Source organism: Micrococcus antarcticus (assembly GCF_044872765.1).
Taxonomy (GTDB): Bacteria; Actinomycetota; Actinomycetes; order Actinomycetales; family Micrococcaceae; genus Micrococcus.
Map to the genome: position 1 here is coordinate 1,366,100 of NZ_CP085253.1, position 57,531 is coordinate 1,423,630.

Annotated in this window: 49 protein-coding genes, 1 tRNA gene and 1 pseudogene (1 of these 51 running past the window's edge); 25 read left to right on the forward strand and 26 right to left on the reverse strand. The window is 71.1% G+C overall.

Going from position 1 to position 57,531, the window contains the following annotated elements; all coding sequences use genetic code 11:
- The first annotated feature begins 50 nt into the window (after nt 1-50).
- The 5 genes from LG274_RS06340 (at nt 51) to LG274_RS06360 (ending at nt 4,960) form a co-directional block, all read left to right on the forward strand.
- Nucleotides 51-710, forward strand: a complete 660-nt coding sequence (locus tag LG274_RS06340; protein WP_298985128.1) for an ABC transporter ATP-binding protein — start codon at nt 51-53, stop codon at nt 708-710.
- A 10-nt stretch (nt 711-720) separates the two neighbouring features.
- A complete protein-coding gene (locus tag LG274_RS06345; RefSeq protein WP_298985130.1) occupies nt 721-1,239 on the forward strand; it encodes a TetR family transcriptional regulator in 519 nt (172 codons plus the stop codon).
- A 281-nt stretch (nt 1,240-1,520) separates the two neighbouring features.
- The gene (locus LG274_RS06350) at nt 1,521-2,975 is read left to right on the forward strand and encodes a ribonuclease H family protein (protein WP_298985132.1); all 1,455 of its coding nucleotides are present in this window, start codon (nt 1,521-1,523) and stop codon (nt 2,973-2,975) included.
- Between the two features lie 45 nt (nt 2,976-3,020).
- Nucleotides 3,021-4,517 carry a sodium:alanine symporter family protein gene (locus LG274_RS06355; RefSeq protein WP_248116207.1) on the forward strand — a complete coding sequence of 499 codons (1,497 nt, stop codon included), beginning with the start codon at nt 3,021-3,023 and terminating at the stop codon, nt 4,515-4,517.
- A 77-nt stretch (nt 4,518-4,594) separates the two neighbouring features.
- A complete protein-coding gene (locus LG274_RS06360; RefSeq protein ID WP_404463456.1) occupies nt 4,595-4,960 on the forward strand; it encodes a hypothetical protein in 366 nt (121 codons plus the stop codon).
- Between the two features lie 129 nt (nt 4,961-5,089).
- Here LG274_RS06360 and LG274_RS06365 read toward each other — a convergent pair whose 3' ends face one another.
- Nucleotides 5,090-6,382: an APC family permease gene (locus LG274_RS06365; protein ID WP_404466019.1), complete on the reverse strand. Its 1,293-nt coding sequence runs from the start codon at nt 6,380-6,382 to the stop codon at nt 5,090-5,092.
- A gap of 227 nt (nt 6,383-6,609) precedes the next feature.
- On the opposite strand from LG274_RS06365, the gene LG274_RS06370 reads away from it, so the two are divergent.
- From LG274_RS06370 to LG274_RS06390, 5 genes are all read left to right on the forward strand, one after another.
- A complete protein-coding gene (locus LG274_RS06370) occupies nt 6,610-6,804 on the forward strand; it encodes a hypothetical protein (protein ID WP_319074483.1) in 195 nt (64 codons plus the stop codon).
- A 42-nt stretch (nt 6,805-6,846) separates the two neighbouring features.
- The gene (locus LG274_RS06375; RefSeq protein WP_404463459.1) at nt 6,847-8,439 is read left to right on the forward strand and encodes a fatty acyl-CoA synthetase; all 1,593 of its coding nucleotides are present in this window, start codon (nt 6,847-6,849) and stop codon (nt 8,437-8,439) included.
- Nucleotides 8,439-9,629 carry an acyl-CoA dehydrogenase family protein gene (locus tag LG274_RS06380; protein WP_404463461.1) on the forward strand — a complete coding sequence of 397 codons (1,191 nt, stop codon included), beginning with the start codon at nt 8,439-8,441 and terminating at the stop codon, nt 9,627-9,629. Before LG274_RS06375 ends, LG274_RS06380 begins: the two co-directional genes overlap by 1 nt.
- Nucleotides 9,630-9,649: 20 nt before the next feature.
- Nucleotides 9,650-10,453: an enoyl-CoA hydratase/isomerase family protein gene (locus LG274_RS06385; protein ID WP_404463463.1), complete on the forward strand. Its 804-nt coding sequence runs from the start codon at nt 9,650-9,652 to the stop codon at nt 10,451-10,453.
- 108 nt (nt 10,454-10,561) lie between these two features.
- Complete coding sequence (locus tag LG274_RS06390) at nt 10,562-11,578, forward strand: bile acid:sodium symporter family protein (protein WP_404463465.1); 1,017 nt, start codon at nt 10,562-10,564, stop codon at nt 11,576-11,578.
- Between the two features lie 66 nt (nt 11,579-11,644).
- Here LG274_RS06390 and LG274_RS06395 read toward each other — a convergent pair whose 3' ends face one another.
- Nucleotides 11,645-13,117: an FAD-binding oxidoreductase gene (locus tag LG274_RS06395; protein WP_404463467.1), complete on the reverse strand. Its 1,473-nt coding sequence runs from the start codon at nt 13,115-13,117 to the stop codon at nt 11,645-11,647.
- Between the two features lie 163 nt (nt 13,118-13,280).
- Between LG274_RS06395 and LG274_RS06400 the strand changes: the two are divergent.
- Nucleotides 13,281-13,463: pseudogene (locus tag LG274_RS06400) on the forward strand (enoyl-CoA hydratase/isomerase family protein); the annotation flags it as partial.
- 102 nt (nt 13,464-13,565) lie between these two features.
- Here the strand turns inward: LG274_RS06400 and LG274_RS06405 are convergent.
- Nucleotides 13,566-13,775 carry a hypothetical protein gene (locus LG274_RS06405; RefSeq protein ID WP_404463469.1) on the reverse strand — a complete coding sequence of 70 codons (210 nt, stop codon included), beginning with the start codon at nt 13,773-13,775 and terminating at the stop codon, nt 13,566-13,568.
- A gap of 199 nt (nt 13,776-13,974) precedes the next feature.
- Here LG274_RS06405 and LG274_RS06410 point away from each other — a divergent pair, with 199 nt between their 5' ends.
- Nucleotides 13,975-17,070: an Eco57I restriction-modification methylase domain-containing protein gene (locus LG274_RS06410; protein WP_404463471.1), complete on the forward strand. Its 3,096-nt coding sequence runs from the start codon at nt 13,975-13,977 to the stop codon at nt 17,068-17,070.
- 402 nt (nt 17,071-17,472) lie between these two features.
- Here LG274_RS06410 and LG274_RS06415 read toward each other — a convergent pair whose 3' ends face one another.
- The 5 genes from LG274_RS06415 to LG274_RS06435 form a co-directional block, all read right to left on the reverse strand.
- A complete protein-coding gene (locus LG274_RS06415; RefSeq protein WP_404463473.1) occupies nt 17,473-18,543 on the reverse strand; it encodes a UvrD-helicase domain-containing protein in 1,071 nt (356 codons plus the stop codon).
- Nucleotides 18,536-20,209, reverse strand: a complete 1,674-nt coding sequence (locus LG274_RS06420; protein ID WP_404463475.1) for an ATP-dependent nuclease — start codon at nt 20,207-20,209, stop codon at nt 18,536-18,538. The genes LG274_RS06415 and LG274_RS06420 overlap by 8 nt, the downstream gene beginning before the upstream one ends.
- A gap of 164 nt (nt 20,210-20,373) precedes the next feature.
- A complete protein-coding gene (locus tag LG274_RS06425; RefSeq protein ID WP_404463477.1) occupies nt 20,374-21,576 on the reverse strand; it encodes a type IIL restriction-modification enzyme MmeI in 1,203 nt (400 codons plus the stop codon).
- 481 nt (nt 21,577-22,057) lie between these two features.
- A complete protein-coding gene (locus LG274_RS06430; RefSeq protein ID WP_404463479.1) occupies nt 22,058-23,470 on the reverse strand; it encodes a hypothetical protein in 1,413 nt (470 codons plus the stop codon).
- 11 nt (nt 23,471-23,481) lie between these two features.
- Nucleotides 23,482-24,585: an alcohol dehydrogenase catalytic domain-containing protein gene (locus LG274_RS06435; protein ID WP_404463481.1), complete on the reverse strand. Its 1,104-nt coding sequence runs from the start codon at nt 24,583-24,585 to the stop codon at nt 23,482-23,484.
- A 122-nt stretch (nt 24,586-24,707) separates the two neighbouring features.
- On the opposite strand from LG274_RS06435, the gene LG274_RS06440 reads away from it, so the two are divergent.
- Nucleotides 24,708-26,468 (forward strand): helix-turn-helix domain-containing protein, encoded by a 1,761-nt coding sequence (locus tag LG274_RS06440; RefSeq protein WP_404463483.1) that lies wholly within the window; start codon nt 24,708-24,710, stop codon nt 26,466-26,468.
- A gap of 68 nt (nt 26,469-26,536) precedes the next feature.
- Here LG274_RS06440 and LG274_RS06445 read toward each other — a convergent pair whose 3' ends face one another.
- Nucleotides 26,537-26,704, reverse strand: coding sequence for a type I restriction-modification system subunit M N-terminal domain-containing protein (locus tag LG274_RS06445; RefSeq protein ID WP_298985163.1), 168 nt, complete (start codon nt 26,702-26,704; stop codon nt 26,537-26,539).
- Between the two features lie 259 nt (nt 26,705-26,963).
- Here LG274_RS06445 and LG274_RS06450 point away from each other — a divergent pair, with 259 nt between their 5' ends.
- The 3 genes from LG274_RS06450 to LG274_RS06460 all read left to right on the forward strand — a co-directional run bounded on the left by LG274_RS06450 (nt 26,964) and on the right by LG274_RS06460 (nt 29,820).
- On the forward strand, nt 26,964-27,191 hold the full coding sequence (locus tag LG274_RS06450) for a helix-turn-helix domain-containing protein (protein ID WP_223247472.1): 228 nt from the start codon (nt 26,964-26,966) through the stop codon (nt 27,189-27,191).
- A complete protein-coding gene (locus LG274_RS06455; protein ID WP_404463485.1) occupies nt 27,188-28,375 on the forward strand; it encodes a type II toxin-antitoxin system HipA family toxin in 1,188 nt (395 codons plus the stop codon). The genes LG274_RS06450 and LG274_RS06455 overlap by 4 nt, the downstream gene beginning before the upstream one ends.
- A 617-nt stretch (nt 28,376-28,992) precedes the next feature.
- Nucleotides 28,993-29,820 carry a hypothetical protein gene (locus LG274_RS06460; protein WP_298985169.1) on the forward strand — a complete coding sequence of 276 codons (828 nt, stop codon included), beginning with the start codon at nt 28,993-28,995 and terminating at the stop codon, nt 29,818-29,820.
- A gap of 101 nt (nt 29,821-29,921) precedes the next feature.
- Here LG274_RS06460 and LG274_RS06465 read toward each other — a convergent pair whose 3' ends face one another.
- Nucleotides 29,922-30,197: a DUF1540 domain-containing protein gene (locus LG274_RS06465; RefSeq protein WP_020624892.1), complete on the reverse strand. Its 276-nt coding sequence runs from the start codon at nt 30,195-30,197 to the stop codon at nt 29,922-29,924.
- 236 nt (nt 30,198-30,433) lie between these two features.
- On the opposite strand from LG274_RS06465, the gene LG274_RS06470 reads away from it, so the two are divergent.
- On the forward strand, nt 30,434-32,020 hold the full coding sequence (locus LG274_RS06470; protein ID WP_298985181.1) for an alkaline phosphatase: 1,587 nt from the start codon (nt 30,434-30,436) through the stop codon (nt 32,018-32,020).
- Between the two features lie 48 nt (nt 32,021-32,068).
- Here the strand turns inward: LG274_RS06470 and LG274_RS06475 are convergent, their stop codons facing one another.
- Nucleotides 32,069-32,725 carry a hypothetical protein gene (locus tag LG274_RS06475; RefSeq protein WP_404463488.1) on the reverse strand — a complete coding sequence of 219 codons (657 nt, stop codon included), beginning with the start codon at nt 32,723-32,725 and terminating at the stop codon, nt 32,069-32,071.
- A 676-nt stretch (nt 32,726-33,401) separates the two neighbouring features.
- On the opposite strand from LG274_RS06475, the gene LG274_RS06480 reads away from it, so the two are divergent.
- Nucleotides 33,402-33,968, forward strand: coding sequence for a hypothetical protein (locus LG274_RS06480; protein WP_319074453.1), 567 nt, complete (start codon nt 33,402-33,404; stop codon nt 33,966-33,968).
- A gap of 187 nt (nt 33,969-34,155) precedes the next feature.
- On the opposite strand, the gene LG274_RS06485 is transcribed toward LG274_RS06480, so the two are convergent.
- The 4 genes from LG274_RS06485 to LG274_RS06500 all read right to left on the reverse strand — a co-directional run bounded on the left by LG274_RS06485 (nt 34,156) and on the right by LG274_RS06500 (nt 38,810).
- Entirely contained in the window at nt 34,156-35,337 is a 1,182-nt protein-coding gene (locus tag LG274_RS06485; RefSeq protein ID WP_248117424.1) for an FAD-dependent oxidoreductase, read from the reverse strand.
- A 5-nt stretch (nt 35,338-35,342) separates the two neighbouring features.
- Complete coding sequence (locus tag LG274_RS06490) at nt 35,343-36,302, reverse strand: WcbI family polysaccharide biosynthesis putative acetyltransferase (protein ID WP_404463491.1); 960 nt, start codon at nt 36,300-36,302, stop codon at nt 35,343-35,345.
- A 97-nt stretch (nt 36,303-36,399) separates the two neighbouring features.
- Nucleotides 36,400-37,740, reverse strand: coding sequence for a glycosyltransferase (locus tag LG274_RS06495; protein WP_404463493.1), 1,341 nt, complete (start codon nt 37,738-37,740; stop codon nt 36,400-36,402).
- Nucleotides 37,737-38,810, reverse strand: coding sequence for a hypothetical protein (locus tag LG274_RS06500; RefSeq protein ID WP_404463495.1), 1,074 nt, complete (start codon nt 38,808-38,810; stop codon nt 37,737-37,739). Before LG274_RS06500 ends, LG274_RS06495 begins: the two co-directional genes overlap by 4 nt.
- Nucleotides 38,811-38,988: 178 nt before the next feature.
- Here LG274_RS06500 and LG274_RS06505 point away from each other — a divergent pair, with 178 nt between their 5' ends.
- Nucleotides 38,989-41,034, forward strand: a complete 2,046-nt coding sequence (locus LG274_RS06505) for a glycosyltransferase (protein WP_348983746.1) — start codon at nt 38,989-38,991, stop codon at nt 41,032-41,034.
- Between the two features lie 13 nt (nt 41,035-41,047).
- Here LG274_RS06505 and LG274_RS06510 read toward each other — a convergent pair whose 3' ends face one another.
- From LG274_RS06510 to LG274_RS06540, 7 genes are all read right to left on the reverse strand, one after another.
- Entirely contained in the window at nt 41,048-42,172 is a 1,125-nt protein-coding gene (locus LG274_RS06510; RefSeq protein ID WP_404463497.1) for a glycosyl transferase, read from the reverse strand.
- Nucleotides 42,169-43,224 carry a glycosyltransferase gene (locus LG274_RS06515; RefSeq protein WP_298712300.1) on the reverse strand — a complete coding sequence of 352 codons (1,056 nt, stop codon included), beginning with the start codon at nt 43,222-43,224 and terminating at the stop codon, nt 42,169-42,171. Before LG274_RS06515 ends, LG274_RS06510 begins: the two co-directional genes overlap by 4 nt.
- 233 nt (nt 43,225-43,457) lie before the next feature.
- Nucleotides 43,458-43,530, reverse strand: a tRNA-Ala gene (locus LG274_RS06520).
- On the reverse strand, nt 43,521-44,024 hold the full coding sequence (locus tag LG274_RS06525; RefSeq protein WP_298712297.1) for a VanZ family protein: 504 nt from the start codon (nt 44,022-44,024) through the stop codon (nt 43,521-43,523). The genes LG274_RS06520 and LG274_RS06525 overlap by 10 nt, the downstream gene beginning before the upstream one ends.
- 63 nt (nt 44,025-44,087) lie before the next feature.
- Nucleotides 44,088-44,753, reverse strand: coding sequence for an LUD domain-containing protein (locus tag LG274_RS06530; RefSeq protein WP_319074442.1), 666 nt, complete (start codon nt 44,751-44,753; stop codon nt 44,088-44,090).
- Nucleotides 44,750-46,267: a LutB/LldF family L-lactate oxidation iron-sulfur protein gene (locus LG274_RS06535; protein WP_298712291.1), complete on the reverse strand. Its 1,518-nt coding sequence runs from the start codon at nt 46,265-46,267 to the stop codon at nt 44,750-44,752. The genes LG274_RS06530 and LG274_RS06535 overlap by 4 nt, the downstream gene beginning before the upstream one ends.
- Nucleotides 46,264-47,088, reverse strand: a complete 825-nt coding sequence (locus tag LG274_RS06540; RefSeq protein ID WP_298712288.1) for a (Fe-S)-binding protein — start codon at nt 47,086-47,088, stop codon at nt 46,264-46,266. The genes LG274_RS06535 and LG274_RS06540 overlap by 4 nt, the downstream gene beginning before the upstream one ends.
- 273 nt (nt 47,089-47,361) lie before the next feature.
- On the opposite strand from LG274_RS06540, the gene LG274_RS06545 reads away from it, so the two are divergent.
- The 3 genes from LG274_RS06545 (at nt 47,362) to LG274_RS06555 (ending at nt 50,574) form a co-directional block, all read left to right on the forward strand.
- Nucleotides 47,362-49,026, forward strand: a complete 1,665-nt coding sequence (locus LG274_RS06545; RefSeq protein WP_404463501.1) for an L-lactate permease — start codon at nt 47,362-47,364, stop codon at nt 49,024-49,026.
- Nucleotides 49,027-49,139: 113 nt separating this feature from the next.
- Nucleotides 49,140-49,856 (forward strand): FadR/GntR family transcriptional regulator, encoded by a 717-nt coding sequence (locus LG274_RS06550; protein WP_298712281.1) that lies wholly within the window; start codon nt 49,140-49,142, stop codon nt 49,854-49,856.
- Between the two features lie 457 nt (nt 49,857-50,313).
- The gene (locus LG274_RS06555) at nt 50,314-50,574 is read left to right on the forward strand and encodes a hypothetical protein (RefSeq protein ID WP_298712277.1); all 261 of its coding nucleotides are present in this window, start codon (nt 50,314-50,316) and stop codon (nt 50,572-50,574) included.
- Between the two features lie 83 nt (nt 50,575-50,657).
- On the opposite strand, the gene LG274_RS06560 is transcribed toward LG274_RS06555, so the two are convergent.
- Together LG274_RS06560 and LG274_RS06565 are read right to left on the reverse strand one after the other, a co-directional pair.
- On the reverse strand, nt 50,658-51,158 hold the full coding sequence (locus LG274_RS06560; protein ID WP_298712275.1) for a DUF456 domain-containing protein: 501 nt from the start codon (nt 51,156-51,158) through the stop codon (nt 50,658-50,660).
- A gap of 31 nt (nt 51,159-51,189) precedes the next feature.
- The gene (locus LG274_RS06565) at nt 51,190-52,659 is read right to left on the reverse strand and encodes a helix-turn-helix transcriptional regulator (protein ID WP_298712273.1); all 1,470 of its coding nucleotides are present in this window, start codon (nt 52,657-52,659) and stop codon (nt 51,190-51,192) included.
- Nucleotides 52,660-52,936: 277 nt separating this feature from the next.
- Between LG274_RS06565 and aceA the strand changes: the two genes are divergently transcribed.
- On the forward strand, nt 52,937-54,232 hold the full coding sequence (aceA, locus tag LG274_RS06570) for an isocitrate lyase (protein ID WP_298712271.1): 1,296 nt from the start codon (nt 52,937-52,939) through the stop codon (nt 54,230-54,232).
- A 50-nt stretch (nt 54,233-54,282) separates the two neighbouring features.
- The gene (gene aceB, locus LG274_RS06575) at nt 54,283-55,962 is read left to right on the forward strand and encodes a malate synthase A (RefSeq protein WP_404466021.1); all 1,680 of its coding nucleotides are present in this window, start codon (nt 54,283-54,285) and stop codon (nt 55,960-55,962) included.
- Between the two features lie 76 nt (nt 55,963-56,038).
- On the opposite strand, the gene LG274_RS06580 is transcribed toward aceB, so the two are convergent.
- On the reverse strand, nt 56,039-56,458 hold the full coding sequence (locus tag LG274_RS06580; RefSeq protein WP_298712267.1) for a DUF456 domain-containing protein: 420 nt from the start codon (nt 56,456-56,458) through the stop codon (nt 56,039-56,041).
- 89 nt (nt 56,459-56,547) lie between these two features.
- Nucleotides 56,548-57,021, reverse strand: a complete 474-nt coding sequence (locus LG274_RS06585; RefSeq protein WP_404463505.1) for an Lrp/AsnC family transcriptional regulator — start codon at nt 57,019-57,021, stop codon at nt 56,548-56,550.
- A gap of 115 nt (nt 57,022-57,136) precedes the next feature.
- Between LG274_RS06585 and ald the strand changes: the two genes are divergently transcribed.
- Nucleotides 57,137-57,531, forward strand: the 5' portion of a protein-coding gene (gene ald / locus LG274_RS06590; protein ID WP_404463507.1) for an alanine dehydrogenase. It continues 748 nt past the right edge of the window; 395 of the gene's 1,143 nt are visible here — the first part of the coding sequence; the start codon lies at nt 57,137-57,139; its stop codon lies beyond the right edge, outside the window.

Consider the following 57,531-nt stretch of genomic DNA (forward strand, 5'->3'; position numbering starts at 1 on the left):
GCCACGACGGCGGCGGCACGCCAGGCGCGCCCGCCGGGGCGGGGGTGCGCGTGAGCGGCCTGAGCGTGGCCTACCCCGACGGTGCGGTGCCGGTGCGCGGCGTGGACCTCACGCTCGCGCCCGGCGAGATCGTGGCCCTCGTGGGCGCCTCCGGCTCGGGCAAGTCCACGGTGCTGCGCGGCATCGCGGGCCTGGAGGACGTGGTGGCCGGGTCCGTGGAGATCGGGGGGCAGGACGTGACCTCCGTGCCCACCCACCGGCGCGGCGTGGGCATGGTGTTCCAGGACGGACAGCTCTTCCCCCACCGCACCGTGGCCCGCAACGTGGGCTACGGGCTCGAGGCCGCCGGGTGGGACCGGGCGCACCGGCGCACCCGGGTGGCGGAGCTGCTGGCACTCGTCGGGCTCGCGGAACTGGCGGACCGGCCGGTGCAGAGCCTCTCCGGCGGCCAGGCGCAGCGCGTGGCCCTGGCCCGCTCGCTGGCCCCCTCCCCCCGCGTCCTCCTGCTGGACGAGCCGCTCTCCGCCCTGGACGCGGACCTGCGCGAACGCCTCGCCGTGCAGATCCGCGAGGTGCTGCGGGCGGCCGGGGTGACCGCCGTCGTGGTGACCCACGACCTCTCGGAGGCCGCCGTCATGGCCGACCGCACCGTGCGCCTGGGGGTGTCCGGGACCCACGACGACGGGCGCCCCGGCACGGGTCCGGGGTAGCCTCGGGCGCATGACCCCGCCCCCTGCCGCCGCCTCCGCCCGGGGCCGGCTGACCGCCGAGGACGTGGTGGACGCCGCCGTCGGCATCCTGCAGGACTTCGGCATGGGCGACCTCTCCATGCGCCGTGTGGCCGCCGTGCTCGGCGTGCAGGCCTCCGCCCTGTACTGGCACGTGCCGGACAAGCAGACCCTGCTCGCCCGGGTCGCGGACCGGATCGTCGCCGAGATCGGTGACACGGTGCGCGCCCGGCGGATCGGCGACGTCGCCGGGCGGGCCGCCGTGGCGGAGCAGGTGCTGCTGCGCCACCGGGACGGCACGGACGTGGTGCTCTCAGCGCTCGCGCTCGGCCTCGGCGGCGGGGCGCTGCACACGCTCCTGACCGAGGCGGCCGACTCCCCGGAGGAGGGCGAGCGGGCCCTCGCGCTGCTGCTCGGCACGGTCTCGCTGCGCCAGCAGCGCTCCCAGGCGCAGGCCCTCGGCGTGGTCACGGGACCGGACTTCCAGGGGCATCGCCGCAACGTCCTCTGAGGCCCGGAGGGGTGCCGTGCAGGGAAGGTCGACCCCCGGCATTCGGCGGGCTCTGCGACGTCGATCAGGGGGCTCCGGATCTCCACGGGGCGCGGAATCCCTCCGCCCTGACGGAACGCAACGTTCCGCAGACCTCCCCAGCACCGGATCTGCTCCCTACAGTGGAGGGTGACAGATGACGAGCTACGCCCTCGGCGTCGGCTCACAGCTCCACCCGACGCGCTCGCCGAGTCCGGCACGAATTCTCGGTGAGACCCCTTCGACCCGCCGGATTGCCACTCATGGGAGCCAGGAAGAACCACCCGCGCGAGGCCATGCACCGCCCCGTGCACATCGACGCAGACGCCGCGAGCCCCGCGGCGCTGCTCGATGTGTCCTGGGCGTTCCACGGCCCCGCGGCCCACCGCGCCGGCACGCCGGTCCGGGACGGGGCCTTCCTGCGGGTGGGCCCGGTCGGCTCGGGCAGTTCGACCGCGAGGAGGTCGGACCACGCCGGACCGGTCAAGCCGAACACCTCCGCGCATGCCCGCTCCTCCGCGCCGCGGGGCCGACTGCGCCCCCTCCACCTCGTCCCGGCCAGCCGCCCCCGCCCCCCGCGGCCGGCACCGCCCCGCGTCCGCGTCCGTCAGGACGGGGTGCGCGTCGTGGCCCATCCGCTGGCCATGCTCCCCGGCGTCACCCACGGGCCCTCCCTGCGCCTGGACCTGCATCCCGTGCCGGACGGGATCGTGTACGTCATCCGCACCCTGGAGCTGCGCGAGCTCGGCGACGACGACAAGGGGCCCGTGCAGACCGGAGTGATCACCGCGCCACGGCTCAACCGCTTCTGGGACACCGTGCTGCACGACCTCCCCGCGGGCCGCCCGGTGATCGTGCGCCTCCGCTCGGATCGGGAGGCCGACCTCCTGACGCTGCTGCGCATGCTCGCCCCCACGGACGTGCCGGTCGTCTCCTACCGCCTGGACGAATCCCCCGTGGGCTCGCAGCGCTCCAGCTACCTGCTGCCGGACGTGGACGCGGACCGCGTGATGCAGCTCGGGGCGGAGCGGATCGCCTTCGAGGACCTGCGCGCCCAGGAGGCCGAGGATTCCGCGGGGCGCCGCTCGGGGCAGGTGTTCCTCTCCCGGCGCCGCGCGGACCGCTTCATCCGGCGCACCCTGCCGCGCCTGCACCACAGCCTCGCGTTCACGGATCCCGCCGACCTCACGGACGTGTACGTGGACGGGTCCCTGCTGCGCGGCACCCGCACGGGAGGGGCGGCCGCCGTCGCCCGCGACCGGATGTGGGCCGCCCATCCGCTGCAGGGGGCCACCCTGCCGCTCGAGGTGGAGCTCGAGGGCCTCGTGCTGGGACACCTGATGGCGGCCTGGGGCGCCCCTCCGGGGGGCGAGGTGACCATCCACTCGGACTCCCGGGCGGCCCTGGCGCTGCTGCGCGAGGCCCACCGCGAGCGCCTGACCCTGGGCGGCGCGCGCGGCGAGCGCATCCGCCGCTCCCTGCGCCGGCTCCTGGCGGCCGTGGACCTCAGCCAGGCCGCCGGCGTCCACGTGAACACCACGTGGGTGAAGGGCCACGCCGGCCTCGAGGGCAACGAGTTCGCCGACGCCCTGGCCCGCTCGGCCGCGCGCAACACGGCCGCCGGCGTCTCCGAGGGGGACCTGCACCGCCGCCTGGAGCACATCGTGCGGCTGCGCTACGCGATGTACGCGGAGACCTGGAACAGCGACTGCGCCTGAGCGCGGCGGGCCGTGCCCGCTCAGCGCAGCACGTAGCCTGGGCGCATGGATCAGATCACCGAGGCCATCGCCGCCTTCAACAACGTCTACTGGTATGTCGTGATGGCGCTGCTGGCCGTGGCAGGCGTGTGGTTCACCATCCGGACGGTCGGCGTGCAGGTGCGCATGCTCCCGGAGATGCTGCGCTCGGTCACGGCGGGATCCTCCACGGGGCCCGGCGACGACGGCGTGTCCCCGTTCCGGGCCTTCACCATCTCCGCGGCCTCCCGCGTGGGCACCGGCAACGTGGCGGGCGTGGCCATCGCGATCGTGCTCGGCGGCCCCGGCGCCGTGTTCTGGATGTGGCTGCTGGCGCTCCTCGGCGGCGCCACCGCGTTCGTCGAGTCCACGCTGGCCCAGCTCTACAAGCAGAAGGGCTCGGAGGGGTTCTTCGGCGGGCCCGCCTACTACATCCGTGACGGCCTGCGCTCGAAGTGGCTCGCCATGGTGTTCGCCGTGGCGATCACGTTCACCTACGGGTTCGTGTTCAACGCCGTGCAGTCCAACTCGATCTCCGAGTCCGTGCAGGCCAACTGGGGCCAGTCCATCACCACGGCGTGGATCGTGGGCGTGGGGCTGGCCGTCCTCACCGGCCTCGTGATCTTCGGCGGCGTGCGCCGCCTCTCCACGGTCACCAACGTGGTGGTCCCCATCATGGCCGTCTTCTACATCATCCTGGCGATCATCGTGATCATCGTGAACATCACGGAGGTCCCGGCGATGTTCCTGCACATCGTGCGCCACGCGTTCGGCATGGAGCAGGTGGCGGGCGCCGCCGTCGGCATGGCGATGATCCTGCACGGCGTGCGCCGCGGCATGTTCTCGAACGAGGCGGGCATGGGCTCGGCCCCGAACGCCGCCGCCACCGCGGCGGTCTCCCACCCGGCGAAGCAGGGCTTCGTGCAGTCCCTCGGCGTCTACTTCGACACCCTGATCGTCTGCACGGCCACCGCGTTCATCATCCTGCTCTCCAACCCGACGTACGGGGACAAGGACGCGCTCGGCATGGTGGTCACCCAGGGGGCGCTCCAGCAGGCCGTGGGCCAGTGGGCAGGCCCCGCGCTGACCGTCATCATCTTCTTCCTGGCCTGGTCCTCCGTGCTGGGCAACACCTACTACGGCGAGGCGAACATCCGCTTCCTGGCCGGCCGCCATGCGGGCGGCGCCATCACCGTGTTCCGCTTCCTCGTGCTGCTGTGCGTGATCGGCGGCGCGCTCGCCAAGGTGGCCCTCGTGTGGGACCTCGCGGACACCTTCGCGGCGATCATGGCCACCATCAACCTCATCGCGATCCTGCCCCTGGGACACCTGGCCGTGAAGCTCCTCAAGGACTACGAGCGCAAGCTCAAGGCCGGGCAGGACCCGCACTTCCACATCTCGGACCTCCCCGAGGCCCGCGGCGTGGCACTGTGGGGCGCCGAGGACGGCACGGACGTCGCCGGCCGCGATCAGCTGCGCGGCGCCGGCGGGGACCCGCTCTCCGCAGGCAGCCACCGCGCCTGAACCGGCACGCCCGCGAGCACTGGACGCGTCCGGGGGGCGTCGGCCTAGGTTGGGCTCAACAGATCGGCCGCGCTCCCGTGGCCGGCACGACGTCCCAGGAGGACATCACCATGGGCATCCTCTCCAGCCTCACCGGTTCGCTCGGCGGCACGCAGCAGCGTGGCCGCGGCCGCTCCACCCCTTCGTCCTTCGGCCGCCCCGGCCTGGGCCAGTCCGGTGTCGGCCGCACCAACGGCCGGTCGGGTGCGTCCCACGGCATGCTCGCGGCGCTGGGCGGCCTGGCCCTGAGCCAGCTGGCGCGCCGCGCCGGCGGCGCGGCCGGTCGCCGCGGCTACGCCCCCACGACGCGTCGGGGCACCCCGCGCGGCGGCGGCCTGCTGGGCTCGCTGCTCGGCGGCACCACCGGTCGACGCACCACGCGCCGTGGCCCGCTGGGCTTCTGAGCGGTTCCTCCCACCGCACGCAGGAAGGGGCGGTCACCTCGGACGAGGTGACCGCCCCTTCCTGCGTGCGGGGTCCGGACGGGTCGGGCCACCCAGGCCCTCGGCGGGTTGGGCGTCCCCGGGCCTGTCTCAGGCGTTCCGGCGCCGGTGGTTCGCCATGGCGAACACCGCGAGGAGAGCCGCCACGACGAGGAACGGGATGCCGCCGATCCAGACCTCGGGCTCCACCTGCGTGGCGAGCAGCAGGCAGGAGGCGACGCCGAGGACCGGCAGGAACGCCGGCACGCGGTAGTGGCGGTGCGCCACGGGGTCCTTGCGCAGCACCAGCACGGCCACGTTCACGGCCACGAACACCACGAGCAGCAGGAGCACCATGATGCCCGCGAGCAGCTCGAGGGTGCCCGTGAGAGCGAGCACCAGCGAGATCGCGGTGGTCACGATGACCGCCACCCACGGGGTCTGCCGGCCCGGGAGGACCTTGCCGAGGAAGGAGGGCAGCAGGCCGTCGCGGGCCATGCCGTAGGTGAGGCGGGAGCTCATGATGCCCGTGAGCAGCGCACCGTTGGCCACGGCCACGAGCGCGATCACGCTGAACACCACGGGCGGGACGATCCCCGCCGCCTGCACCACCTGCAGGAGCGGGGCCGAGGAGGAGGCGAGCTCCGCCGTCGGGACGGCGGCGGAGGCCACGACGCCGACGGCCGCGTAGAGCAGGCCCGCCACCGTGAGCGCGCCGAAGAGGGCGCGGGGGTAGGAGCGCGCGGGGTCACGGGTCTCCTCGGCCACGTTCACGCTGGTCTCGAAGCCGGCGTAGGAGTAGAAGGCGAGCACGGTGCCGGCCAGGACGGCCGCGAACGGGCCGTTCTCCGGGGTGCCGAGCTGCGTGAGTCGGGAGAGGTCCCCGCCGCCGCGGGCGAGCAGGATGGCGCCCAGGACCACCACGAGCACCAGGCCGCCGACCTCGACGACGGTGGCCACGCGGTTCACGCCGAGCGACTCGGCGATGCCGCGGATGTTCAGGGCAGCCAGCAGCGCGAGGAACACGACGACGACGATCGCCGTCGGCCAGTTCACGAACGCGCCGAGATAGTCGCCGGCGAAGCCGAGGGCGAGCGCGCCCACCGAGACGATGCCGGCCGCGAGCATGCAGAAGCCCACGAGGAACCCGACGAACGGGCCGAACGCGCGGGTGGCGTAGTGCGAGGAGCCGCCGGCGCGTGGGTACTTCGTGGCCAGCTCGGCGTAGGAGCCGGCCGTGAGCAGCGCGAGGAGGAGGGCGGCCACGAGCGGCACCCAGACGGCGCCGCCGGAGAGCTTGGCCACGGAGCCGGCGAGGACGTAGACGCCCGCGCCGAGGACGTCGCCCAGGATGAACAGGAAGAGGCTCCACGTGCCGACCTTGCGGGCGAGTGGGCTGCTGATGGCGGGGTCGACGTCGGCGGAGTGAGCGCCGGCGGAGTGCGAAGAGGTCACGGCTCTGCTCTCGTACGGAGGGGGACGCGGGGGTGCCGGCTCACGGTAAGCGGTGGGGAGGGTGTCTGCCAAGGTCAGAGGGGCGGGACGCGGGATCAGGCGGATCACCCTTGATTGTTGGATTTCCTAGCATTAGCGTGACGCCCACCACAGGCCGCCCAGAGATCGGACTCCTCATGACTGAGGCCCACATCGTCGACGCCGTCCGCACCCCGGTGGGCCGCCAGGACCTCGACTCGGCCGCGGACGCCGAGGTGCTCCTCGACGGCGTCGACCAGCCGGGGCCGCGGGCCATGCACACCGCGCGCAACGCCTGGCGTGCCGCAGGGCTGTCCGAGGACGTCCCGGGGACGACGGTCGAACGGCTCTGAGCCCCCTCCCTGCCCCTTCCGCTCCACCCCCTGGAGGACACCATGTCGCAGACGACCCCTGACACCCACGCCCGCGGCCCGGCACCCGAGGACACCATCGGCCGCCTCTTCGCCCGTGCCGTGGCCCGCTCCCCCCGCGCCGTGGCCCTGCGGTTCGAGGACCGGGACTGGACCTACGCGCAGCTGCGCGACGGCGTGCACCGCGTGGCCCGCCGGCTGCTCGCCACCGGGATGCCGCAGGGCTCCCGCGTCGCCGCCTACGCGATGAACTCGGACGCCTACGCGGTGCTCTTCCTCGCGTGCGCCACGGCCGGCAACGTGCACGTGCCCGTGAACTTCGCCCTCAAGGGCGGAGAGCTCGCCCATGCCCTCGAGGACTCCGGCGCGGAGCTGCTCGTCACGGACGCCGCGATGCTCGAGCGCGTGGACCAGGTCCGCGCGGAGGGCCGCGTCCCCGCGCTGGGCCGGGTCTGGCCCCTGCTCGCCGCCGAGGACGGCGGGGAGCCCGCCGTCCTGGAGACCGCCCGGGACGAGTCGGCGGACGCGTCCGCGCCCGACGTCGACGTGCAGGCCACCGACCTCGCGCAGCTGCTCTACACCTCGGGGACCACGTCCGCCCCGAAGGGGGCGATGATGTCCCACCGCGCGCTCGTGGCCGAGTACCTCTCCTCCGTCATCGCGCTCGACTACACGGCGGAGGACCGTCCGCTCGTGGCCATGCCGCTCTACCACTCGGCCGCGATGCACGTGATCCTGCTGCCCTACCTGTCCCTGGGCGCCACCGTGCGGATCCTGCCCGCCCCGGACATCCCGCGCATGCTGGAGGTCGTGGAGGCCGAGCACATCGGCTCCCTCTTCCTCGCGCCCACGGTGTGGGTGCCGCTGAGCAACCACCCGGACCTCGCCACGCGGGACCTCTCCTCGCTGCGGAAGGCCCAGTACGGCGCCTCGATCATGCCCGTCACCGTGCTGCAGCGCCTGCGGCAGGCCCAGCCCGGCATCGGCTTCTACAACTGCTTCGGCCAGTCCGAGCTCGGCCCCCTCTGCACCGTGCTGCGTCCCGAGGAGCACGATGCCCGCCCCGCCTCGTGCGGACGCCCCGTGTTCCACGTCGAGGCCCGCGTCATGACGGCGGACGGCGCCCCGGCCAAGCCGGGTGAGCCGGGCGAGATCCAGTACCGCTCCCCGCAGCTGCTCAACGGGTACTGGAACCGCCCCGAGGCCACCGCGGACGCGTTCACCGACGACGGCTGGTTCCGCTCCGGCGACCAGGTCACCCAAGACGCCGCGGGCTACATCCAGGTGGTGGACCGCATCAAGGACGTCATCAACACCGGCGGCGTCCTCGTGGCGCCCCGCGAGGTGGAGGACGCCATCTACGAGCTGGACGAGGTGGCGGAGGTCGCCGTCGTCGGGCTGCCGGACGAACGGTGGATCGAGGCGGTGACCGCCGTCGTGGTGCTCAAGGAGGGCGCCGAGCTGACCGCGGAGACCGTGCGGGCCCACGTGAAGGAGCGCCTCGCCGCGTTCAAGGTCCCCAAGCGCGTCGACTTCGTGGCCGAGCTGCCGCGCAACCAGTCCGGCAAGCTGCTCAAGCGCGCCCTGCGCGCCGAACGGACGGCGGGCCAGGGGTGATGCGGCCGACCTATGACGTGACCACCCCCCTGGACGTGGACTACCTGGAGGCCTTCGCAGAGGCCACGGACGAGGACCGCGAACACTGGGACCGGGCCCGCGCCTACGGCCGGGAGGTGCTCGAGCGGATCGACGGGCACTGGGACCGCGCGGAGTACCCGCTGGACCTCGTGGCGCGGGCCGGGGAGCTGGACCTGCTCACCGACGGCCTGGACGTGCCCGGGCACGCGGTGATGTCCCCGCTGGCCGCCGGGCTGGTGTCCATGGAGATCTCCCGCGCGGACGGCTCCATGGCGGCGGCGGCCGCGGTGCAGGGCGGGCTCGTGCTGCGGGCCCTGGTGCACTGCGCCTCGGAGGCGCAAAAGGAGCGGTACCTCGAGCCGGTGGCCAGCGGTCGTCTGCCAGGAGGGTTCGCGCTCACCGAGCCGCTGCACGGCTCGGACTCCGTGTCCCTGGAGACCTCCGCCCGTCCCGACGGCGCCGGCGGCTGGGTGCTGAACGGCGCCAAGAAGTGGATCGGCAACGGCGCCTCCGGCGGCATCACGCTGGTGTGGGCGCGCGACACGGAGGACGGCCAGGTCAAGGGCTTCATCGTGGAGCAGTCCACGCCCGGGTACGAGGCCGAGGTCATCACCGGCAAGGGCGCCCTGCGGGCGATCCACCAGGCGGAGATCTCCCTGACGGACGTGCGGGTGGACGACGACGCACGCCTGCCCCACGTCGCCACGTTCAAGGACGCGGCCCGCGTGCTCGTGGCCACCCGCGTGAACGTGGGGTGGTCCGCGCTGGGCCACGCCTCCAGCATGTTCGAGTCCGCGCTGGCCTACGCGACGCAGCGGGAGCAGTTCGGGAAGCCCCTCGGCGCGCACCAGATGGTGCAGGAGCGGCTCGCGCAGATGCTGGACGAGGTGACCGCGATGCAGACCCGCTGTGCGGCGGTCGCGCGGCTGCAGGCGGCCGGGACCCTGCGGGACCAGCAGGCGTCCCTGCTCAAGTACAGCTGCACGCGGGGCGCGCGCCGCGTGGCGCAGATCGCCCGGGACATGCTCGGCGGCAACGGCATCCTGCTGGAGAACCAGGTGATCCGCCACATGACGGACGTCGAGGCGCTGCACACCTATGAGGGAACGGAGTCCGTGCAGGCGTTGATCCTGGGCCGGGACCTGACCGGGATGAGCGCATTCGCATGAGCAGGATGGAAGGAGACGACATGGAGATCGGGACGTACGTGGGCCGCGAGGCCCCCCGGAGCCGGACGGGCGTGCGCGTGGAGGCGCGGCCCGGCGTGCGCCGGGTGGTGCTGGACCGGCCCGACCAGGGCAACGCGCTGAGTCTGGACCTGGGCCGAGAGGTCCTGGCCATCGTGCGGGAGGCCGAGGCGGACGCGTCCGTGCACGTGCTCACCCTCACCGGAGCCGGCCGGCTGTTCTGCGGCGGCGGGGACGTGCGTGCCATGGCCGCCGCAGCGCCGGAGGACCGCCCCGGCGTGATCGCCGAGCTGGCCGCCGCCGCGAGCGACCTCGCGCTGGCGCTCGTGCGCTCTCGGCTCGTGGTGCTCGCCGGCGTGAACGGGACGGCCGCGGGCGCCGGGCTGGGACTCCTGCTCAACGCCGACCTCGCGCTGGTCCGGGAGGACGCACGGCTGCTGACGGCCTACGGTGCGGCGGGGCTGGTGCCGGACACGGGCGTCTCCTGGTGGCTGCCCCGCACCGTCGGGCCGGCGCGCGCCGCGCAGCTGGCGCTGGGCGGGCGGCAGCTCACGGGCACGGAGGCCGTGGAGTGGGGCCTGGCGGCGGAGGTGGCGGCGGGTGACCGCTTCGAGGCGCGCCTGACCGAGCTGGAGGACGAGCTGGCCGCCGGCGCCGTGCACACCTACGGGCCGACGAAGGCGTTGCTGCGCGGCCCCGACCTCGAGGGCTTCGAGGAGCACCTGCGGCGGGAGAGCGCCGCGATCGCGGCGGCGTCCGGGCACCCGGAGGCCGTGGCCCGCGTGGACGCGTTCGCGCGGCGGTGAGGGGCGGGGGCTGCCGCCAGGTGCGTCACAGTGCCCGGCGGTCGCCCACACCCCCCCTAGGGTGACTGACACCGCACTTCCCGTGACATCCCGGAATGAGGAGCCCTCATGGAGCCCACCGCAGCCGCCTCGAGCGAGCGCAAGCAGGCGAGCCTGGCCACCATCGTCTTCCCGATCGTCGTGGTGGCCTTCGCCGCGCTCGGTGCCTTCGTGCCCCAGGTGGCGCTGCCCATCGGGCCGTACGTCCCCTGGCTGCTGGGGTTCATCATGTTCACGATGGGCCTGACGCTCACCCTGCCGGATCTCAGGGTGCTGAAGGCGGCGCCGTTCGCGGCCCTCTTCGGGCTCCTGCTGCAGTACACGATCATGCCGTTCGCCGGCCTGGGCATCGCGGTGCTGCTGAACCTCGACCCGATGCTCGTGGCCGGCATGGTTCTCCTGGGCTGTGTGCCGGGCGGCACCGCCTCGAACATCGTCACCTATCTGGCCAACGGCAATGTCGCCCTCTCCGTGGCCATGACGTCGCTGTCCACCGTCCTCTCCCCGTTCCTCACGCCGCTCCTTGTCATGTGGCTGGCCGGCAGCTATCTCCCCGTGGACGCCGGGGCCATGGTGATGCAGATCCTCCAGATCGTGCTCATCCCGGTGGTCCTGGGCGTCCTCGTGCAGCTGTTCGCGCGGGGCTTCGCGCAGCGGGTGGCCGGCATCGTGCCCTGGCTCTCGATCGTCGGCGTGGCCCTCGTGCTTGCGGGTGTCATGGCCAAGTCCGCCGCGGTGGTGTTCAGCGCGGGCGTCGCCGTCTTCGTCGCCGTGATGCTGCACAATGCCGTCGGCTTCGGGCTGGGGCACCTGGCCGCCACACTGGCCGGCCTCGGCCCGCGCGAGCGGCGCGCCGTGTCCATCGAGGTGGGCATGCAGAACTCCGCGCTCGCCGCGACGCTGGCCTCGGCCCACTTCGGTCCCCTGGCCGCGCTGCCCGGCGCGGTTGCCGCGGCCTGGCACAACATCGCAGGCCCGCTGCTCGCCCTGGCCTACAACCGGGCGGACACGCGCGCCGAGCGCGCGGCCATGTCGGCGCGCGACTCCGCCGAGGCCGAGGACGTCCGCCACCAGCCCACGCTCTGACACCCCGGCACCACGACGACGGGCCCGCACCACCACGGTGGTGCGGGCCCGCCGCTGTTCCCGGGCTCAGTCCGCGAACACCTTGCCGGGGTTGAGGATGCCCGCCGGGTCGAAGGCCGCCTTGATCCGGCGCTGCAGCTCGTACTGCTCGTGCCCCAGCTCCTCCTCGAGGAACATCCGCTTCAGCAGGCCCACGCCGTGCTCGCCGGTGAGCGTGCCGCCCATCTCGAGGGCCGCGCGGAACACCTGCCCGACGGCGTCCCACACCTCGGCGGGCACGCCGGTGGACGCGTCGACGTCGCCGACCTCCCCCGCTCGGCCGAACACCGGGATGGGGTGCAGGTTGCCGTCGCCGGCGTGGGCCGACGTCGGGATGAAGACGCCGGTGGCCGCCTCGATCTCCCGGATGCGGGCGAACATCTCCGGCATCTTCGAGCGGGGGACGGCGACGTCCTCCACGAGCGGGGTGCCGAGGTGCTCCAGGGCGGGGAACACGCGGCGCCGCAGGGTCACGAGACGGTCGGCGTGCTCGGGGTCCATGGTGACCGTGACGTCGCCCCCGGCGGCGCGCATGAGCGCGGCCATGCGCTCCCCCTCGGCCTCGGCCCCCGCGCCGTCCGCCTGGACCAGCAGGTACGCGCCGCGCTCGGGCAGTGCGGAGACGTCCTCGCCCAGGAAGAGCGTGTAGCGGCGGATCGCGTCCAGGCTGGCCTCGTCCAGCAGCTCCATGATGGCGGGCACGAGGCCGGCCTCGGTGATGGCGGCGGAGGCGCGCGCGGCGGCCACCACGTCCGGGAAGAAGCCGCCGAGCGTGGCGACGGGCGCGGAGTCGAGGGGGCGCAGAGCGAGGGTGGCGCCCACGATGATGCCGAGGGTGCCCTCCGAGCCGATCATGAGGGCGGTGAGGTCGTACCCGGTCACGCCCTTGACCGTGCGGTGGCCGAGGTGGAGCAGCGTGCCGTCCGCGAGGACGACGTCCAGGCCGAGGACCGCCTCCCGCGTGACGCCGTACTTCGCGCACAGGAGGCCGCCCGCGTTGAGGGCGATGTTGCCGCCCACGCTGGAGATCTCCTTCGACGCCGGGTCCGGCGCCCACCACAGGCCGTGCTCCGCCAGGGCCCGGTTCAGGTCCCCGTTGAGGATCCCGGGCTCGACCACGGCCACACGGTCCGCCGGCGAGACCTCGAGGATGCGGTCCATCGCCATGAGGTCCAGGCTGATGGCCCCGTCCCCCGCGACGGCGCCGCCCGAGATGCCGGTGCCGGCGCCGCGGGCCACGAGCGGCGTGCGGGTGGCCGTGGCGATCCGACACACCTCCTGGACGTCCTCGACCGACTGCGCGCGGACCACGCACAGCGGGGCGACCTCCGCGGAGAAGCCCGAGCGGTCCCTCCTCGCGACGGCGATGGCGGCCTCGGTGGCGTCCACGCGGCCGGGCAGGGCTGCCTCGAGGCGGGCGAGGACGTCCTGCGGGGAGGCGGAGGCAGGCGTGGCGGGGGCGGGGGCGGGATGGTCAGCGGACGATGTGGCCGGGGTCATAGCGGCCAGCGTAGGACGCCGCGGCGCCCGCGGCGCGGGTGTGAAGGGGTGTGGCTCAGCGAGGGCCGGCACGGCGAGGACGTCAGCCGCACCGTGCCGGCGACGCACGAGGGGTTCTAGATGAACAACAGCGGACTCCCCCGCCGGGCCGGAGCGGCGCGCGATGATCCAGGAGCTCGGCGAGGCGGCGGGCGAGGTCGCGGTGGCGCTGACGGGCTCTCGCCTGCTGGTGCTGGCCGGCGTCAACGGGACGGCCGCCGGGGCGGGGCTCGGGCTCCTGCTGGGCGGCGACGTCGTGCTGGTGCGCGAGGATGCGCACCTGGTGACGGCGTTCTCCGCGCTCGGGATGACACCGGACACGGGCGTGTCCTCCTGGCTGCCGCGGGTGCTCGGGCCGGTGCGCGCCTCCACCGGGCCGACCCCGGTCAGGTGCGCGAGGGTGTGGAGATCACTTGAACATCTTCAGGACGTCGCCCAGGCCGACCGTGGTGCGCCGGTAGACGGCGTTGTAGGCGGCGCGCTTCGGATCGCGCAGCCAGCCCATCCCCTTACGGCCGTAGCCGGGGATGACCTTGCGCTTGATCGTACGCTTGGCGCGGCCCGTGGTGCGGGCCTTGATGGACTTCTTGAGGCTGGGCTTGCGGAGACCGATTTTCATGGGGCGAGCGTACTGGGTGGGGTGGACGGGGTGGCTGGGCGGCTAGCTGTACTGACCGGGGACGTTAGTTGGCCGCAGGTAGTGCGGGTGGAGGGCTCCTTGATCCAGTGGGAGCCTGTGCCGAAAGCGCAACCGGATTAGTTCTTGCGAGCTCCGACACGCCCGGGCAGGTGAGACGTTCGACCCTAGGATGGCCGACATGGCAACGGAGCAGGTTATTGAAGTCGTAGATCGCATTCGTCGACGGGATCCGAAACGGCCCGAGGCGCAGTTGCAAGCCGAGATCTACCAGCTGCTCACTATGGGTGCCCTCAACCTAGAGGTTGACGACGTCGTCGAGCTCGAGGTTCAAACCCAAGACGGCACCCGGCGTCGTCTCGACGTGCAGATCGGTCACTGCTGCATCGAGGTTAAGAAGGATCTACGCGTTGGCAATGTTCTGGCTGATGCGCGGGCCCAGCTGGCCGGATACGTGCTGAACCAGGCGCGGACTTACGGCCAGCGATACGTTGGCATCCTCACCGACGGAGCTCGGTGGCACCTACATCGCCTCGTCGATGGCACCCTCGTTGAGGTCGACGTTCTCGACGCTGCCTCAACCGATGCTGACGGGCTGCTCGTTTGGCTCGAGTCCGTGCTGGCCACAGCGGCACACATCATCCCTACGTCCGCGCAGATCGAAGCGCGCCTTGGAGCCGGCTCCCCAGCGCACAAACTCGACCGAGATACACTAGCGGGCCTGTATGCCGCAGGGCAAGACAATCCCGAGGTTCAGGTCAAGCGGGATCTATGGGCCAAGTTGTTGCGTACCGCCTTTGGCCACGGGTTCAATGACGATCCGGACCTGTTCATCAACCACACCCTGCTCGTTCTGACTGCCGAGGCTATCGCACACGCCGTTGCCGGTTTTGATCTGACCCATGACGGTCTGACGGCCTCGGACATCGCCCGCGGCACCCGCTTCCACGAGGGACAGATCTACGGAGTTGTCGAGGAGGACTTCTTCGATTGGGTCCTCGACATCGATGGTGGCGCCGAGTTCATCACGGAGCTCACCCGACGAATCGCGCGCTTCGATTGGAGCAAGACCACCGACCACGACGTCCTCAAAGCGCTCTACACGTCAGTCATCTCTCCCCGCGTCCGTGAAGCGCTCGGCGAGTACTACACCCCCGACTGGCTTGCCGAGAGAATGGTTGCCGACGTCTACACTGACCCTTTATCGATGCGCCTGCTGGAGCCCAGCTGCGGGTCCGGGACCTTCGTCATGCATGCCGTTACCGCCCACCTCGAGGCCGCCGAGCAGGCTGGTATGAGCACCGGGGAGGCCATTGCCAGCACGACGCGTCATGTGATCGGTATGGACATCCACCCCGTCGCTGTAGCTCTCGCCCGCGTCACCTACTTGATCGCGATCGGTACCCGTCGCCTCCAGGACCCCTCCCGCGGGCCAGTCTCTATCCCTGTTTATCTCGGTGACAGCATCCAGTGGGAGCAGCGTCGCGACCTGCTCACCGGAACGAACGACATCACAATTTCCACCAGCGGTGAAGATCTCATCGAGGGCGGTGGCGGTGCCCTCTTCGGAGACGACCTGCGCTTCCCCCAGAGCATCCTGGACGACGCGGGAGTCTTCGATCGCCTCGTCTCAGAGATGGCCGACGCCGCCGTGGACCCTCGCAAGGACGCTCAGCAAGCCGCCACAGTGATGAAGCCGATTTTGCGGCGTGCTCGGCTGATCGAGGATCCGGATAACGATCAGCGCGAGTCAGACCGATCCTTGCTCATCACGACTTTCGACACCTGGCGCCGACTGCATCGCTCTGGTCGTAACCACATCTGGGGCTACTACATCCGTAATCTCATCCGCCCCCTGTGGCTGACCCGTGGCGACAACAAGGTCGACGTCTTGGTCGGCAATCCTCCGTGGCTCGCTTTCTCTAAGATGACCCCGGCGATGCAGGACCGGTACCGGGCGATGGCGAAGGAGAAAAAACTACTCGGTGGGCGTGGCGTCGCCGGGCGCGATCTGTCGACCTTGTTTGTCGCCCGCGCCGCCGAGCTCTATCTACGTGAAGGTGGGGCCTACGCGTTCGTTATGCCCCACGGCGTTCTGAGCCGTCAGTCTCACGCCGCTTTTCGCACCGGATCATGGTCGTCCAGGGCGGAATCACTCCACGTACGTTTCGAGACGTCCTGGGACCTGGACGACATCACTACAGGGTTTCCCATGTCATCCTGCGTGATCCGCGGCCACAAGGCTTCCTCCTCACGCGCGTTGCCGAACACGACTCAGGCCTGGCACGGGCGCCTTCCCCGCGGCGGTGACGTGCCCTGGGATGAGGCTGCATCTCGCGTGACCACGACTACAGCTATGGTGGCAGACACGTCTGTTGCGCCCGCTGCCGAGGAATCCCCGTATCGGGCCCGATTCCGACAGGGCGGCATCCTTGTGCCGCGCATGGCATTGTTGGTTACCCCAAACCGGCATACTGGCCCCTTAGGCACGGGCGCCGGGCGAGTGGCCGTCGAATCCTTGCGCGTCGCCCAGGAGAAAGAACCCTACAAGTCGATGCCGTCCTTGAGTGGCACCGTGGAGAGTAACTACGTCCGCGAGGTGCACCTCGGGGAGACCATTGCCCCCTACCGCGCGCTCACCGCGCGCACTGGTGTCCTCCCCCTTGCCGAGAACCACATTCTCACCCCCGATGAAGTAGATGATCACGACGGCCTGAGCCGCTGGTGGGCCGACGTCGAGAGCGCCTGGGAGGCCGGCCGCAAGCCCTCTGAGACCAAACCCCTCCTTGAGCGCTTCGACTACCACCAGCAGATCTCCAGCCAGCTCCCTCTGGCACCTCACCGGGTGGTGTATAGCAAGGCTGGGACAGCTCTCGCCGCGGCCCGTCTCGAGAACAGCGATGCGGTCATTGATCACAACCTCTACTGGGCCGCGACAGAGAGCGTGGGAGAGGGCCGCTACCTCGTCGCCATCCTCAATAGCGCGACTCTCCTGCAGCGGGTCCAGCCCCTCCAGACCAAGGGCCTACTCGGACCACGTCACTTCGACAAGTACGTCTTCCACATCCCCTTCTCTACCTACAACCCGGCAAACAACACACACAGAAAGTTGGTAGACCTCGCCGCCCAGGCAGAAGACCTCGCCGCACGCCTCGATCTTGAGGGGATCAACTCGACCAAGGCGCGAGCTAGAATCCGCGCGTCTTTGACCGACGCTGGGTTGACCGAGCAGATCGAAGCTGCCGTCGAGGAAATCCTGCCCCGTCTCACTCCATGAGTGCTCCAAACGCCCGTGTCTCAAAGCGTCCCCTTTGCCGGGAGCGACGAGCCCCCGGATAATCATGGAACTACCCGGGGTCGACTCCCCGAATGGCGAGGTTGTCGCCATTCGGGGAGCTCGGCTTTTCTGCTGCGTAACTCCCGTCGAACGGGATCACTAGCCAAGCGGAGGCGGCCGGACGAGGACCGTGAATTCCCGGCAGTTCAGCCTTCAGACCTCCGTCATGCTGGCTCGTCGCCGCGACCAGATATTGCTGATCGTGCAGGGGACCTAGCCGTTCCGATCCATCGACTGTGGGTAGCGATATGCATCTCGACGACGGAAAACATGCACACTGATCACCCCAACCACCTAATACCTTAAAGAAGCTTAGCGGCCCGGATCGGTCACCCCATTTACTCAAGGCACCCAGACTGGCAGTCCGGAACGTTGCGGTTCTGTCAACACGAACGCCACGGAGCACCGAGCTCGCGTCACGCCGACATAAAGACGACAAGCCGACTGGTTCGATAGGGCAACCCCGTCAATAATGAATTGCTTCGTTGTTTCCGTGGGGTAGATGAGCACTCGATCAAATGTCAAGCCCTTGACTTTACCGAAGTTAAGGAACGGCAAATCCACTAGTCGAGCCGTTGCGCCCGAGTTACGCAGAGGCTGCGGCTGAAACTTCTCAATGTAGGCGCCTACGTCATTTTCTGATATTGCGAATACTCCATCGTGCCCCGATCGTCCAGTCTGCTTTGAAATAGTCGACGGAAACCCGGCAGTCTCAGGCAGGATCGAGTCGGAGAAACTCGCAATAATTTGATTTGAACGCCACGTATCTGTGCGCTCATGAATGCGAAGAAGGCCGGCGGATTCCTGCTTTCTAAACCAGTCCAGCATCCCAAGTCCTCTATATTGCTTAAGTGCTTGATCGTGGGGGTTCGTGTCGAATACGGACTGTCTCACATCACCAACCATGACAGTCTTCAACTGCCCGCACTTAAGCAGTGCTTCGAGAATGTGTAGATCATTTCCAGTGAGATCTTGCACCTCGTCGATGTATATCTCGTCATACATCCTCGAGATTCTATCGACCACTGCGCCCCTGCTGGCGGTCATCACGTCGCGCGCAAGCTTGGATAGATGCATCCGATATGCCCTACCGGAGCTATCAAAATACCGACTACTTCCCTTCGCGTACCGCCCAGGATTACCCTCGAAGTTCAAGCCTGACAGGCGGACGTCTGGATAGAGAAGCGGAAGATAGGGGCCTATACAATTTTGAAGAAGAAACGAGTACCACCCCACTACGGTGACCATTCGTCCGGCCAGCCCCGCTTGACCAAGCCGCACTTCCAACTCCCGCTGCCCGCTGAGAGTGTATGTAATAACGAGACGCCTCGCATTACCACCCCCCTTAGCGCACTCATCTACGATGGACTGAGTCTTGCGAGAACCCGCAACCGCCAGGGTGAGCTCATTCATGAATGAACTCGATTGCTTGATGGATATATTCCGGAATTTGCAATGTGCCTTCGGATTCAGCAAGCCTCAGCGCGGCCTCTGTCTTATTTGTGGCCATCCACTTAGCCACATCGTCATCGGCCCCGAGGTCTAGCATTTTCCTCAAGTGCTCCGGACTGTTTCTATGCATCAATTGCGGCTCGAGCGTCGCCCCTAAAGAGGGATCTCCTACAAAGAGCTGTCGCTTCCCGGCCGCCAAGTACAAATTGACTTTATCTTCCCAGTGGGCGGGGTTCTTGCCGTCATTGTCTCGCAATGCCGCCACCCGCCTATCGAGTGCGTTACATAATTCTAGTGCCCGTGCTAACGCTACGCCGTTCATGGATAGCACGTCGACTCCGTCGTCGATTGGTACCGCTCCGCGAATTGACTTGTATGCTTTCTCGAAAATCATCTCGTCAGATGGACCTTCCACCAGAACGAGATGCCGGGCCAGGACCAACCGCAGAGTGTCGAAACCGGAGAGTTTCTTGAAATAACTCACCGTGTCAGATGAGAGGCTCGCAAAAGTTGTGCCTCTGCCTCTTGACAGAAGTCGCAACCGGTCTAATCCTAGACGATTTATCACATATGAGCTGTGGGTGGCGATAAATACCTGACGGTCTCCTGCCAGACCGTTGATTCGAGCAATCAGGCGGGTCAGTGCAGTGTATGAGAGATGATTCTCCGGCTCTTCCACCATGACAAACGCGGTAGACTCAGCTGAGCGAAACATTGCTAGAGAAACCTTAAGTGCGGCCTGCTCCCCTTGTCCTGCGAGGGCAAACGGGATGGACGATAAATGAGGCACGACGGTGTTTTCCCAGGCTGCAGCTGAAGACTGGTCCATGCCCAGGCTGATTTCACTATCGTTTAATGCTGGGGCTTCCTTGCCGATCCTTTGGTTGACTGCATTCAATGCGTTTTGGGTAATTTCTGCACGTGAGACGCGATTCGCAATGGAGACTTGAGCTCTCTCACGCGGTTCCATGAATCCCGCCAACATCTGGCGGGTATGGTAGTCAACTCCCCAAGTCGACTTGACAGTTCTGGCGTCAATAGTGGAGAGCCCAAGGCCTTTGGGTTTCCGCCTAACCGGAACGCCGGCGAAGGACTCCCATGCGACTTCGTAGTATTCGACTGGAATTATGTCTGGCCGGTCACGGCCATTCATATACTCAGTCATCTCGCGGGAGTAATCCGCTGACGGGCGAACCGTGATCTTGAGGCCGGGGACGTCCTCCCCGGCCGAATTGTGCACGCCCCGAAGAATCTGCAGGTCGGGATCGGACTCTTCCCCTCTGCTCGACTGGAAATAGAGCTCTATGAAGATCTCAGGCGTAGCAGGTGACTTACCCATCCTGAAGTTGTCGAAGAAGTCCTGCACCATCCCGGCGTTGAACCAGTATGGGTTGAGTTCATCCTGAGCCCACCTGCCATTGATGTGGCCACTTAGTGCTAACGTCATGGCTTCCAATAGGGTGGACTTTCCTGACCCGTTGTCGCCGACGATGAGGTTGAGGCCCGGGGATGGAGCGAGATCAAAATCACGGAAGACCCTGTATCCCCGAATTATTACCCTGTCGATCATTCTTCTCCCGTCCCTCCAATGTTCGTCAATTCTTGCCCTACGTTCGTCCGGCCCCATCTATCCATCGGCCTGCGCATCCCGACTGCTTTAAGGTTGTTGGTGGAAAGACATTCATCGTATAAATAACGGATCACGTTGACTTTTACATTCTTGACCGCTCGCCTAGCTGCGAGGCCCTCCAGGGCGATGCAGCCAGAGTCGGGGTCCACGAGCGCGTGCGTCTAGGCGCAGATCAGAGTGTCTCGTGAGACGTCCGACTTGCGCATAAAGGCAGGGTCGAGGAACCGCAGGCCGGCGATCTTGTCGTGGAACCGGGTCAGCTCGTTGCGTCGCTTGCGGTCCCCCACGCCCTGGGCCGTGAGGAGGCCGTTCAGCTCCGCCTTTAGTTTGTCCAGGAACAGCGGGTCGATCAGCCGGTGGATGTTCTGCGGCGAAGTGTAGTGCATCCCCCGGAACGCCGGGTCTCGGGGTTCAGCGTGGACTCGAACACGCCGCCGAACACCGTGGGAGAGATCTGGGACCAGTCCGTGCCCTCGCTCACCTCGTCCAGGAGCACGTCCATGATCTCTTGCGTCAGCTGTGGGATCTGCACGTCCGCGGCGAACAGCCCGCCGTTGATGTAGGGGAACGCCTTGAGCGCGTTCGCGGCGTAGGGGGTCCCGCTGCTCCGGCTTGTCGTTGAGGTAGGCGAAGAGCTCCTTGAGCGCGGTGCGGGCTCGGTCGGTCGGCACCGGCTTTAGGTAGTGGTAGAACGCGTTCTTGGGGAACAGGCCGGCGTCCTCGGCGAACAGCAGGTAGACCAGGCGCACGCACAGCACGTTCAACGCGTGCATCGACTCCTCGGAGTCGGGGTCGAGGTACTGCGCCCGCAGCAGGTCGTAGAGCTTGCCGATCAGGGCGCCGGCGTCCAGGGAGACCTGCGTCTCGCGTCGCTGCCGTTCACGCTGAGGATCATGGAGGAAGTCCAGCAGGTGCAGCTGCTCGGGCAGCTCGGCCAGGCGGAACTCTTCGTAGTCCCGCTCGGGGTGCTCGGTGTCCAGGTCGTGGATGCGGAAACGGTCGAAGTCGCAGACGATGATCGTGTCTGGGCGCTCCGAGTTCCGGAGGGAGTCGGCGTACCGCTTGGCCTGCCCGAAGGGGGTCACGGCCACGCCCTGGCGCATCTCGGCCTTGTCCAGGTCGACGCCGAGAGACTTCTGCTCGATCACGGTCTTGGCGTCACGAATGACGACGTCGATGAAGCCCCGCTCGGTGGTGCGGTTCTCGAACCGGACGTTGGTGGTCACGTCCTCCATGCCGACCACATCGCGCAGCAGCTCGAGCCAGAACGAGGACGTGTGGCCCTTCTCGTAGCCGCGCCCGGCCCACTTCTGCGCGAACTCCTTCGCGGCGCGCTTGCGCGCAGCCTGTGTCTGGTCGGCCATGCGCCCCTCCACTGTCGAGAATCGGTCGATCTCTTTGCAGTCTGACACGGGGGTAGCTGACGCGGTGACCACCCGGTACGACGAGAGCATCAGCAGCTACCAGCGCACCTTGGGCTACGTCGTAGCCCCGAGATTGTCCGATTGATGCGCCAGGACTAACCCCTTCCAGCAAGACGAAGCGCCGGAACCGGCTGTCCCCGGGGCGTTGTGAAGCGCGCTGGGTTTCGTTCCCAGACGAAACCGGCGAGGGTCCGAGGGCATGGTGGCGGAGCCTTTCGGAGCACGGCGGTGTGGCAATCGGCCTCATTCTGGCACGGCGACATCCCAGGTCCCGGCTCTCGCTCGGCAGGCCGATCCCCACTCCGACTCAGTTCGTTGCGCGAACCCTCCGGCAGCCAGACTCACGCACCGAGGCCCCGGTCTGCGTCGCACTGGGCGATGCATCCCGGGGCCTCGGTCGACGGCTGCGGCCCGTGTGACGTCAGCTCTCGGCGGCCTGGCCCTCCTGCGCGCGGAGCATGGCCTCGAAGGTGGCATCCGGCTCACCGCGGAAGAAGTCCCGGCCGTAGACCACGAGGCAGAGGATGACGCCCGTCGCCAGGCCCCATGCGGCACCGTTGGACGCCAGCACCGCCGCGGTGACTCCCGCGATTCCCAGATCCTTGACGCTGCGGGCCTCCATGATGCCGACCTTCACGGACACGAATCCCTGGATGAGCAGGGTCAGGGCCAGAGCAACCCCGAGCACCGGCTGCACCAGCGTCACGATCGGCAGCAGCAGGAGCCCGGTGTTCGTGCCCCACCGGAACGACCCCGCCCCGCCGAAGATCGACTTCATGGCCTTGCGGCCCTCCTTGTAGCGCTCCACGATCACGACGTGCATGGCAGACCAGATCGGACCGCACATGGCCACGTCCGGACCGATCATGGACATGAGGGTGTTGCGGCCGCCGAAGATCAGGTGCGCACGGTCCGGGTTGTAGACGACCGCCTCATCCGTGCGGATCTGGTCGGCCTCCTTGAGGATCGCCCGGGACTGGAGGACGTCGCCGAACACGACGATGTAGGTCGCGAGGACGGTGGGCAGCGCGGTGAGGAACATCGAGGCCGGCGGGAGGCCGATGCCGAAGATCGTGTACCCGGCGAAGAGGCCCGCGAAGTCCGGGGTGTTGAACCCCCACTCGATGGTCGGCCACGGGGCTTCGCCGGCCAGGGGCGCGATGACCACGGCCAGGAGGATCACCGGGAGGATGCCCAGGTTGCCGAGCGTGCGCCACATCGGGTTCTTAGTCCGCATCGCGGCGAACCGGCTGGAGAAGAGCAGGAGGAAGGCGATCCCCACCGCGATCGTGATGGTGACCGGGAAGGTCTCGAAACGCCCTCCGGCGACGAAGAGGGACTGGATGGCGGCGATTCCCGCACCCACCAGCACGCCCGCCTTGATGGCGGAGGGGATCAGCGAGACCACCTTGGAGGCGAGTCCCGTCGCACCCAACGTGATCGAGAAGACGCCCAGCATGAACTGGAACGCGATGAGTGCATGCACGCGCTCCTCCCCCTCGGGGAACGCTGAGCAGTAGGCCATGACCAGCGGGATCGCCGGGGTGATCCACCCGGGAACCACCGGATCGCCGAGGAGGTGATGGGTGAGGTACAGGAGGCCGTTGAACACCACGACGGCGAGGGCCACCTCGAACGGCATGCCGAGCAGTTCGACCATCAGAGGGATGGCCGCCAGGTCCACGGCGCACATCAAGAGGCCCTGGACGTAGTCCGGCCACTCGAAGCGGTAGTGCACGAACGGCAGGCGGATCTGGAAGGGCCCTGCCTTCCAGTGCGGGGAGACTTCCCCGATGCCTTCATCGTCCAGCGAGTGATGCGCAGTAGTCGTCATGTCCGTGATCCTCAGTACTCGATGATCTGACGCACCGCACGGCCATCGGCCAGCTGGTCCATCGCTTCGTTGATGTCGTCGAGCCGCATGGTCGCGGAGACGAGCTTCTCCACCGGAAGCCGACCCTCACGCCACATCTGCTCGTATCGCGGGATGTCGCGAGCGGGCACAGAGGTGCCCAGGTACGAGCCGATGATCGTGCGGGCCTCACCGGTGATGGTGAGCGGGGAGATCTCCGCCGTCTGCTCCGGCGAGGGAAGCCCCGCCGTGACGGTGCGGCCGCCCGGCGCCGTCGCGTTGAACGCCGTCGTGAAGGCCGCCGGATGGCCGGCGCACTCGACGGCGTGGGTGGCCTTGATGCCGCGCTCCGCCATCTCTTCGGGTGAGTAGGCGGCATGCGCGCCGTAGCTGAGGGCGAGCTCCCGCTTCTGCTCGGACATGTCCACCGCTATGATCTCCTGCACACCGCTCGCCACCGCCGTCAGAAGGCAGGCGACCCCGACGCCGCCGAGGCCGACGATCGCGATGGAGTCCCCCTCGTCCGGGGCCGCGGCATTGAGCAGGGCGCCGCCGCCGGTCAGCACGGCACATCCCAGGACCGCAGCGACGGCGGCCGGCACGTCAGAGCCGACGGGCACCACGGACTTCCGATTCACGACCGCGTGGGTCGCGAATCCGGAGACGCCCAGGTGGTGGAACACCTCGTCGCCGTCGCGGTGGAGTCGGACCCCGCCGCCCAGGAGGACGCCGGCGTTGTTCGCCTCCGTGCCGGGGGTGCAGGGCAGGCGACCATCGGTCTTGCACGCATCGCATTCGCCGCATCGAGGCAGGAACGTCATGACGACCCGCTGGCCGATCTCCACGTCGTCGACACCCTCGCCGAGCTCCTCGACGATCCCGGCGGCCTCGTGGCCGAGCAGCATGGGGACGGGCCGAACACGATGACCGTTCACCACGGAGAGATCCGAGTGGCACACGCCCGACGCCTCCATGCGGACGAGGATCTCGCCTGCGCCCGGGGGATCGAGCTCCAGGTCCGAGACGGTGAGGGGACGGGACGAGGCGTACGGCCGCTGCCGGCCGATCTCCTCGAGAACAGCTCCACGGATCAGCATGTGAGCGCCTTCCACGACGGGGATGTGTGATGTAGGCCTCAGGGCCTCCTCCCATCCCATCAGCGCTCCCCGTCAAGCGCTATAGACATCCAGTCCATCTCTGACCAAATAGAGTTGGCAGAGTGACCACTGACGTCCTCGACCACCGCCTCCTCCGAGCCCTGCTCGACACGGCTGCCGACCTCGCGGAACTGGCCGACACCGAATCCGTCCTGGCGTCCATCGTTCGGCGCACTCGGGCCCTCGTCGGAACGGACATGGCGTATCTCAGCCTCAATGACCACGCAGCAGGTGAGACGTACATCCGCCGGGCTGAGGGCGTCGTGACCCACGCGTACCGGACGATCCGCATGCCCATCGGCACAGGAGTGCTCGGGAAGGTGGCGGAGGGTCTGGCACCCTTCCAGAGCCTCGACTACTCCAACGACCCGACGATCACCCACATCCCCCAGGTGGACCACGCGGTGCAGGCCGAGGGCGTCCACGCGATCATGGGCTCACCCCTCGTCGTCGACGGCCGACCGCTCGGCGCCCTGATGGTCGCCGAACGTCGCGCCCGGAGGTTCACCCACTCCGAGGTGACCATCGTCGAGTCACTCGCCAAACATGCCGCCATCGCGATCCAGAACGCACATCGCTACACGGAGGCACTCAGCGCCGCGGGGCGCGCGGACGCAGACCGGGATCACGAACGCCAGTCCCTGCGTGAGCTCACTCGCCTGGATGAGCTCTCCTCGCGCCAATGCCAGTCCCTGCTGGAAGAGCCCAATGAGACGGCCGTGCTCAATCGGGCCGCCGAGCACCTGGGGGTGGAGGTGGAACTCCTCTCCCCCGAACGTCCGACGTCGCCGCTGCGGCCCGCCCCCGCCCTCCCCTCGCGTCACGCGGCGGGCGTGGCTCACCAGGTCGAGGCGCCGGACGGCTGCACTTGGACGCTCGTTCCCGCAGATCGGGATGCGCGCGACTGGCTCGCCGTCCGCCGCGCCCTCGACCCTGCCGAGGAGAAGGCCCTGGTCAGGACCGCGCAGCACCTCCTGCTCGCACGACGGCTCCGCAGCGCGCGGCGCGCCACCGAGCTCGAGGCGGGCGCCGGCCTGCTGGCCGAACTCGTCGATGATTCCGCCGGTGGAATCGTGCGACGGCGTCGGGCGCTCGCCGAGCTCGGCCTGCGCGAGGATTCACAGGTCAGCTTGGCCATCATCGATCTCGCCGCCGTACCCGAACCCCAATTCGCCGAGCGAGTGCTCTCACCCGTGGCGGGAGTGCGCCTCAGCGCTCCGTGGGGAGGCACATGGTGCGTGGTCGGCGACCGCCCGGATGTGCCTGCCCGCGTGGAGGCGGCAGTTCGGCATGCGACGGAGGCCGTATGGCAGATGGCCTTCCTTGGGCCGGGCGAGCACTTCCGCGATCTGCCGGGAGCGTTCCGCACGCTCGAGAACGCCCTCGCCGTCAGCCGGGTGGCCGGAGGGCTCCACGCCGTGGACGCGTCGACCGTGGGCGCCGTGGGCATGGTCCTCGCCGGGGCCGGCGAGGCGAGCAAGGACGTGACGACCCGCCCGCTGACGCCGTTGCGCGACCTGCCGCCCCAGCGTGCCTCGGCACTCCGAGAGACCGCACTGGCCTACCTGGACGCGGGAATGAACGTGGCCGAGACGTCCCGTCGACTCTTCCTCCACCGCAACACGGTCCTTCAACGACTGGAGCAGCTCGGCGCCGTCCTGGGTTCGGACTGGCACACGCCCCCGCGATCGCTCGACCTCCATCTCGCCCTGCTCTCGGCAGCACGCGACGACGGCGGCGCCCCGGGCGCACCACCCGCGCGAAGCCAACCCCGTCGTCGTGCTGAGGAGCTCCGCCGTTCCCGGCAGCGGACCCGGGAGTGACAGCCCCTACCCTCGGGACTCATCTGCGCACCTGACCCTTCTGACCCGGCCACAGCCGCCGAGAAGGGTCAGATGCGCAGAAGATTCCGACTCCGGTGCGGGGCCATGACCGCCTCCATGCGGCGGAGGATGGTGAGCGGAAGGACGAGGGTGCCGTACTGGTTCGGCTTGAACACGCCCCGCAGCTGATCCGCGATCCCCCACACGAAGTTCGAGAGGTTCTGGGGAGAGGGCATGGTGGCAGAGCCTTTCGGAGCACGGCGGTGTGGCAATCGGCCTCATTCTGGCACTGAAAAGTCGCACGCCTGATGCCTGAGAGCCAGGTTCCGAAGAATTCTTCGGATGAGGAGGCCGGCACCTCTTCGACCGACCCCCGGAGGCCCGAATCCGAAGTTTTCTTCGGCCTCCCGTGTCGACACGCCACCGCAGCAGTCGAACATCACCGATTCCGAAAAATCCTTCGGATTTCAGCTGCTCATCTGCCACGATAGAGCCGTGGCCACCACACGCGCAGTCTCCTCCGCCGCGGCGCTGATGAAGATCAGCGACCGCGTCCGCGCCATGCGTAAAGAGCTCCTGCTGACCCAGCAGCAGCTCGCAGACCTGGCGGGAGTCTCGGATGCGACCGTCCGCCAGATCGAGCGCGGCACCGGCAAGAGCACCCTGAAGTCAGTGCTCTCCGTCATGGAGGTACTCGGCCTCGAGCTCGAGGTCACCGGTTGACGACTCCTGCACTCGAAGACCTGAAGCGCGTCACCACCGCGGACGTCTACAAGGGCGGCGTCCCAGCGGGGACACTCACCCGCGATGAACAGGGAACCATCACCTTCCGCTACCTCGAGGGGTACGCCGGCGACCCTGTGGCCTCCACGCTGCCGGTCGCCCAGGACCCCGTCACCGCCGCCGGAGGCGGGCTCCCACCGTTCTTCTCAGGGCTCCTGCCCGAGGGGCACCGCCTCACCGTTCTGCGCACGGCGGCCAAGACCTCGGCCGACGACGAGCTCACCCTGCTCCTGGCCGTCGGCACGGACGCGCCCGGCGATGTGCAGGTCGTCCCTGCCGGCGACCGACTGCGCACGGAGGCCCCCGTCGCCACGGACGATCCGCAGAACCTGGACTTCGCCGTCCTCGCGGGAGTGCCTGACCGTAACGCCCTCCCCGGCGTCCAGGCGAAGGCTTCGGCCTCCATGGTCAACGTGCCCGTGCACCTTCAGGAGCACAGCGCCCTGCTGAAGTTGGATCCACCGAACCACCCCCACCTCGTGGTCAACGAAGCACTCCATCTGCGTCATGCCGCGGCCCTCGGCATCCCCGTGTCCGAGCACTCGGTGATCCACGACCGTCACGGACGGGCAGGTCTTCTCGTCCGCCGATTCGACCGCACTGCAGACCGCTCCGGCGAACGAGCGCGCCTCGCACTCGAAGACGCCGGACAGGCCCTCGACATCTACCCGGCACAGAAGTACAACGTCACCACGGAGGAGGTCATCGACGTCCTGGCCGGCCTCACTCCGCATCGACTCACCGCCACGCGCAACCTGTACCTGCAGTTCCTCTACGCGTGGTTGACGGGCAACGGCGACCTCCACGCGAAGAACGTCTCGGTGCTGCAGTCTTCGAGCGGCCGCTGGAGCATCGCCCCGGTGTACGACGTGCCCTGCACCGCCCTCTACGAGGACATGACCATGGCGCTGTCCGTGGACGGGCGCACGAGGGCCCTGCGTCGGCGCCATTGGGATGCCCTGGCTGCGACCATCGGCCTGCCCCAGCGCGCCGCCCGTTCCGCCATGACGGTGGCCATGACAGCAGCTGCGAAGGTGGACCTGTCGGCCCTGCCCTTCACCGGTTCGCCGCTGAAAGGCGCCGAGTGGGAACTGCGCCACCGCCGTTACGAGCTCGAAGGCTGACCAGCGTCGTGGACGGAACATGCCCGTTCCACGTCTCCACCGATGACCTCGTCGCCGCTCGCATTCACGACGTCCGCGATCTGACCCACGGACTCCAGCTGGTGCCAGCCCTGCCCGAGAACTGCCCCACATGCTCCCGCCACAACGTGGACACCGGCTGCGACGCCTCCATCAGCTCCGCCCCCTCGCGCGGCGGCATGACCGCCACGTCCGGGTGGACGTCGCCCACGGTTTGCACGGGTCGGAGGTCTGACGCCGGCCTCTCACCGTTCGTGTCCAGACCCCTCCACAGCGTCCTCACCGTCAGCTCAAGACGAGCCGGCCGGAGAACAGCCCCCTCTCGGCGGAGTCCAGCTGGCCGCACCAAAGGCCACGCCCCGGCCTCACTCACCCCGGCACGACTCAACGACGACATGCCCTCCTACACCTACCCTCGGGAATCGTCTGCACATCTGACCCTTCTGACCCGGCCACAGCCGCCGAGAAGGGTCAGATGCGCAGAAGGTCTCTGGCACACGCCCCCACCGCCCCGCACGTGACAAATACACGCCACCAGCCTTGCGTATCTCGGTGAGGTCTGCCTTACTGGGTCTCGGACCCCCGCCGGAAGGACCCCCATGGCCCACGCCTCCACGCACCCCGCCCATCCGCTGCCGCCCGTGGCGCCCCGTCGTCTGCTGCTGGCCCAGCGGCTGCTCCGCGGCGAGGGCTCCGTCGAGGTCACGGCCTTCCGCGCCGGCGAGACGCTCACCACGGCCGTCCACGGCGTGAGCGCGGACGGCCGCCTCGTGGTCGCCCACGTCCCCAACCTCCTCGGCTCGCTCGGCGCGTTCCACACGCCCGCGCCGCTGGACGTGCGCGTGGACGTCCTGCGCGACGCCCTGGACCTCACGGTCCCCACCCGCCTGGCGTCCGTGCATCTGCTCGGCACCCTGCGCTGGTGCCGGGACTCGGCCGAGGTCGCGGAGCTGGGGCTGCGCGGTCGCGTCGAGGACCTCGTGGCCGACGTCGGCCCGCGGGTGCGCGTGGGCGTCGTCGAGACCCAGCGGATCCTGCTGCACGACGTCGACGGCGTCGCCGTGTTCTGCCGCCACACCCTGCCGCTCACGTCGCGCGGACTCGTCGACCAGGCCGAGCTCGCAGACCTGGCGGACGACGTGCTGGGCACCGCCCCCGAGGTGCTCGCGGACCTGGCCGACGCCGTCGCCCTGGGCCTGTTGCCGGGCGAGAGCACCCCGTTGCAGGTCGGCACCGGGCCCCTGCCCGAGTCCCCCGCCCACGCCCTCGACGCGGACGAAGCTGGAGTGACCCTGCTGCGCGTCCGCGACGGCGAGACCACCGCGGTGCACGTGGCCCTGCCCGGTGCGGGCCGGCTCGACCACAGCCCCCGGCACGCCTGGCGGCGACTGCTGGACGCGATCCCGGCGCGGGTCGCCCACCCCTGAGGCCACGGCCCCAGGCCGGCCTCAGCTCCGAGACGGGGCACGCCCGGGCCCTCGCCGACCTGCGGCGGAGACCCGGGCGTACGGCGCGACCGGCGGGAAGGTCAGTCGATCGTGTAGGTGGCGCAGGTGGCCACGTCCGTGACCTCGATGCCCTCGGCGGTGCAGGCGAGGTCGGCGTTGTACGTGCACTCGAGGCGGTGGCACGCACCAACGGTCGAGGCGCCCTCGGTCACCGGGCGGCGGACGTCCAGCTGGACGAAGGTGCCGCAGCCGGGTGTGCGGTCGGAGCCGGCGACGGTGATGGCCAGGGCGTTGCAGGACGTCTCGGCATTGAAGGCGCAGGCACTGGCGGCGCAGGTGCGGACGGCGGTGGTCATGGCGTGATCCTCCCGGTTCGGGCCCGCCCCGGGCCGGGGCGGCGCTACTGGAATCGAGATTACTCCGGCCCACGAATAGCACAAGAGGGGTGAGCCTTAGTCGATAGACGATTAGCGCAAATGAATTTTGCGCATTGTCGTGTTTCGTATGGACCGACGTCGCGCCCGCCGGCCACCCCACCTCGCCGTCACCGCCCGGTCACGTCCGCGTCACCCACCCCTGCCACCCTGCACGGGTGACCTCGCACACCGATCCCGCGCACCCGATCGCCCACCCCGTCTCCCGCCGCACCGTCCTCGGCGGGGCGGGCCTCGTCGTCGCCTCCGCGGCACTGATCTCCACGCCGGCCGGCACTGCCCACGCCGCCACCGGCCCGACCCCCTTCACGCTCGGCGTCGCCTCGGGTGACCCGTGGCCCGACGGGGCCGTGATCTGGACGCGCCTGGCGGTGGACCCGCTGGCGCTCGACGGTTTCGGCGGCATGCCGGACCGGTCGTTCCCGGTGGAGTACCAGGTGGCCAGGGACGAGCGGTTCACGCGCGTCGTGCGCTCGGGCACCGTCGCCACGGACCGCTCCCGCGGGTACGCGGTGCACGTGACCCTGACGGGGCTGCAGCCGGGCCGCGAGTACTTCTACCGGTTCCGCGCGCTGGGGCACCTCTCCCGCACGGGCCGCACCGTCACCGCCCCGGCCTTCGGCTCCTCCCCGGAGCACCTGAGCCTGACCGTGGCCTCCTGCGCGAACTGGGAGCACGGCTACTTCACGGCCTACGGACACATGGCCGCCGAGCGCCCGGACCTGATGGTGCACCTGGGCGACTACTACTACGAGATCATGCCGTACGGGTACCCCGTCTCCTCCGGCGTCCCCCGCGCGCACAAGAACGGGGAGTCGCGCACGCTGGCCCAGTACCGGGCCCGCATGGCGCAGTACAAGACGGACCCGCACCTGCAGGACGCGCACGCGGCGGCGCCGTGGCTGGTGATCTGGGACGACCACGAGCTGGAGAACAACTGGGCGGACGAGAAGCCCGAGCTCTGGGACCCGAACTTCCTGGCCCGCCGCGCCGCCGCCTTCCGCGCCTATTACGAGAACATGCCGCTGCGCGCGTCCTCGGTGCCCCAGGGCATCGACCTGCAGCTCTACCGGCGCATCCAGTGGGGCGACCTCGCCACCTTCCACCTCCTGGACACCCGGCAGTACCGCTCGGACCAGGCCAACCTGGACCTCATCAAGGTGGTGGGGGCCGAGGCGAAGGACCCCCGCCGCTCCATCACGGGTGCGGAGCAGGAGGCGTGGCTGCGCGAGGGGTTCAAGACCTCGACGGCGCGCTGGGACCTCATCACGCAGCAGGTGCCGTTCGTGCAGTACGACCGCAGCGCCGGCCCGCTCGTCTGGGGCGACATGGACTCCTGGGACGGCTACGTGGCGTCCCGCGAGCGCGTGGTGGACGCCTGGGTCGAGGCCGGCGTGCGCAACCCGGTGGTGCTGACCGGCGACATCCACGAGGCGTTCGCCTCCGATGTGAAGCGGGACTTCAACGACCTCTCCTCGGCGCCGGTGGGCGTGGAGCTGATCACCACCTCGATCACCTCCGGCGGCGACGGCTCCGACGCGGCGGCCAAGGCCCTGGAGTGGAACCCGCACATCACCTTCAACAACGACCTGCGCGGCTACCTGCGCCTGGACGTCACGCGGGACCTGCTGGAGGCGCGCTTCCAGGTGCTCGACTACGTGAGTGAGCTCGGCTCCTCGGTGCGCACCCGTGCGGTGTTCGGGGTGGCCGACGGCGAGCATCGCCTGCACACGATCCAGGCGTGAGGCGGGCGGGGCCGGGGCGGGCGGGGACGCGGCACCGCCCGCCCCGGCTCAGCGACCGGTGAAGCGGGTCATCCAGGCGAAGGGCCCACGGGTGCGGTGCGCGTAGAGGACGAGGGCGACCAGCAGGGCCCCGAGGGTTCCGACGATCAGGTCCGTCATGGTGTCCGTGTTGCCCTTCTGGGTGTGCGCGCCGAGCACCTGGTCCGCAGTGAACTCGGCCACCTCCCAAAGCAGGGCCACGAGCGAATGCAGCGCCACCACCGTGAGGACCTCGAGCCCGGGTGGCATGGCCAGGCCCCGGCGGGCGGCGGCGAGACCCAGGAAGAGGACGCAGCCCAGCGCGATGGGCACGCCGGAGTAGAAGTGCACCACAGTGTCCCACCAGGGCCAGGCCGCGTATCGGCCGAGGGCGGCGCCCATCCACGGGGCGGCGATCAGCAGAGCCGCGTACATGGCATGCAGGGACGGGGGCAGGCGGACCCGAGCGGCGCGTTCGACGGCGATCGGCACGGGGACCACCATGGCGATCTGCACGCTGAGCACGGCCGCCTCCCGGTCCCCCTGCGCGGCGAGGACGGCGGCGCCGACCAGGAGGACGAGCGCGGCGAGGATCAGGGGCGAGCGCCGCACGAGGGCCCGCTGACGGGAGCCGGGGGCGGGCCGGGGCACGGTGACGCCGGGGGCGGGAGGGACGTCGCGGCTCATGGTGCTGAGGGTAGCCGGGGCGTGGAGGCGGAGGGTGGTGGAGCGGTGGTCAGCGGAACATTCGCAGGACGTCGCCCCGGCCGAAGGTGGTACGCCGGTAGACGGCGTTGTAGGCGGCCCGCTTCGGGTCCCACAGCCAGCCCATGCCGGGACGGCCCTAGCCAGGAATGAGGGCACGCTCCACGGTGCGCTTGGCGCGCCCGGTGGTGCGAGCCTTGAGCGACTTCATCAGGGACGGCTTGCGGAATCCGATCTTCATGGGGTGAGGCTGATGGGCGGGGTGGATTGACGAGGCGAGGTGATGTCCCGGCGTGACGGAGGCGCTGAACGAGTCCGGCAGGATGAATGCATGTCCTCCTTCACCTGGCTCGCCGTCGATCGGCAGCAACACCGTCAGATGATGGAGCTGGTGGGCCAGTTCCGGGACGCCTCCACCGCGGACAAGTCCCCCCTACGCATGCGACTCTGACGGGGTCCGACGCTATGACGGGTCGCTGCGCAGCCCGACCGCTCAGTGCCCGATGTCCATTCCCACCTCCATCCTGAAGGGATCACTCTGATGAGGTCACCTCGTTCCTCCCTTCCCATCGGTGCAGGCATAGTCGCGGCCGGCCTCCTGCTTGCGGGCTGCAGTGCCCCGGAGGCGGTGGAGGGAGCGCAAGTGCCGTCTCCTGCAATGACTGCCTCGGTTCAGGCCGGGAAGGAGTCAACGGCCCACTCCGCCACACCGGAGACGTCGGCGGAGGAGACTCAAACCCTTCACGCGCGGTACGTCAGCTACAGCACTGCCGAGGACGTTCAGCAGGCGTCGGACTACTCGGTTGTGGGCCGGGTGATCGCATCTCGGGTTGAAGTCTGGGACCTCATGAAGGAGCCTGGCGCGGTGCCGAACCCCAAGGACCCGGAGCCAATGGCCCTTCCCTCAACCGTGTACACCGTGCAGGTCGAAACGGTCGTCAAGGGTGATGTGCAGCCGGGTGAGACCCTGGAGTTCAGCATCTTAGGCGGGGTCAAGGATGACCAGAAGTTCGAGCTGAGCGGCGCTCCGGTGCTGACCGCGGGGGCCGGAGACCTGTATCTCTTCAACCTTGTAGACGCGGGGTGGTATCCGACGCCGGTCAACCTACAAGAGGGCGTGCTTGCGGTCGAGCAAAATGACGTCCTGCCAGTCACGGGCACAGAGTTGTCGCAGACGGAGCTCGCCGTGCTCGAGGAGTCCGTGTCCGAGGCCCGAGCAGACTGAACCCCGTCGGATCGGCCCACGTGAGGTGCCTCCCCGAGCGGGCGTCCGAGTGAGGGTGCACCAGTCCCATTCAGCGCCCGCTGCGTCCTGACCTCGGAACGAAACCCAGGGCGCTTCAGTCATGCGCCCGTCCCACCCCGGGCCCGGGATCCTGTCCACACGCCTGGAGCCGGATGCCCCTACAACCTCACACCTTCCCCTTGAGGAGGCGGTTCCAGTAGATCCGCGGCTGGCCGAACCGGTCGAACACGGCCGTGCTCCGGCGGGGCTTCGTCACGTCCACGCCGGGGATCGAGCGGTCCTCGGAGCCGTCCCGGACGTGCTCGTCCAGGACCAGCTCGTCGCGGCTGACCATCACGGGGATCACCGTGTAGCCGTCGTAGCGCTGCAGCTCGCCGCCGTCGTCCGCCGCCTGGATGTTCTGCGCCAGGGCCTTGACCTGCTTGCGCAGGGCGCCGCCGGAAGGCCGCGTCTGCACCGACGCGGCGTCGCCGAGGGCCCACACGTGCGGGTGCCCCCGGTGACGCAGGGTCTCCGGGTCCACGTCCGCGAGCCCGGCGGGGCCGCCGTCGCCCAGGCCCGCCTCCGCGATGAACTCGGGGGCATGCACCACGGGGGTCACGTAGGCGGCGTCCACCCCGTCGATCCGCTCGCCGGTGCTCAGCGTCACCGTGCGAGCCGCGTGGTCCACGGCGGTCACCTCGGCGCCGGCGTGCACGTGGACGCCATAGCGCACCACGGCGTCGGCGAGGGCGTCGTCGATGGTGGGGCGGTCCAGGATGCGGTCGTAAGGCGTCACCAGATGGACGTCGACCTCGCCGAGGATCCCCGCCCGCTCCCACGCCGCGCATGCCAGGAACAGCGCCTTGAGCACGGTGCCGCCGCACGAGGACGGCTCGGCCGGCACGTTCGCCACCACGCGGTCCCCCGCAGCGACGCCCGCCAGGAGCCGACGCGCGGGCTCCACGTACTCGGGCACGTGCGCGCTCGCGGCCCAGCCGGCCCCGTAGGCCGCGCGGAGCCCGTCGATCGCGCTCCACCACGGGGTGAGACCCGGGCACAGCACCAGGTGACGGAAGCCGACGGTGAGTCCGGTCGACGTGGTCGCGGTGCGCGCCGCGGCGTCCACGGCGGCCACGTGGTCCGGGATCCAGTCCACACCGTCCGGGACCACGGCGCGCATCGACCGCTCGAACCCGGCCATGTCCGCCTGGCCGCCCGCGGCGTAGTTGAGCATGGGGCGGTAGCGGTGCACCTGCTGACCGTCGGCGACGGCGATCCGCCCCGCCCCGTCCTTGAGGAGCTTGGCTGCGAGCGAGATGCCCGCGTTGCCGCCGCCGACGATGAGGACGTCGTATGTCGTCGTCATCGCGATCAGCCCGCCAGTCCGAGCAGGCGCAGCTGGTCCGCGTACTTGCGCATCCCGACCTCGACGGCCAGCGGGTTCTGCGCATACCACTCGAGATGCGTCTGGCGCATCTGCTCGTCCGGGATGAGCTCCCCGCCCACGCTCCAGTCCTCCGTGGGCTCGGCTTCGAGGTCGAGGGCCTCCACCACCGAGGCGTGCAGCGGCGCGCGCACGCCGCCGAGCAGCACGCGCGTCTCCGGCACGGGCTGGACTTGCACCTCGAAGGGGAACTGCTCCGCCGTGCGCTCGGCGACGCGCGTGAGCACCACATTGGTGGGGTGGTTCACCGTGTAGAAGCCGGTGCCGCGCTCCGCCGCCACGATGTCCGCCATGCCGACGGTGCGCTTGGCCTCCTCGCGGGCACGCAGCGCCTGGACGGACGCCGCCGCGGCCGCGCGCAGGGCCTCGGGGGCCACCTCGCGGCGCTGGCCGGTGGCGGCCTCGGCGAGCACGCGGAGGTCGTGGTAGGGGACGACGGGCGGGTCCTCGCCTGGCCGCTCGGCGGCGCCGGGTGCGAACTTCCAGTTGCGCAGGGTCACCTGCCACGGGAAGCGCGAGGTGTCGTAGACCACCGGGATCCGGACCACCGGGGCATCCTCGGGCAGCTGCGCGATCAGCTGCTCCGTGCCGATCGGCATGCCGCGGTAGTCGTGGGGGATGGGCTGCGTGACGAGGGCGCGGGTGCGGGTCAGCAGGCGCTCGAGGTGCTCCACCTCGTCCGGCTGGATCTCGAAGGCCGGCGGGACGCGCACCGTGTTCAGCCCGGAGTCACCGAGCATGGCCGTGCCCGGCTCGCCGCCGAGCAGCCGCCGGTACGACTCCGCCTGGCAGTTGCCCCACACGAGCAGCAGGTCCCCCTCCGGCAGGTCCTCGAGCCCGTAGAAGTGCCCGTAGTGCCGCAGCCGGCCCTCGTCCCAGTTCGCCACGTGCGTGCCTCCGTCGTCAGATCATGGTGCTCGGAGCGGTCCTGCGGGCTCCGTCCCGCCTCGAGGCTATCCAGACGGCGCGTTCGCCGCCAGCGGTTCAGCCCCAGCCGCCCCACCAGGCCTCGAGGTCCGGCTCGGCCTCCACCGCGCGCCAGCCCAGATCCGCCGCGCGGACCCGCAGCGTCCGCGCCGGCGGGACGGCCCCCTCGCGGTGCTCGCGCCACCGCGCGCGGGAAGAGGTCAGCGTTGCGAGGACGTCGCCCGCCTCGTCGGTCACCTCCACGCGCTCCACGCCGTCCCGCTCCAGCCTCAGCAGCAAGTCCGAGGCGTCCTTCGGCACAGGGCGCGCGCCGGGCTCGGCCGGGCGCACCGGCGCCGCGACGTCGACGCCCCAGTCCGGGGCGGATCTCAGGGCCACGCGGGGGTCACTCGGCCCCGCCGCATCCGGCTCCCCCGCAGGCGCCTCGAGCGCCACGCGCTCGTCGGTCAGGCAGGCCGCGGCGTCGTCGCCCAGCGCCCCGCGCACGAGGAGCCGGGCGCTCGGGAACGCCTGCAGGAGGGCGTCCGCGCCCAGCACGGTGGCGGCGTCGCCGGCGGCCCCCAGCGTCACGGCCGCCCGTGCGGGGCAGTCGTCCCCGCCGAGCCCGAGGCTCAGCCCCCGTGCGGTGGGCGCGGCGATCCTCGGCGCGAGGACGAGGGCCTCACGGTTCTTCACGCGCCTGGCCTCGGCCGGGTCCTCGCGGCCGCCGAAGTCCTCCCCGGCCTGCCACGCGACGGCGCGCGGCTCGTACGCGAACGCTCCCCCGGCCCGCCACAGCCGGTGCGCGAGCTCCCAGTCCTCACCCCCGTAGCCGACGAAGGAGGGGTCGAAGCCGCCCGCGTCCTCGTAGACCTCGCGCGCCACCGTGAGCACCGCCGAGATGATGAACCGGTAGGACGTGGAGTCCGCACGCCGCAGGTCCTCGGAGTCGGCGTAGGCCCGCGCGAGCCACGCGGGCTCCTCCAGGCGCGCCCACTCCGGGACGGACTCCCCCGGCCGCCAGCCACCCGCCTCCAGCAGCCGCGGGTCCAGATGACGACGCCGTCCCACCACCACGGCCAGGCCGCTCGCCGCGGGCGCGGCGCACGCGGCGGTGAGGTAGCCGGGCTCGGGGAGCATGTCGCCGTCGAGGAAGGCCAGCACGGAGCCCTCGGCGGCCTGGACCCCCAGCGCGCGGGCCGCCGAGGCGCGGAAGCCGCGGTCCTCGTGGCGCACCACGGCGGAGGCGAAGGGCAGCTCCGCGGGGAGCGCGGGCGGCTCGGGCGAGCCGTCGTCGGCGATCACCACCTGCAGCCGGGAGGCCGGGTGGTCCTGCGCGGCGAGGGCCGCGAGGAGCCGGTCCAGGTCCGCCTGCGCCCGGTAGTAGGGCACCACCACGGAGACCTCGGGCGCGGTCATGCCCACCCGTGGACCGTGGCCCACACGTCCGCGAGCCGCCGCGCGCACGTCTCGGGGCCGGGCTCGAGGCTCGTGCCGGGCGCCAGCCAGGTGCGGCGGTGGTCCTCCACGGCCTCCGCGATGGCCTCGGCCAGCGCGTAGTCCAGGGGACCGGTGTCCACGCCGGTGACCCGCAGCGTGCCGGGCCGCAGGCGCGCCATCTCCTGGACGTACCGGCCGCTCGGCACGATCGGCCGGCGCCCCACGCCCATCCACGAGCCGAGCGAGCCGGACGCCGAGACGTTGCGGTGCGCGGCCAGCGGGATGCCCGCGGCCAGCAGCGCGACGTCGGAGAGCTCGTCCGGCACGAAGCCCGTGGCGCGGAACTCCAGCCCGCGGTCCCGCGCGCTCTCGCGCAGCTCCCGCACGAGGCGGTCGTGGCCCGCGGAGACCGGGCCGAGCGCGGTCACGCGGCGCGGCGCCCCGCTGCCCGGGCCCCACTGGCGGTGCAGCTCGGCGAGGGCGTCCAGCGCCACGGCGTGGCCCTTGCCCGGGTAGAGGAAGCCGAACACCACCACGTCGTCCTCGAGCCCGGCCAGGTGCTCCGGCAGCTCCGGCCGCGTGTCGGAGAGCATGGCGCGGCGGTCCTCCACGGGCAGCGGCACCACGTGCACGGCCACGTCCACGATGTCGTCCAGCAGCGCCCGCTCGTGCTCCGAGGAGACCACGACGCCGGCCACGTGCCGCGCGATCCGCGCGTAGGCCTCGGCGCGCCGCCGGTAGCGCTCCTCGCCCTCGGCGGCCTGGGGGATGTCGTGCAGGGTGAGCGTCACCGCCGGGGGCAGCACCTCGAGCAGGCAGTCGGCCGCCGCGGCGGGCGAGGGCCCGAACAGCGCGTCCGTCACGTCCAGGTGGACCGCCCGGCCGTCGTCGACGGCGTCCCGGAGGACCCCGGCGAGCCCCAGGAAGTCGGAGGAGTCCGTGGCGTGCAGGGGCTCGACGTCCGCGCCGAGCCCCTGGAGGGTGCGCCGCGTGGCGGCTCCGTGGCGCGTCACGCCGTGCTCGTCGGGACCCACGGTCGCGTACAGCACGCGCCCCCTCGCCTCCGGCTCCATCGTCACTGTTCCTCACGTGGTGGAATGGTGGTCTGCGCGGTGGCGTCGACTCAGGGAGTCGTGCCGGCCCACCGCCCAGGCCAGCCTACGACGTGAGCGGACCCGCGGGGGGACGCAGACACGCCGCTTCCACCGCCGTCCGAAAGCCACCGCCGTGACCCTCACCGTGCAGCACGTGCCCGCCGGGCACCCCTACAGCCGCGCCGTGCGTCCGCTGGACGCCTCCGCGGCCCCGGACGTGGAGTTCTGGCCGGACCCTCCCGTCCCCGGCGCGCCGGAGCACCAGTGGTGGCCGCCCCAGGCGCTCGACGCGCGCTGGCTCGCCGAGCACCGCCCGGACGTGCTGCACGTGCACTTCGGCTTCGAGCACCGCACCCCGGACGAGCTCGCGGCGGCCATGGACGCCCAGCACGCGCACGGCGGGGCCGTGGTGGTCACCGTGCACGACCTCGAGAACCCGCACCTGACGGACCAGACCCTGCACCGGCGGCGCCTGGCCGTGCTCCTGGAGGCCGCCGACGCCGTGTTCACCCTGACCCCCGGCGCGGCCGACGCGGTGGCCCGCGACTACGGGGTGCGGGCCCACGTGGTGCCGCATCCGCACATCGTCCCGCTCGACGCCCTCGCCGAGCTCGCCCCGGCGGACCCCGCCCCCGCCCCGGACGACGCCGGCCCCGCCGCCGGCGAGGACGACGAGGAGGAGCGCGCCGCCGTCGCCCCCGCCCGCCTCCTGGTGCACGCGAAGGACCTGCGCGCCCAGGTGGACCCCGTGGGGTTCCTGCCCACGCTCGCCGCCGCCGTCGGGATGCTGGACGAGCGCGGCCTGGAGACCCACGTGATCGTGGAGGTGCAGGACTCGGTGCGCAGCGAGGCGGACCTGGAGCGCCTGCGGGAGGGCTGCGAGCACCACGGCTTCGAGCTGTGGCAGCACGCCCGCCTGGCCGATCCCGAGCTGCACGCCCTGCTGCGCCGCGTCGCCGTGTCCGTGCTGCCCTACCGCACGGGCACGCACTCGGGCTGGGTGGAGATGTGCCGGGACCTCGGGGTGCCGGTGGCCGTGGCGGACGTCGGGCACATCGCGGACCAGGCGCGCGCGTGGGTCTCCCCGGACACGCTCGCCGCGTTCGACCGGCAGGACGCGGACTCCCTCGCCGACGCCCTCGAGCGGCTCCTCCGCGGCCGGCACCGGCTGCGCCCGGTGCCGGTGGCCGCGCGCGCGCGCCAGCGCCGCCGCGTGGCCGCCACCCACGTGGCCGCCTACCGCGAGGCGTGGGCGCGCCGGCACGGCACCCTGAAGACGGTCTCCGTGCTGGTGATCACCGGCCACCGGGACGCTCACCTGGCCCGCCTCCTCGCGGGCCTGGAGCGCTCGGCGCGCCGCCCTGAGCAGGTGGTGGTCGTGTTCATGGACCAGCCCGACGGGGACGTGCCCGCCACGGGCCTGGACGTCACGGTCGGCCACGTGGCCGGCCGGGGCGGACTGCCGCTCGCGGAGGCCCGCAACGCCGCCGCCGCGCTGGCCACGGGCGAGGTGCTCGTGTTCCTCGACGTGGACTGCATCCCCGCCGCGGACACCGTGGGCACGCTCACCTCGGAGGTGGCCGCGCATCCGGGCTCCGTGGTGATGGGCACGCCGCGCTACCTCGGTGCCGGCTGGACCGCCACGCTGCCGTCCGCGGGCACCCTCGGGGACGCGGGCGGCGAGCCCGGCACCGCGTCCCCGCCCCTCACCGACGGCGCCCTGCGCCGCCTCTCCGTGCCCCACCACGGGCGCGCCCACCTGACGGCCGGCCCCTCGGAGGAGTGGCACCTGGTGTGGACGCTCGTGCTGGCGATCGCGCGGTCCGACCTCGAACGGATCGGCGGCTTCGACGCGGGCTTCTCCGGCTACGGCGCCGAGGACACCGACATCGCCTTCCGCGCCCGCGACGCCGGGCTGCGGCTGCGCTTCAGCCCCGCCGAGGTGTTCCACCAGCACCACGGCGTCTTCTCCCCTCCGGTAAACCACCTCGAGGACATCCTGGTGAACGCGAAGCGGTTCCGTGCCGTGCACGGCCGGTGGGCCATGGAGGGGTGGCTGCGCGCCTTCGCGGAGGCCGGCCTGATCGCGTGGGATCCCGCGGGCGAGCGGCTCGAGCTGCTGCGCCGCCCGGGCCCCGAGGAGCTCGCCGCCGCCCGCCGGGAGGACGCCGCGTACTGAGCCCTCGGCCCGCTCAGGCCAGCGCCGCCTCCACCGCGTCCTCCCAGCGGCGGCGGTACTCCGCCGGATCCACGAGGAGGGCGGCGGCCAGGCGGTCCGCGGCGGACGGGTCCGCGAGGGCCCGCTCCACGGCCCCGGACCAGTCCGCGTCCGGGTCCTCCCACGCGCACCACGGCACGCCCGCGGCGCGCTCGGCGGCCCGGGCGAAGAACAGCTGCTCGGCGAAGGGCCGCGGCTCGGGCGCGAGCACCACGGGGCGGCCGGAGCGGGCCGCGTCCACGCTCGCGTTGTGGCCCGCGGACACCACCACGACGTCGGCCTCGGCCGCCCGCACGGGGACGTCGGGCGCCCAGCCGTGCAGGCGCACGTTCCCCGGCAGGCCGGCCGCGCGCGCGACGTCGGCGGGCTCGCCCGCCCCCGCCTCGCCGTCGGCGGCGGGCCGGGCGGCTGTGGCCTCGACTCCGGCGACGGGCCCGTAGACGTCCCACGTCGCGTGCGGGACCGCGGCGGCGGCCCGGGCGAGGGCGGCCGTGCTCACCCCTCCCCCGCCCGTGCCGGTGATGACACCGACGCGCGGACGGGCCGCGCCCGTCGTCGCCGCGGCGCCGAGGCGGCCCGTGACGTCCGGGACGCCCAGGTGGGTGGTGCGCGCACCGTGGACGGCCTGCCACGCGGGGTCCTCGAGCGTGACCCCGTAGTGGGCGATCAGCCGGTCGGCCTCGGCGTAGACGAGCTCGTGGGCGGGGTCGGTGCGGTCGCCGTGCATGCGCCGGTGGATCACCGGGTAGCCCGCCAGGCGCAGGAACAGGGCGGCCTCCACGGAGACGTCCACGACGCACACGTCCGGCTCCGCCTCCTGCGCGGCGGCGAACAGGGCGGCGAAGCGCGCGCGGATCACCGGGCCGGCGGGCGTGTGGTGCAGGGGCGAGCGCGCGGGCTGGACGTGCCCGTCCACGAGGTCCGTGGGCAGCGGGACGAGACGGGTCCCGGCGGGGAGCATGTCCCCCGCGGCGGGATGCGCCGTCACCACCGTGACGCTGAACGCCCCTGTTCCCGCGAGGTTGGCCGCGTGCCGGACGTGCCCGGATCCGTGCTGGTGGGCGTAGTAGAGGACGCGCCGCCTGCCCCCGCCGGTCACGAGCGCGGCGCCTCGTGGTCCTCGACGACCTGCTCGAGCAGGTCGAGGTAGCCCTCCACCATGGTGTCCGAGCTGAAGCGGCGGGCCCAGGCCTTCACGCGGCCGCGGTCCTTGCGGCGGGCGTGGCGGATGGAGTCGGTGAGCGTCTCGGCGGAGTGGTGCACGGCGAGGTCGCCGGCCTGCGGGGCCACGATCTCGCCCATCGAGCCGGAGAGCAGCGCCGCCACGGGGACCCCGAGCGCCATGGCCTCCACCGTGGCCAGGCCGAACGGCTCGGCCCACAGCGGCGTGGAGAGGTACACCTCGCCGGTGGCCAGCATGTCCGGCAGCGTGGAGTGGTCCAGGTGGCCGTGGTAGACGGTGTCCTCGCCCAGGCGGGGCAGGATCACGTCGTCGTAGTACGCCTGGTCGGAGATCGGCCCGGCGAAGTGCAGCTCCATGCCGGCGCCGCGGGCGGCGTCGATGGCGATATGCAGGCCCTTCTCCCCCGTGATGCGCGCGGCCCACACGGCGCGGCCCGGCACGGGCGCGGCGTCGCTGACCCACTTCTGCAGCTCGATCCCGTTGGGCACCACGTCCACGCGGGGCAGGCGGTGCTGCCAGGCGATCGCGTTGGACGCGGAGACGGACGCCCAGCGGTGATGCTTCGGGGCGGTCCACCCGGGCTCGTCGAGGACGCGGAGCACGCGGTTCAGCGTGGCCGGGGTGTGGAGCACGGTGAGCATCGGCGCGGAGCGCATGCGCTGCAGCGGCACCGGGGTGAGGGAGTTGTTGAGCACGACGTCGGCGTCCGAGGCCAGCACGGCGTCACAGGCCGCCTCCATCGCGCGCTCGCGCACGGCGACGGCCTCGTCGCCGTCGCCCATGGCGCCCTCCTTCGCCAGGACCGGGATGAACTCACCCGGCACCTGGGTGCCCTCCCGGCCGTACACGCGGACGTCATGGCCGCGGCGGACGAGGTGCTCCACGGTGAGGGCCGTGTGCATCTCGAGGCCGCCGGCGTACGGCGAACGGATGGGATGGAGCATGTGGGTGAGCACCGCGATGCGCATGGGTGGCCCCCTCTCGGCCCGGTGAGGGGCGACGACGCGCCCGGGAGGGGCGGCTGGCGAACAGACGTACGGGCCGACTGTACTGGCGCGCGGGGCGCGCGGAAAGTACACGAGGGCGGGGTCTGTCAAGGGGGTCCGGGAGAGTGATCCGGATCCCCTTCCCGCCGGGCTCGGCCGCGGAACGAGAAAGTCCCGGTCCGCCATCCGTGAGGATCGCGGACCGGGACGGTCCGTGGAGCTAAGGGGAATTGAACCCCTGACCTTTTCATTGCGAACGAAACGCTCTACCAACTGAGCTATAGCCCCAGGTCATGCCCTCTGCTCGAGGACACCGTAGAAGCATACTCCTGCCGTGCACGATCCTCCAATCGGGTCGCACGGCATCCGCGCCGGCGCCCGCCTCCCGGCACGGCCCACCGGCGCATCGCCCGCCCGACGGCAGCGCCCAGCGCCACCCCCGTGAGGTCCGCCGCCACGTCCCACGGATCCGCGCTGCGGTGCGGCACGAGGGTCAGCTGGAGGACCTCGGACACGGGCGCGTGGGCGGCGAGCGGCACGAGCCAGCCGGCCGGGAGCCGGGCGGCGGCGATCAGGGCGGCTGGTGCCGCGAAGATCGCCGCGTGGATCGCCTTGTCCAGGCCCGGCACCTCGAACCCGGCGCTCGGCACGGCCTGGCCCGGAAGGTAGAGGACCACGAGCTGGAGGAGGAGGGCGAGCGCCAGCGCGAGGAGCAGCGGAGCCCGACGGCGGCGGTGCGGCTCGGTCGCGGCGGGCTCGGCGTGGGCGGGGACGGGCGGCATCCGCCCACTGTAGGGCGCGGGCCACACCCGTCCCCGCCGTGCCGCCCGCGGCCGGGAGCGCGGTCAGGCCGCGCCGGTGTCCAGGAGGATCACGTCCAGACGTCGCGGGCCGTGGACGCCCTCGACGCGGACGAGCTCGATGTCCGAGGTGGCAGAGGGGCCCGAGATCATCGTGATCACGGCCGTCGGCGGGACGCGCTCGAGCGCCTCCGGGATGAGCTCCACCACCGACTCGACGGGCACGACGCACACATGGTGGTCGGGCACCAGGCTGAGCGCCCGGCGACCCTCGCCGGGGCGGCCGGTGAGGAAGATCGTGCCGGTCTCGGAGCAGGTCACCGTGGAGCCGGTGACGACGGCGTCGAGCCCGTCGAGCGCGCGGACGGTGAGCGGCTCGCCGGCGGCGCCGTCCACGAGGCGCTCGCGCCCCGCGGCGTCGTCGTCGGCGGGCAGCCACGCGGGGTCCAGCCCCGCGGGGGCCACGTAGCGCGCTCCCGCGCCGAGCAGGGCGCCGATCCGGGCACCCACCGTGGTGAGGTCCTCGCGGTGCACGCTCGCCTTGTAGTCCAGCAGGCGGTCCTCCAGCTGATGGAGGACGTCGGTCCGGCTCGCCTCGGAGTGGCGCCGGTAGGTCCGCTCCACGGGGTCCGGCGTCGGCCCGTCCTGCAGGGCCTCGCGGATGCGGCCGAGGATGGCGCTCTTCGCGTCGATGGGCTGGGGGGCGGTCATCGGTTCTCCTCGCCGTGCTCGTGTCCGTGCCTGCGCCACCACGCGCGGAAGGACTCCCGCGGTGGCGCGGGGACGTCGCGCTCGTCCGTCCAGTGGCCCGCGATGCCCGGCAGCCAGCCGAGCTTGCGGTCCGGCCCGGCGGCCAGGCGGCCGGCGGGCAGGCCACGCTCGGCCAGGCCCATGAGGGTCCCCGAGGACATGACCGTCTTCGCGCCGGCCATGAGCACGTCCATCTGCGAGGGGACGGGGACCCGGCTCTCCTCCCTCTTCCGGGCATGCGTGGCCATCACGTCCTCGTCGCGCAGGTGGACGAGGATCTCCGGGATGTTGATCGCGACGGGGCAGACGTCATAGCAGGCGCCGCACAGCGAGGACGCGTAGGGCAGGGAGCCGTTCTCGCCCTCCTCGACGCCGGTGAGCTGCGGGGAGAGGATCGCGCCGATCGGGCCCGGGTACACCGAGCCGTAGGCATGGCCGCCGGTCTGCTCGTACACGGGGCACACGTTCATGCACGCCGAGCAGCGGATGCAGTGCAGGGCGGAGCGTCCCTCGGGATCGGAGAGGACGGCCGAGCGCCCGTTGTCCAGCAGGACCAGGTGGAACTCCTGGGGCCCGTCACCCTCGGTGACGCCCGTCCACATCGAGGTGTAGGGGTTCATGCGCTCTCCGGTCGAGGAGCGCGGAAGCAGCTGCAGGAAGACCTCGAGGTCCTGGAACGTGGGGACGATCTTCTCGATGCCCATCACCGTGATGAGGGTGTCCGGCAGGGTCAGGCACATGCGGCCGTTGCCCTCGGACTCCACCACGGTGAGCGTGCCGCTCTCGGCCACGCCGAAGTTCGCGCCGGAGATCGCCACCGAGGTGGTGAGGAACTTCTCCCGCAGGTGGGCGCGTGCGGTGTTCGCCAGCTCGGACGGATCGTCCGTGAGGCCGGGATCCGCGGTGGGGATCTCCCGGAGGAAGATGTCCCGGACCTCGCCGCGGTTGCGGTGGATCGCCGGGACGAGGATGTGCGAGGGGCGGTCGTGCCCCAGCTGGACGATCAGCTCCGCCAGGTCGGTCTCCGTGGCAGCGACCCCCGCCTTCGCGAGGGCGGCCTCCAGGCCGATCTCCTGCGTGGCCATGGACTTCACCTTGATGACCTCGTCCACGCCCTTCGCCGTGACCAGGTCCGTGATGATGCGATTCGCCTCCTCCGCGTCCCGCGCCCAGTGCACCACGCCGCCGCGCTCCGTCACGTTCCGTTCGAACTGCTCGAGGAGCTCGGGCAGCTCGGCCATGACCCGCTGCTTGAGGGCGGAGCCCGCCTGACGCAGCTCCGGCCAGTCCGGCAGCTCGTCCACGACGCGGCCGCGCTTCCCGCGGATCGTGTGGGTGGCGTGGCGGATGTTGGTGCGCATCTGGGCGTTGCCCAGCTCCTCGCGCGCGGAGGCGGGGAAGGGCGTCTCCAGCACGATGTCCCCCTGGCCGTGGACGCGGCGGACGGCGGGCATGCCGAGGCGGGTGCGGGTCATCGGACGGCCTCCTTCGGGATGGACAGCTCGACGGGGCCGGAGACGTCCAGCGGATGCTCCCGGGTGGCCGCGAGGATCTCGGCGAAGTGCAGGGTGGTGACGGGTCCGCCGTCGGGAGCCGTGGTGCCCCGCCGAGACATGGCGCCGCCGAGGTGGAGCAGGCAGGACGCGTCGCCGCCCGTGCAGACGGACGCGCCGGACCGCTCGACGTTCGCGATCTTCTCCTCGGCCATCGCCCCGGAGACGTCCGGGTTCTTGAGCGAGAAGGTGCCGCCGAACCCGCAGCACTCCTCGGCGTCCGGCAGCTCGCGAAAGTCGATGTCCGCCACCGTGCGCACGAGGTCCTTCTGCCGGTCGCCGAGCCGGAGCAGGCGCATGCCGTGGCAGGACGGGTGGTAGGTCACCGCGTGCGGGAACCACGAGTCGAGCTGGGCGGCCGCGTCGGTGACGCCGAGGACGTCGGTGAGCAGCTGGGAGAGCTCGTAGGTGCGCCCGGCCACCTCGGCGGCGTCGCGGGCGAGGCCCTCGTCCCCCACGCGACGCGCGACCATCGGCTGCTGGTGCCCCAGGGAGGCGACGCACGAGGCGGAGGGCGCGACGGCGACGTCGTACTCCGCGCGCTGGAAGGCGCGCACGTGGTTGCGGACCACGGGGACCGCATCGTCCAGGTAGCCGCTGTTGATGTGCATCTGGCCGCAGCAGCCCTGGCCCGGCGGGAAGACGACCTCGTGGCCGAGCCGTTCGAGGACGCGCACCGTGGCGAGTGCGACGCGCGGGTGCATGGCGTCCACGATGCACGTGGCGAACAGGGCGATCCTCATGAGCGGTCCCTCCGGGTCGGTCGATGTGGTCAGACAATATCAGGGCAGTGACGCGTGGCACAGGCCCACCCGATCCACGCCGCCCCGGCCGGCCCCGGCAGGCAGGGTGCGTCCGCCGCAGGACGGGCAGGGTCGCCACTGGACTCCTCCCTTGCGCCCGTGATGCACGCCATATAGCGTCTGCGGTCAGACCACAGCGGTCCGTCCACACGGATGCGAGACCTCGCGACCCCGCCCCACCCCGGCCCAGCGCCCCACCCCCAAGGAGAACGCGTGCCCACGTTCACCGCGACGACCGACGCGGTCGCCGGCAACCTCGGCCTGTCAGCCCTGCTCGCCACCCTTCCGCTGATCACCTTCTTCGCGCTCCTGCTCGCGCTCAAGGCCAAGGCGTGGCAGGCCGCCCTGGCCTCCCTGGCGGTGGCCCTGCTGGTGGCTGTGCTGGGATTCGGCATGCCCGCCGGACTGGCGCTCCTCTCCGCGACCCAGGGAGCGGTCTTCGGCCTCCTCCCGATCGTGTGGATCGTGGTGATGGCGCTGTGGTTCTACCAGGTCACGGTGCTCTCGGGCCGCTTCGAGGACATGCGCGCCATCTTCGACTCGGTCGGTGGAGGCGACGTCCGCATCCAGGCCGTCCTGATCGCGTTCTGCTTCGGCGGCATGCTGGAGGCACTGGCCGGATTCGGCGCCCCGGTGGCCATCACGGCGGCCATGCTGCTCGCCCTCGGCCTCCCGCCCCTCAAGGCCGCGACGGTCGTGCTGATCGCCAACACCGCCCCCGTGGCGTTCGGCGCGGTCGGCATCCCGATCACGACGGCCGGCCAGCTCACCGGCATCCCCGCGGCGCACATCGGTGCCGTCGTCGGCCACCAGGCCCCCTTCGTCGCCGTGCTCGTCCCGTTCCTGCTGGTCTTCCTGATCGACGGGGTCCGGGGCGTGCGGGAGACCTGGCCGGCACTGCTCGTGATCGGCGGCGCCTTCTCCGTCGGCATCTGGTGGTCCTCGACGCACTTCTCCTACGAGCTGACCGACGTCGTGGCCTCCCTGCTCGCGATGGCCGCCGCCGTCGTCCTGCTCCGGTTCTGGCGCCCCCAGGGCGCGGCCGCGGCCGGCCAGCGCCTCGGCGTGCGCACTCCGGCACGAACGGAGGCGCTCACCCCGGGGCGCGTGTGGATGGCGGTGCTGCCCTACCTGCTGGTGGTGGCCGTCTTCGGCGTGGCGAAGCTCTGGACGCTGGGGGTGGACGTGCCGAAGCTGCTGGCCTCCAGCAACGTGAAGATCCCGTGGCCCGGCCTGCACGGGAACCTCGTCGACGGGGCCGGCGCGGCCATCTCGTCGACGGTGTACTCGCTGCCGTGGCTGTCCTCTCCCGGAACCCTGCTGCTGATCACCGGCCTGCTGGTCGCCGCCGTCTACGCGGTCCGCGACGGAGGCGGCCGCTACCGCCTCTCCTTCACCGACGCCCTCGCCGAGATCGGCCGGTGCTTCTGGCGCATGCGGTGGTCCGGGCTGACGATCGTCCTGGTGCTCTCCCTCGCCTACGTCATGAACTTCTCCGGCCAGACCCTGGCCATGGGCACGGCCATCGCCGGCGTGGGCGGGGCCTTCGCGTTCCTCTCCCCGGTCCTGGGCTGGCTGGGCACCGCCGTGACCGGCTCGGACACCTCGGCCAACGCGCTCTTCGCCACCCTCCAGCAGACCGCCGCCGAGAACACCGGGCTGGACCCCGCGCTCATGGTCGCCGCGAACACCTCGGGCGGCGTCGTCGGCAAGATGATCTCCCCGCAGTCCCTCGCCATCGCCGCCACCGCGGTCGGCATGGAGGGACAGGAGTCCAAGATCTTCCGCACGGTGGTGCCGTGGTCCGTGGGCCTGCTCCTGCTGGTCTGCCTGATCGTGTTCCTTCAGGCGACGGTGCTGCACGGCATGCTCCCGTGACCTCCTGCCGGACCGGCGCCGGCTGAGCGCGCCCGCAGGATCCACTATCCTGCGGGCACGGGTGCGCGGGGCCGCGCTCACCCCCGCCCCGTCCGCCCTGTCCAGGAGTCACCGTGCCCGCCCAGCCCTCGTACACCGTCATCCTCGACTGGCTGGAGGACGAGCTCCGCGGAGGCGGGCTCTCCGTCGGGGACAAGCTCCCGGGAGAGCGCGCCCTGGCCGAGCGCTTCGGGATCTCGCGGACCTCGGTCCGTGAGGCGACGCGCATGCTGGACGCCATGGGCCTGCTGCGGGCCTCGGCCGGCTCCGGCCCGAACGCCGGGACCATCCTGGTCTCCCAGCCCTCCGCGGCCCTCGCCTGGGCACTGCGCATGCACATCGCCACGCGGGCCCTGCCCATGGCGGACGTGGTCACCACGCGCGTCCTCCTCGAGACGGACGCCGCGCGGGCCGCGGCCCGCGCGGCCCAGGGGGCGGACGACGCCGCCCGCGCCGCCGCGCTCGACGACGCGGAGGCCCTCGTGGACCGGATGGACGACGAGGCCCTGCCCGCGGAGCAGTTCCACCGCCTGGACGCCGAGTTCCACGTCCTCCTCGCGTCGCTGGCCCGCAACGTGGTGGTGGAGACCGTCATGTCGTCGCTGCGCGAGGCGACCATCGGGTACGTCCAGGAGACCGTTGCCCTGCTCGACGACTGGCAGGACGTCCGGGCCGGACTCCAGCGGGACCACCGCGCGGTCCTGGCGCACGTCCGCGCTCGGGACGGGGACGCTGCCGCCGACGCCCTGCGCTCGCACATCCTGGGCTTCTACTCCCTCGCCGTTCGGTAGCCGCGCTCCGGCGGGCACGATCGCCCGGCGGCCCACGCCCATCCACGAACTCAGGGAGCCGGAGGCGGAGACGTTGTGGTGCGCCGCGAGCGGCACGGCGGCGGCGAGGAGGGCGGCGTCGGTGAGCTCGTCCGGCACGAAGCCGGTGGCGCGGAACTCCAGCCCCCGCTGCCGCGCCTCCTCGGCGAGCTCCTGCACCAGGGAGTCGTGGCCGGCGGACACGGGGCCCAGGGCGGTCACGCGCCGCGGGGCCTCGGAGCCGGGGCCCCACTGGCGGTGCAGCTCGGCGAGCGCCTCCAGCGCCACGGCGTGCCCCTTGCCGGGGTAGAGGTAGCCGAACACCACCACGTCCCGCTCCAGGCCCTCCAGATGCGGGGGCAGCGCGGGCCGCGGCGCCGCGACCGCGGCCCGGCGGTCCTCCACGGGCAGCGGCACCACGTGCGCGTCCACGTCCACGATGTCCGCCAGGAGGCTGCGCTCGTGCTCGGAGGAGACGACGACGGCGGCCACGTGCCGCGCGATCCGCGCGGACATCGTGGCCGACGTCGCCGGGCTGGACCCGGAGCGGGTGCGCGCCTGGACGTTCGTGCGCCTGGTGCTCAACGCCGTGGACGCGGCGGAGGAGGGTGAGGCGAAGACGGGTACGCCGAAGAACAGCGCGGAGGCCGACGCCTTCCGCACCCACATGATCGGGCTGGCGGGAGCCTTCGCGAGCTGACGGGCGTGCGGGGCTGCCCCGACCCCGGAACGCCGGGCGGCGCGCCCGCTCAGACTGACGGGACGCTCAGTCCGGCGCGCCGCTCAGGCGCTGAGGAAGTGCACCACGACGCCGATGCCCACCGAGGCGAGGGCGAGCATCGCGCAGCCGAGCTCCACGAGGATGCCCAGCCCCATGGCCTTGAGCGTGCTCCACGAGCTGGCGAGCGCGGCGCGGCCGTCCTTGAGGCGCGCCCACTGCGAGCCGAAGAGGCCGAGCGCGAAGCCCAGGAAGAGGCCCACGATCGGGACCACGAAGAAGCCGATCGCGCCGCACACCAGGCCCACGAGGATCGGGCCGCGCGGGACGCGCTCGCGGCGCAGACGCCGTCCGGTGAGCACGGCGGAGGCGCCCATGCCGGCGATCGAGAGGCCGGCGGCCACGAGGCCGAACGTCCACGAGGCGGTCGAGCCCAGGATCCAGGCCCACGCGATCGCGGTCACGAGGTTGAGGGCCGAGCCCGGCAAGATCGGGTAGACGGTGCCCACCAGCCCCACGAGGAGCAGGAGGAGGGCGAGGACGGAGACGACGATCGCGAGGGTCACGTCCCCAGTATGGGCGAGGGTCCGCCGTCGCTCAGCCGCGCTCCTGCGCCTGCAGGAACTCGAAGACCTGCACCTCGTCCACGCCCGGGAAGGCGCCGCTGGGCATGGCCGCCAGCAGGTGGGCGTTGGCGCGGGCCGCCGGCCACGCGTTGCCTCCCCACGCCGCCTCGAGCTCCGGGGAGGGCGTGCGGCAGCACGTGGGATCGGGGCAGCGGCTCACGCTGCGCGCCGTCGTCTCCCGGCCCTGGAACCACTTCGCGTCGTCGAACGGGACGCCCACGGTGAGGGAGTACAGGCCGGTGGATGTCGGCTCGACGACGGCGGCGCACCAGAAGGTGCCCGCCACGGTGTCCGTGTACTGGTGGAAGGAGCCCAGCCGGTCCGCCACGTCGAACACCTGCCGCGAGGTCCACTCCCGGCACGCGGGCTGCCCCTCGATGGCACCGATGTGGTCCGTGGGGAAGCGGACGCCGTCGTTCTCGTACGCCTTGTGGAACACCCCGGAGTCGCTGACCTTGGCGAAGTGGCAGCGGATGCCCAGGTGCTCGGTGGCGAGGTTGGTGAAGCGGTGGGCCGCGGACTCCCAGGAGACGCCGTAGCGGTCCCGCAGGTCGTCCACGGAGAGCTCGCGGCGCTCCTTGGCCTCCTTGAGCGCGCGCACGGTGCTCTCCTGCGGCATCATCAGGGCCGCCGCGAGGTAGTTGGTGAACACGCGCTGGCGCAGGAACTCCGAGTAGTCGCGCGGCTCGCCGTGGCCGAGCACGGCGGAGCAGACCGCCTGGAGCAGCACGGCGCGCGGGTCGTGCGCCGGGCGCCGCGAGCGGGCCAGGTAGATGCGCCGGTTCTTCAGGTCCGTCACGGAGCGGGTGGAGTGGGGCAGGTCCGGGACGAACCGCACGGAGAAGCCCACGTGGTCCGCGATGGCGGAGACGTCCTGGTGGGTCAGCGGGCCCTCAGAGTCCCGGACGACGGCGCGCAGCGCGCTGGCCTGGCGCTCCAGGTCCGCGTAGTGGTTGCCGCGGCGGCGCATCTCCTCGCGCAGCTCGCTGTTGGCCCGGCGCGCCTCCTCGGGCGTGGAGACGCGCTCGGCCATCTGCCGGTCCAGCTCGGCCTGCAGTCCCGCGATCACCTCGAGCACCTCGGTGGGCGTGCCGACCCCGACCTTGACGGGCGGCAGGCCGAGGCGCGCGAAGAGGGGCCCGCGCTGGGCGCGCTCCACCGCGATCTCGAGGGCGGCGCGGCGGCTGGGGACGTCGGGGCGCAGCAGCTCCTCCACGCCGACGCCGAGCGTCTCGGCGAGGCGTCCCACGAGCTGCAGGCGCGGCTCGCGCCGGCCGTTCTCCACGAGGGAGAGATGGGAGGCGGTGACGCCGGCGGCCTCGGCCACCTGGGCGAGGGTGCGCCCGGACTCGCGCCGCAGGTGGCGCAGGCGGCGGCCGAAGACGAGGGGGTCGACGGCGCCGCCTCCCGCGTCCGCCGCCTCGATGCGGGTCGGTTCCATGGGGCCAGCGTAGGGGGGCGAGGGCCACTCCGGTAGGCCTTTCAGTCATTTTTCTAGAAGTTTCCGGGCCCGCAGACCCTCATTCCCTGAGATGACGCGTCAATCTGGCCGGAAACGTTGATTTATGACAGGCGGACAAAACGGCCCGTTGTTCTTCCCGGAATCGTCTTCCAGACCCGTACGAGCGGGTCCAGAGTGAGAACACACCCCGGGGAACGGGACGCCGCGACGAAGCGGCCGACCGCTCCTCCCACCCCCTCCCGAGAGGACAGCGATCATGACCGAGCAGACCGCCCCCACCGCCGAGCAGCTCGCCCAGCAGTGGGCGACCGACGCCCGCTGGGCCACCACCGAGCGCACCTTCTCCGCCGAGGACGTCGTCCGCCTGCGCGGCCGTGTCCAGGAGGAGCACACCCTGGCCCGCCGCGGCTCGGAGAAGCTGTGGAACCAGCTCACGAAGGAGCACGCCGGCGGCGAGTTCACCAACGCCCTCGGCGCCCTCACCGGCAACCAGGCCGTGCAGCAGGTCAAGGCCGGCCTGCGCGCCGTGTACCTCTCCGGCTGGCAGGTCGCCGCCGACGCCAACCTCTCCGGTCACACCTACCCGGACCAGTCGCTGTACCCCGCGAACTCCGTGCCCACCGTGGTGCGCCGCATCAACAACGCGCTGCTGCGCGCGGACCAGATCGAGCACTCCGAGGGCATCCAGTCCGTCGAGGACTGGCTCGTGCCGATCGTCGCCGACGCGGAGGCCGGCTTCGGCGGCCCCCTCAACGCCTACGAGCTCATGAAGTCCATGATCGTGGCCGGCGCCTCGGGCGTGCACTGGGAGGACCAGCTCGCCTCGGAGAAGAAGTGCGGCCACCTGGGCGGCAAGGTGCTCATCCCCACCGGCCAGCACATCCGCACCCTGAACGCCGCCCGCCTCGCGGCCGACGTCGCCGACGTCCCCTCCGTGATTATCGCCCGCACCGACGCCGAGGCCGCCACCCTCATCACCTCCGACGTCGACGAGCGCGACACGGAGTTCATCACCGGCGAGCGCACCGCCGAGGGCTTCTACAAGGTCCGCAACGGCATCGAGCCCTGCATCGCCCGCGCCAAGGCCTACGCCCCCTACTCCGACCTCATCTGGATGGAGACCGGCACCCCGGACCTGGAGCTGGCCCGGAAGTTCGCCGAGGCCGTCAAGTCGGAGTTCCCCGACCAGATGCTCTCCTACAACTGCTCGCCGTCCTTCAACTGGCGCAAGAACCTGGACGACGACACCATCGCCAAGTTCCAGCGCGAGCTCGGCGCCATGGGATACACGTTCCAGTTCATCACCCTGGCCGGCTTCCACGCCCTCAACCACTCCATGTTCGACCTGGCCAAGGGCTACAACGAGCGCCAGATGTCCGCGTACGTGGAGCTGCAGGAGCGCGAGTTCGCCGACGAGGCGCGCGGCTACACCGCCACCCGTCACCAGCGCGAGGTGGGCACCGGCTACTTCGACGCCGTCTCCACCGCCATCAACCCCGACTCGTCCACGGTGGCCCTCCGGGAGTCCACCGAGGCCGGCCAGTTCCACTGAGCCGTTCCTCCCCCGACTGCGAACCGCGAAGACCCTAGGAGCAAGCCATGATGACCCTGCAGACGAGCTTCGGCGACAGCACGCTGAACGGCGTGCGGGTGCTGGGCGACCCCGTCCCCGGCCAGAGGGAGATCCTCACCCCGGAGGCGATCGACTTCCTGGCCGCCCTGCACCGCGCGATGGAGCCGCGTCGGCGGGAGCTCATGGGGCTTCGCGAGGAGCGCCGGGACCGCATCGCCGGGGGCGCCACCCTCGACTTCCTCCCCGAGACCCGCAAGGTCCGGGAGGACGCGTCGTGGCACGTGGCGCCCCTGGCCCCCGGACTGAAGGACCGCCGTGTGGAGATCACCGGTCCGGTGGACCGGAAGATGACCATCAATGCGATGAACTCCGGCGCCCGCGGCTGGCTCGCCGACTTCGAGGACTCCTCCACCCCCTCCTGGGAGAACGTGATCGCCGGCCAGGTGAACCTGCGGGACGCCATCCGCGGGACCATCTCCCTGAGCGCCGGCGGCAAGGAGTACCAGCTGAACGGTGAGGCCCTCACCGACCACCCCACCATCAACGTGCGCCCCCGCGGCCTGCACCTGATGGAGGACCGCATCGAGGTGGACGGCTCGCCCGTGTCCGGCGCCCTCACGGACTTCGCCCTGTACTTCTTCCACAACGCGAAGGAGCTCATGGCCCGCGGCCGCGGCCCGTACTTCTACCTCCCCAAGACGGAGTCGCACCTGGAGGCGCGCTGGTGGAACTGCGTGTTCGTCCGGGCTCAGGACCTCCTGGCGGTGCCGCAGGGCACCGTCCGCGCCACCGTGCTGATCGAGACCATCACGGCCGCGTTCGAGATGGAGGAGATCCTCTACCAGCTGCGCAACCACGCGGCCGGCCTGAACGCGGGCCGCTGGGACTACATCTTCAGCATCATCAAGACCTTCCGCGACCGCGGCGCCGACTTCGTGCTCCCCGACCGCTCCGAGGTCACCATGACCCAGCCGATGATGCGGGCCTACACCGAGCTGCTGGTGCGCACCTGCCACCGGCGCGGCGCCTCGGCGATCGGCGGCATGGCCGCGCAGATCCCGAGCCGCAAGGACGCGGAGGCCAACGCCGCCGCCCTCGAGAAGGTCCGCGCGGACAAGAGCCGCGAGGCCGGCGACGGCTTCGACGGCTCCTGGGTGGCCCACCCGGACCTCGTGCCCGTGGCCATGGAGGTCTTCGACGGGGTGCTGGGGGAGGAGCCCAACCAGATCCGCACCCGCCGCCGCGAGGACGTCGTGCCGGACGCCGCGGCCCTCATCGACGTGAGGTCCACGGTCGGCTCGATCACCGAGCGGGGGCTGCGGACCAACATCGAGGTCGGCATCCGCTACCTCGAGTCCTGGCTGCGGGGCAACGGCGCCGCCGCCATCCACAACCTCATGGAGGACGCGGCCACCGCCGAGATCTCCCGCTCGCAGCTCTGGCAGTGGGTGAACGCCGGCTCCACCGCGAAGCTCACCGACGGCGGGGAGCGCACCGTGACCCGCGAGTGGGTGCAGCAGCTCACCGACGAGGAGTTCGCCGCCATCGAGCGCACCGAGGGCGACCGGTTCGACGACGCACGGGAGGTGTTCACCTCGGTGGCCCTCGCGGAGGAGTTCCCGGACTTCCTCACGCTCCCGGCCTACGAGAGGTTCCTCTCGGCCGAGGCCCGCGCCCGTCGCGAGGCCACGGGCGGCACGCCCGCCTGAACCGCGGAGATCACGCGCCACGCCGCCGCCGCCTGCCCCTCCCGGGGCGGGCGGCGGCGTCGTGGTGGGCCGGCGCTCAGACGGCGGCGCGGACGATGATCCCGAGGCCCATGGTCTTGAGGGCGTTGACGGAGCTGGCCCTGGCGGCGCGGCCGTCCTTGAGGCGCGCCCACTGCGAGGCGAACAGGCCCACCGCGAAGCCGATGAACAGGCCGACCACGGGGAGGACGAAGAAGCCGATGATCGCCCCGACGACGCCGGCCATGATCGGCCCGCGCGTCACCTTCTCCCGGCGCAGCGAGCGGCCCGTGAGCACGGCGGACGCGCTCAGGCCCGCGATCGCCAGGCCGGCCGCGACGATGCCGAACGTCCAGGAGGCACTGGACCCGAGGATCCACGCCCACGCGAGGGACGGGATGAGGATCGAGCCGGGCAGGATCGGGTAGACCGTGCCGACCACCCCGACCATGATCAGGAGGACGGCAAGGAGGGACACGGCGATCGCGAGGGTGGTCGCCGCTCCAGTATGACGGGCCGCCCAGGGAGAGCAGGCGCCGCTGCCGCCGGCGGGCGGGCCGCGCCCGCTCAGCCCCGCTGCCAGGGCCGCTCACCGTGCTCGTGCCGGAACACGAGCGAGGTGCGGGTGGAGGCCACGGCCGGATCCGCGGAGAGGTTCTTGAGCACGAACCGGGAGACCTCCTCCGAGTCCCCGACCGCCACGTGGAGGAGGAAGTCCTCCTCGCCGCCGAGGAAGAACACCTGCTGGACGCCGGGCAGGCAGCGCATCTGCTCGAAGAGCTCCTCCATGCGGTGGCGGGCCCCCGGGCGGATGCGCACGGAGATCAGCGCAACCAGGCCGTTCCCCAGGGCGGCCGGGTCCACCTCCACGGTGAAGCCGCGCACCGCTCCGGACGCGCGCAGCGCCTTGAGCCGGGCGAGGCACGTGGACGGCGCCACCCCGAGCTCCTCCGCGAGCGAGGCGTTGGTGCGGCGCGCGTCCTGCCGCAGCAGCTCGAGGAGCCGCCGGTCCACCCGGTCGAGGGACTGCAGATGCTTCATGGTTCCGGCCTCACTGTGAGCTGTGTGGTGAAGATTCCGTCCAATTCTGCGGTCTGGGCACACGATCCTTCGGGACCTGGTCCGCTCTGCCGACGGGAACGCTAGATTCGCGCCCATGCTGATCGGAGTGCCCACAGAGGTCAAGAACAACGAGTTCCGCGTTGCCCTCACGGACGGCGGCGTCCTGGAGCTGGCCCGGCGCGGCCACGAGGTCCTGGTGCAGGCCGGCGCCGGCGTCGGGTCCGGGATCACGGACGAGGCCTACGGCGAGGCGGGCGCCCAGCTCGTGGAGAGCGCGGACGAAGTGTGGGAGCGCGCGGAGCTCCTGCTGAAGGTCAAGGAGCCCGTGGCCGAGGAGCACCACCGCCTGCGCCGCGGCCAGGTCCTCTTCACCTACCTCCACCTCGCCGCCGACGCCGAGGGCACCCGCGCCCTCCTGGACTCCGGCACCACCGCGATCGCCTACGAGACCGTCACCCGCGGCCGCGCCCTGCCGCTGCTGGCCCCGAT

Bases quoted from the DNA above. Each gene is read 5' to 3' on its own strand.
- LG274_RS06460 (WP_298985169.1), top strand. From the start codon at position 28,993: ATGGCCCACGCCTCCACGCACCCCGCCCATCCGCTGCCGCCCGTGGCG.
- LG274_RS06475 (WP_404463488.1), bottom strand. From the start codon at position 32,725: ATGAGCCGCGACGTCCCTCCCGCCCCCGGCGTCACCGTGCCCCGGCCC.
- LG274_RS06585 (WP_404463505.1), bottom strand. From the start codon at position 57,021: ATGAAGCATCTGCAGTCCCTCGACCGGGTGGACCGGCGGCTCCTCGAG.
- LG274_RS06380 (WP_404463461.1), top strand. From the start codon at position 8,439: ATGCGGCCGACCTATGACGTGACCACCCCCCTGGACGTGGACTACCTG.
- LG274_RS06405 (WP_404463469.1), bottom strand. From the start codon at position 13,775: ATGAAAATCGGTCTCCGCAAGCCCAGCCTCAAGAAGTCCATCAAGGCC.
- LG274_RS06530 (WP_319074442.1), bottom strand. From the start codon at position 44,753: ATGACCGCCCCCCAGCCCATCGACGCGAAGAGCGCCATCCTCGGCCGC.
- LG274_RS06370 (WP_319074483.1), top strand. From the start codon at position 6,610: ATGACTGAGGCCCACATCGTCGACGCCGTCCGCACCCCGGTGGGCCGC.
- LG274_RS06425 (WP_404463477.1), bottom strand. From the start codon at position 21,576: ATGGCCGACCAGACACAGGCTGCGCGCAAGCGCGCCGCGAAGGAGTTC.
- LG274_RS06430 (WP_404463479.1), bottom strand. From the start codon at position 23,470: ATGACGACTACTGCGCATCACTCGCTGGACGATGAAGGCATCGGGGAA.
- LG274_RS06375 (WP_404463459.1), top strand. From the start codon at position 6,847: ATGTCGCAGACGACCCCTGACACCCACGCCCGCGGCCCGGCACCCGAG.
- LG274_RS06435 (WP_404463481.1), bottom strand. From the start codon at position 24,585: ATGCTGATCCGTGGAGCTGTTCTCGAGGAGATCGGCCGGCAGCGGCCG.
- LG274_RS06485 (WP_248117424.1), bottom strand. From the start codon at position 35,337: ATGACGACGACATACGACGTCCTCATCGTCGGCGGCGGCAACGCGGGC.
- LG274_RS06420 (WP_404463475.1), bottom strand. From the start codon at position 20,209: ATGGGGCCGGACGAACGTAGGGCAAGAATTGACGAACATTGGAGGGAC.
- LG274_RS06415 (WP_404463473.1), bottom strand. From the start codon at position 18,543: ATGAATGAGCTCACCCTGGCGGTTGCGGGTTCTCGCAAGACTCAGTCC.
- LG274_RS06350 (WP_298985132.1), top strand. From the start codon at position 1,521: ATGGGAGCCAGGAAGAACCACCCGCGCGAGGCCATGCACCGCCCCGTG.
- LG274_RS06480 (WP_319074453.1), top strand. From the start codon at position 33,402: ATGACTGCCTCGGTTCAGGCCGGGAAGGAGTCAACGGCCCACTCCGCC.
- LG274_RS06515 (WP_298712300.1), bottom strand. From the start codon at position 43,224: ATGCGCATCGCGGTGCTCACCCACATGCTCCATCCCATCCGTTCGCCG.
- LG274_RS06535 (WP_298712291.1), bottom strand. From the start codon at position 46,267: ATGACCCGCACCCGCCTCGGCATGCCCGCCGTCCGCCGCGTCCACGGC.
- LG274_RS06385 (WP_404463463.1), top strand. From the start codon at position 9,650: ATGGAGATCGGGACGTACGTGGGCCGCGAGGCCCCCCGGAGCCGGACG.
- LG274_RS06445 (WP_298985163.1), bottom strand. From the start codon at position 26,704: ATGCCCTCTCCCCAGAACCTCTCGAACTTCGTGTGGGGGATCGCGGAT.
- aceB (WP_404466021.1), top strand. From the start codon at position 54,283: ATGACCCTGCAGACGAGCTTCGGCGACAGCACGCTGAACGGCGTGCGG.
- LG274_RS06495 (WP_404463493.1), bottom strand. From the start codon at position 37,740: ATGACCGCGCCCGAGGTCTCCGTGGTGGTGCCCTACTACCGGGCGCAG.
- LG274_RS06355 (WP_248116207.1), top strand. From the start codon at position 3,021: ATGGATCAGATCACCGAGGCCATCGCCGCCTTCAACAACGTCTACTGG.
- LG274_RS06465 (WP_020624892.1), bottom strand. From the start codon at position 30,197: ATGACCACCGCCGTCCGCACCTGCGCCGCCAGTGCCTGCGCCTTCAAT.
- LG274_RS06565 (WP_298712273.1), bottom strand. From the start codon at position 52,659: ATGGAACCGACCCGCATCGAGGCGGCGGACGCGGGAGGCGGCGCCGTC.
- LG274_RS06410 (WP_404463471.1), top strand. From the start codon at position 13,975: ATGGCAACGGAGCAGGTTATTGAAGTCGTAGATCGCATTCGTCGACGG.
- LG274_RS06390 (WP_404463465.1), top strand. From the start codon at position 10,562: ATGGAGCCCACCGCAGCCGCCTCGAGCGAGCGCAAGCAGGCGAGCCTG.
- LG274_RS06345 (WP_298985130.1), top strand. From the start codon at position 721: ATGACCCCGCCCCCTGCCGCCGCCTCCGCCCGGGGCCGGCTGACCGCC.
- LG274_RS06540 (WP_298712288.1), bottom strand. From the start codon at position 47,088: ATGAGGATCGCCCTGTTCGCCACGTGCATCGTGGACGCCATGCACCCG.
- LG274_RS06525 (WP_298712297.1), bottom strand. From the start codon at position 44,024: ATGCCGCCCGTCCCCGCCCACGCCGAGCCCGCCGCGACCGAGCCGCAC.
- LG274_RS06395 (WP_404463467.1), bottom strand. From the start codon at position 13,117: ATGACCCCGGCCACATCGTCCGCTGACCATCCCGCCCCCGCCCCCGCC.
- LG274_RS06555 (WP_298712277.1), top strand. From the start codon at position 50,314: ATGTCCGCCAGGAGGCTGCGCTCGTGCTCGGAGGAGACGACGACGGCG.
- aceA (WP_298712271.1), top strand. From the start codon at position 52,937: ATGACCGAGCAGACCGCCCCCACCGCCGAGCAGCTCGCCCAGCAGTGG.